This is a genomic window from Streptomyces sp. NPDC021080, from assembly GCF_044333225.1.
In the GTDB taxonomy this organism is placed as follows: domain Bacteria; phylum Actinomycetota; class Actinomycetes; order Streptomycetales; family Streptomycetaceae; genus Streptomyces.
The window spans coordinates 294,270-351,940 of record NZ_JBIRQM010000003.1; the positions used below are offsets into that span (position 1 = coordinate 294,270).

General features: G+C 72.7%; 18 protein-coding genes and 1 pseudogene (1 of these 19 only partly in view). 6 read left to right on the forward strand and 13 right to left on the reverse strand.

All coding sequences use genetic code 11. The annotated features are described in order from the left end of the window. Nucleotides 1-132: 132 nt before the first annotated feature. Nucleotides 133-3,102 (reverse strand): carbohydrate binding domain-containing protein, encoded by a 2,970-nt coding sequence (locus ACH4S8_RS08895; RefSeq protein WP_398392016.1) that lies wholly within the window; start codon nucleotides 3,100-3,102, stop codon nucleotides 133-135. A 327-nt stretch (nucleotides 3,103-3,429) separates the two neighbouring features. Between ACH4S8_RS08895 and ACH4S8_RS08900 the strand changes: the two genes are divergently transcribed. Together ACH4S8_RS08900 and ACH4S8_RS08905 are read left to right on the forward strand one after the other, a co-directional pair. Next, nucleotides 3,430-4,449 (forward strand): permease, encoded by a 1,020-nt coding sequence (locus tag ACH4S8_RS08900; protein WP_398392017.1) that lies wholly within the window; start codon nucleotides 3,430-3,432, stop codon nucleotides 4,447-4,449. Beyond that, the gene (locus tag ACH4S8_RS08905) at nucleotides 4,446-5,336 is read left to right on the forward strand and encodes a TIGR03943 family putative permease subunit (protein ID WP_398392018.1); all 891 of its coding nucleotides are present in this window, start codon (nucleotides 4,446-4,448) and stop codon (nucleotides 5,334-5,336) included. Before ACH4S8_RS08900 ends, ACH4S8_RS08905 begins: the two co-directional genes overlap by 4 nt. Nucleotides 5,337-5,378: 42 nt before the next feature. On the opposite strand, the gene ACH4S8_RS08910 is transcribed toward ACH4S8_RS08905, so the two are convergent. Next, nucleotides 5,379-6,149: a TetR/AcrR family transcriptional regulator gene (locus tag ACH4S8_RS08910; RefSeq protein WP_398392019.1), complete on the reverse strand. Its 771-nt coding sequence runs from the start codon at nucleotides 6,147-6,149 to the stop codon at nucleotides 5,379-5,381. A gap of 280 nt (nucleotides 6,150-6,429) precedes the next feature. On the opposite strand from ACH4S8_RS08910, the gene ACH4S8_RS08915 reads away from it, so the two are divergent. From ACH4S8_RS08915 to ACH4S8_RS08925, 3 genes are all read left to right on the forward strand, one after another. Next, nucleotides 6,430-8,142 (forward strand): MFS transporter, encoded by a 1,713-nt coding sequence (locus tag ACH4S8_RS08915; protein WP_398392020.1) that lies wholly within the window; start codon nucleotides 6,430-6,432, stop codon nucleotides 8,140-8,142. 371 nt (nucleotides 8,143-8,513) lie between these two features. Further along, nucleotides 8,514-9,626: an aminotransferase class V-fold PLP-dependent enzyme gene (locus ACH4S8_RS08920; RefSeq protein ID WP_398392021.1), complete on the forward strand. Its 1,113-nt coding sequence runs from the start codon at nucleotides 8,514-8,516 to the stop codon at nucleotides 9,624-9,626. Between the two features lie 448 nt (nucleotides 9,627-10,074). After that, nucleotides 10,075-10,713 carry an MBL fold metallo-hydrolase gene (locus ACH4S8_RS08925; protein ID WP_398392022.1) on the forward strand — a complete coding sequence of 213 codons (639 nt, stop codon included), beginning with the start codon at nucleotides 10,075-10,077 and terminating at the stop codon, nucleotides 10,711-10,713. Nucleotides 10,714-10,776: 63 nt separating this feature from the next. Here ACH4S8_RS08925 and ACH4S8_RS08930 read toward each other — a convergent pair whose 3' ends face one another. The 4 genes from ACH4S8_RS08930 to ACH4S8_RS08945 all read right to left on the reverse strand — a co-directional run bounded on the left by ACH4S8_RS08930 (nucleotide 10,777) and on the right by ACH4S8_RS08945 (nucleotide 15,680). Continuing rightward, nucleotides 10,777-11,934 (reverse strand): hypothetical protein, encoded by a 1,158-nt coding sequence (locus tag ACH4S8_RS08930; RefSeq protein WP_398392023.1) that lies wholly within the window; start codon nucleotides 11,932-11,934, stop codon nucleotides 10,777-10,779. Nucleotides 11,935-12,135: 201 nt separating this feature from the next. Beyond that, entirely contained in the window at nucleotides 12,136-12,903 is a 768-nt protein-coding gene (locus ACH4S8_RS08935) for a thioesterase II family protein (RefSeq protein ID WP_398392024.1), read from the reverse strand. A 94-nt stretch (nucleotides 12,904-12,997) separates the two neighbouring features. After that, nucleotides 12,998-14,608: a GMC oxidoreductase gene (locus ACH4S8_RS08940; RefSeq protein WP_398392356.1), complete on the reverse strand. Its 1,611-nt coding sequence runs from the start codon at nucleotides 14,606-14,608 to the stop codon at nucleotides 12,998-13,000. 514 nt (nucleotides 14,609-15,122) lie between these two features. Beyond that, nucleotides 15,123-15,680 carry a LuxR C-terminal-related transcriptional regulator gene (locus tag ACH4S8_RS08945; protein ID WP_398392025.1) on the reverse strand — a complete coding sequence of 186 codons (558 nt, stop codon included), beginning with the start codon at nucleotides 15,678-15,680 and terminating at the stop codon, nucleotides 15,123-15,125. Nucleotides 15,681-16,174: 494 nt separating this feature from the next. Here ACH4S8_RS08945 and ACH4S8_RS08950 point away from each other — a divergent pair, with 494 nt between their 5' ends. Then, entirely contained in the window at nucleotides 16,175-19,699 is a 3,525-nt protein-coding gene (locus ACH4S8_RS08950; RefSeq protein WP_398392026.1) for a BTAD domain-containing putative transcriptional regulator, read from the forward strand. 155 nt (nucleotides 19,700-19,854) lie between these two features. Here the strand turns inward: ACH4S8_RS08950 and ACH4S8_RS08955 are convergent, their stop codons facing one another. The 7 genes and pseudogenes from ACH4S8_RS08955 to ACH4S8_RS08985 form a co-directional block, all read right to left on the reverse strand. After that, nucleotides 19,855-20,049, reverse strand: coding sequence for a ferredoxin (locus ACH4S8_RS08955; RefSeq protein ID WP_398392027.1), 195 nt, complete (start codon nucleotides 20,047-20,049; stop codon nucleotides 19,855-19,857). Between the two features lie 44 nt (nucleotides 20,050-20,093). After that, nucleotides 20,094-21,308, reverse strand: coding sequence for a cytochrome P450 (locus ACH4S8_RS08960; RefSeq protein WP_398392028.1), 1,215 nt, complete (start codon nucleotides 21,306-21,308; stop codon nucleotides 20,094-20,096). 606 nt (nucleotides 21,309-21,914) lie between these two features. Then, nucleotides 21,915-23,114, reverse strand: coding sequence for a cytochrome P450 (locus tag ACH4S8_RS08965; RefSeq protein WP_398392029.1), 1,200 nt, complete (start codon nucleotides 23,112-23,114; stop codon nucleotides 21,915-21,917). Nucleotides 23,115-23,169: 55 nt separating this feature from the next. Then, nucleotides 23,170-24,426 carry a crotonyl-CoA carboxylase/reductase gene (ccrA, locus tag ACH4S8_RS08970; protein ID WP_398392030.1) on the reverse strand — a complete coding sequence of 419 codons (1,257 nt, stop codon included), beginning with the start codon at nucleotides 24,424-24,426 and terminating at the stop codon, nucleotides 23,170-23,172. Between the two features lie 78 nt (nucleotides 24,427-24,504). Beyond that, nucleotides 24,505-34,581, reverse strand: a complete 10,077-nt coding sequence (locus tag ACH4S8_RS08975; protein WP_398392031.1) for a type I polyketide synthase — start codon at nucleotides 34,579-34,581, stop codon at nucleotides 24,505-24,507. Nucleotides 34,582-34,618: 37 nt separating this feature from the next. Beyond that, the gene (locus tag ACH4S8_RS08980; protein WP_398392032.1) at nucleotides 34,619-53,122 is read right to left on the reverse strand and encodes a type I polyketide synthase; all 18,504 of its coding nucleotides are present in this window, start codon (nucleotides 53,120-53,122) and stop codon (nucleotides 34,619-34,621) included. Between the two features lie 34 nt (nucleotides 53,123-53,156). Then, nucleotides 53,157-57,671 (reverse strand): annotated as a pseudogene (locus tag ACH4S8_RS08985) (SDR family NAD(P)-dependent oxidoreductase); its annotated part runs 966 nt beyond the window's last position; the annotation flags it as partial.

Consider the following 57,671-nt stretch of genomic DNA (forward strand, 5'->3'; position numbering starts at 1 on the left):
CGGGGGGGGGGGGGGCGCGGGGGGGGGCGGCGGGGGGGGGGGGGGGTTGGGGGGGGGGGGGGGGGGGGGGGGGGGCGCCCCCCCCCCCGACCGCGGTGATCGCCGCTTCCGTGGTCGTCCGCCGGTCGCGGGCTACTTCAGGTAGGGCCCGTCGGTTCCGATCTTGCCGGGGCCGTTCAGCACGTACACCCTCAGATTGCCCTTGCCCGGCGCGGCCACCGACAGGGTGCCGCCGGTGACGGTCTTCACGTCACCGGTGACGGCGTCCGTGTAGGTGCCGTTCGGGATGCCGGTGAACGTCGCGTCGCCGGTGACCGTGACGAGGGCGAAGCTGTCGGTCGATCCGCTGGTGTAGCGGCGCTTGAAGGCCATCGAACCGCTGATCCCGTCCGTCGAGTACTGGCCCGACTGCAGGGCCGGGATCGCCCGGCGGATCATGTTGAGCCGCTGGAGGTGCTTGACCAGCGGCTGCGCGAGGGTGGTCGCGACCTCACCGCTCGCGGAGTCGGCCTTGCCGAAGTCGGAGGCCGTGACACTCCCCGCGAGATGGTCGCCGTAGTACGCGCGTCCGGTGGTCGCCAGCGGGCAGGTCGGCCCGCAGTCGATCTGCTTGCCCGCCTGGAACTCGATCTCCGATCCGTAGTAGAGCGTGGGAATGCCGCGGAAGGTCCACATCAGGGACATGTTCTCGGCCCAGGCGTCGGTGCCGCCGCTGTAGCGGGTGCTCGACTTGTTCGGGCCGTAGTCGTGGCTGTCGACGTAGACGACGTTGTACGTGGCGTCGTTGACGGAGTCGTCGGAGTCCTTGCCGTTGTTGTAGGCGTTCTGCGCGTCGCCGAAGTTCATGTGCATGCGCATGTCGATGATGTTCATCCCGGAGAACTGGCTGCGGTCCGGGGTGTGGTAGCTGTTGCCGCTCAGGAAGGCGTTGGTGGAGGTGGGCTGGTTGCCGGTGCCGAGCTGCTCCTCGTAGTTGTACTGCTCGATGGAGGCGGTCTCGTCGTCGGCGCTGTAGTCCTTGCGTTCCTTCCAGGTGTAGAACTGCGCGGAGTGGTTCACCGAGCCGCGGTTCCACTTGTCGTTGACGAAGGCGCCGACCTCGCCGAAGACGAAGAAGTTCTTCGCCGCGTCGGTGCCGAACCGCTGGGTGACCCGGTCGTAGATGGCGGGCAGGAAGCGGCGGTTCCAGGTGACGCGCGGGATGTGGACGGCCGTGTCGAGGCGGAACCCGTCGACGCCCATGTCGATGTACTTGTCGTACGCGCCGATCAGGTAGTTCTGGACGGTGGCGTTCTCGGTGTCGAAGTCGGCGAGGTCCTCGTGCAGCCAGCACGAACGCGAGTCCTCGCCCTCCCAGTTGCCGATCCAGCACTGGTGGTAGTACGCCTTGGGGAACATGCCCGAAGTGGGGCTCGGCCACTGGCAGTTGTACAGGGTGTAGCCCTCGGCGCTCTTGCCGCCGGTGGGCTTGCCCCAGTTGAGGCAGGTGTTGCCGGAGGGTTCGGCGGTCGACCACAGGTCGCCGTTGTAGTACGACTTCCCGGACTTGGGCTCGACGGTCAGGCCGTCGTACTCGAAGCCGTCGTTCTTCTCGTCGTAGTACCAGCTCCACTGGGAGTCGCGCACGCCGTAGACGGTCGGGGTGAACAGGCCCTTGGCGCCCCAGCGGGAACTGTGGTTGTAGACGACGTCCTGGTAGATCTTCATGCCCTTGGCGTGGGCCGCGTTGATCAGGTCCTGGTAGGAGGCGCCGGCCGACTCCAGGCGCGGGTCGACCTTGTAGAAGTCGTAGCCGTGATAGCCGTGGTAGTCGTAGTCCGAGCGGTTGAGGACGACCGGGGTGATCCACACGGCCGAGAAGCCGAGCGCCTTGATGTAGTCGAGCTTGTCGACCAGGCCCTTGAAGTCGCCGCGGAACATGGGGTCGTTGTTGGCGGCGTTGCCCGACTTGACGTCCTGGCTGCCGCCGCGGTTGTTGGAGCTGTCGCCGTCGTAGAAGCGGGCGGTGAGGACGAAGTAGATGGGGTCCTTGCGCGGGTCGGTGCCGAGCGGTGTCCCCGCGGCCGGCGCGGGGGCCTTCTCCCCGGTCGTGGCGGTGGCCGCGGCGGAGGCGGGCGAGGTGTTCCCGGCCGCGTCGACGGCCTTCACCGTGTAGGTGTACTCGGTCTTCTCCTCGAGTCCGGTGTCGGAGTACACCGTCGAGCCGACGTCGGTGACGACGGTTCCCTTGGTGCCGCCCATGCGTGTGAGCTGGTACTTCGTCACGGCGGTGTCGTCGGTCGACGGGTTCCAGCTCACCACCACCGAGGTGTTGGTGGCGCTCGCGGTGACCCCGGCGGGCGTGGTGGGCGCCTGGGTGTCGGGGGTCTGGGCCGCGCAGGGGTTCGCGGCGTCGGCGGTGACGGTCCGGTCCTTCACGGTCGTGGTGCCGGACGGGATCGTGTAGTCGGCGCTGTTGTTGTTGTCCCAGACGCCGTTGCCGTTGTTGAAGGCCGCCTTGAGCGAGGTCGCCGTTCCGATGTCGAGGGTCTTCTTCCACCAGCCGGTGCAGGCGCTCTCCATGCCGACGCCGGGGACCGTCGTCCAGGAGCCGCCCGTGGGCGCGTAGTGGATGTTGGCCGTGGTCCAGCCCGACGTGGCGGTCGAGTAGTAGACGGTGGCCTGGTTGCCGGTGCCCGTTCCGGTGTCGGCGCACGGGTCGCTGTGGGCGATCACCCCGTCCTTGACGGTGATGGTGCCGCTGCCCAGCGCGTAGTTGTTGCCGCCGTTGTTGTCCCAGGTGCCGCTTCCGTTGTTGAAGGTGGCCTGGAGTCCGGTGGCCGAGCCGAGGTCGACGGTCTTCTTCACCCAGTCCGTGCAGGCCGCCTCCATCTGCACGCCCGGCACGGTGGTCCAGGAGCCGCCGTCCGGGGCGTAGTGCAGGTAGGTGGCCGGCCAGTTCTTGGTCTTCGTGTAGTAGAAGACGGTCGCCGTCGTGGAGGTGGCGGCCGTGGTGTCCATGGGGACGGACCGCGTGTCCGGCGGGGTCAGTCCGAACAGTCCGGTCACCGCCAGGAGCGCCACCAGGGCTCTCAGCGGTGGGCGTTGACGTCTGCGGCTCATGGGGCGGCTCCGATGCGCATGCGGGGAGGGGAGTTGTCCTGCAAGAAGAACCGGCAAATTCCTGAAAGCACTTGCAGCCCGGGAAGCTACAGGTACATGACACTGACGTAAAGAGATGTCACAACGACCGCGTGTGACCGGCGGCCGAGCCGCACGTGAGCCGCCCGCAAGCCGTTCGTGAGGCGCCCGGGTCCCGTGAAGGTCAAGAAACCCCCGGGCGCAGGCAATCCCCTGGTCGCCCGGTGAGAAGCTGTGGCCGAACCGGCGTATCCAAGGCGGAAGGGCATCCGCAGCCGCGCCCTTCCCCGACCGGAGGTACCTCGAAGCGTGACCATCACCAAGGAAGCCCCGCCGCCGGTCCACCGGCGGGCCGAGGACGACCGCCAGGGCCGGCAGGGCTGGAACTTCAACTCCCCGCTCGCCCTGACCATGCTCCTGCTGCTGGTCGTCGCGTCGCAGGGGCCGATCCGCGGGGCGCTGTCCGCACCGGTGATGCAGAGCTGGATGACGGTGTTCGTCGCGGTGGTCGTCCAGGCCCTGCCCTTCCTCGTCCTCGGCGTGCTGCTGTCCGCGGTCATCGCGGTGTTCGTCCCGCCGTCGTTCTTCGCCCGCGCCCTGCCGAAGCGGCCGGCGCTCGCGGTACCGGTCGCGGGAATGGCCGGGGCGATCCTGCCCGGCTGCGAATGCGCCTCCGTACCGGTCGCCGGGGCACTGGTGCGCCGCGGCGTCACCCCGGCCGCGGCCCTGGCGTTCCTGCTGTCCGCCCCGGCCATCAACCCGATCGTGCTGACCGCCACCGCCGTCGCCTTCCCCCGCGACCCGGAGATGGTCCTCGCCCGCTTCGTGGCCAGTCTTCTCGTGGCCTGCGCGATGGGCTGGCTGTGGCAGCGCCTGGGCCGCACCGACTGGCTGCGACCGCCGGCCCGCCCCGCGCACGAAGGCCTCGGCAGGGCGGCGGCGTTCTGGGAGTCGGTGCGGCACGACGTGATGCACGCGGGCGGGTTCCTCGTGCTCGGCGCGATGGCCGCGGCCACCCTCAAGTCGGTCGTACCCGCGAGCTGGCTGCACGCCGCGGCCGGGAACCCGGTCGTGTCCGTCCTGGCCCTCGCGATCCTGGCCGTGCTGCTGTCCATCTGCTCCGAGGCCGACGCCTTCGTGGTCGCCTCGCTGACCCAGTTCTCGCTCACCGCCCGCCTGGCGTTCCTCGTCGTCGGCCCGATGATCGACCTGAAACTCTTCGCCATGCAGGTCGGCACGTTCGGCCGCGGCTTCGCGGCACGCTTCGCGCCCACCACCTTCGCGCTCGCGATCCTCATGTCCGTACTGATCGGGGCGGTGCTCCTGTGAACCGGCAGGCCCAGGCGGCCGTGCTCTTCCTCGTCGGCGCGGCGGTGCTGCACGCGAGTGTCACGGACCTCTATCTGCGCTACGTCAAGGCCGGGTTGCGACCCCTGCTGCTCGCGGCCGGCGTGGTGCTGATCGCCACGGCCCTCGCCACGCTCTGGTACGAGATACGCGAGCACAGGAAGGCGTCCGGCGACCGGTCCGGCGACGTTTCCGACGCCGCGTCCGACGCCGGGAACGGGCACGGACTCGCGGACACGGCCACGGCCATGAGCCCGGGTGCGCCCGCGGGCGCACCCGGGCTCGCGCACGACCCCGCGGACACGGACGGGCACACGGACGACGCACCGGACGGCCGCGGGCATGGGGATGGGCACGAGCACCGTGAGCCGCGGATCTCGTGGCTCCTGGTGCTCCCGCTGCTCGCGCTCATCCTGGTCGCCCCGCCCGCCCTCGGCTCCTACAGCGCGATGCGCACCGGTACGGCACTGCAGGCACCCTTCGGCTACGCCAAGCTGCCCGCCGGTGATCCGGTCGCCCTCGGCCTGGTCGACTACGCGAGCAGGGCGGCGTACGACCACGGGCGTTCCCTCGGCGGCCGCCAGGTCAAGGTCGTCGGCTTCGTCGCGCTCGACCGCGCCGGTGCTCCCTACCTCGTCCGCATGGCCCTCAACTGCTGTGCCGCCGACGCCCAGCCGGTCAAGATCGGCCTGTCCGGACGGATTCCGCCCGTCCTGCGGCCCGACACCTGGCTCGAGGTCACCGGCCGCTACACGGCCAAGCGCACGAAGGACCCGGTCAACGGCGGCATCATCCCGTATCTCCAGGTCAGCGCGGCGAAGCCGGTCCCGACGCCGCACGACCCGTACGACGAGAGCTGGAACAACTGAGCCGGGAAGGGCGGGGCGGATCCACTGAGGCCCGCCCCGGGTTCAGGCCCTGCCGTCCGGGAGATAGCTCGCGAGGCCCCGCAGGATGATCTCCAGACCGATGTCGAACCTCTCGTCGGAGGAGTCCGTCACCATCACCCCGGACAGGGCCCGCAGATGGGGGAAGTCCTCTTCGGGCAGGGACGCGAAGTAGTTCTGCATCTCGTCGGCCATCTCACGCCAGTCGGGGCGGGCCAGGGAGCCGCCGCCTGCGTGCTGGGCGGCCCGGTCCTGCCACATGTCCTCCTCCAGGACGAACCCGTCGATGTAGGTGGAGATGAGGTCCCCGGCCTCCGCCGCGATGCGGTCGGGCAGTCCGGCGGTACGGAAGATGGCGAGCAACGCCTCGACGTACGGCAGCAGTTCGGCGGTGAAGGGGACGTGCGCCATGGAGATCCTGGCCATGTCGCGACGGGACAGCAGCAGCCGCCGCCAGGAGCGGGCGTACTCCCGGACCTGTTCCTGCCATCGCTCCGGGTCGGGTTCGGGCAGCGTGAAGCCGGCGAACAGTCGGGTGTACATCAGCTCCAGAAGGTCGTCCTTGGAACGGACGTAGGCGTAGAGGGCGGAGACCGCGACCTCCAGTTCGGCCGCCACCTGACGCATCGACAGCTTGTCCAGACCGGACCGGTCCAGCACGACGAAGGCCGCCTCGACGATGCGCTCGCGCGACAGCGGCTCGCGCGCCGGGGCGACGCGAGCGCGGACGGGGCGCTCGCGCTCCCAGGGGGACGGCGGAGGTGATTCGGGGGTGCCGGCGGCCGCGTCGCTCATGAACCACAGTCTAGGCGCCGGAGAGCAGTGTTCTCTCCTGGAGAGCGGCGTTCACCTTGCCTCAACGCGATATATCTTGTCTCCGCCGCGAGGTTGCGCTATATCTTAATGAACGCCGTTCTCTCGATGAGCAGTGTTCCGTTAAAGTGAACGGCGTTCTCCGGCGTCCGGTCTCCTGTCTTTCCTGTTCCTCCCTCCGTGACGACAAGCCGGGCAGTCACATCCGCCTCACCGCGCTCCGGTCGTACCTCCGGCGCGGCCTCTTCACGAGGAGTTTCCGATGTCCACCACCGGTGTCGCGTCCGCCGAGACGCCCATCGACTCACCAGCGCCCTACCGGTGGCGCTGGGCTGCGCTGTTCGTGATCCTCGCGGCCGAGGTGATGGACCTCCTCGACGCCGTCGTCACGAACATCGCCGGTCCTTCCATGCGCGCCGACCTCGGCGGCGGCGCCTCCACGCTGCAGTGGCTCGCCGCCGCCTACACCCTCTCGATGGCCGTCGGGCTCGTCACCGGGGGACGGCTCGGGGACATTCACGGACGCCGCACGATGTTCCTGGTCGGAGCCGCCGGCTTCACCCTCGGTTCGCTGCTGTGCGCGGTGTCCGTGTCCCCCGGGATGCTGATCGGCGCGCGGGTCGTACAGGGACTCTTCGGCGCGGTCATGCTGCCGCAGGGCCTCGGCATGATCAAGGAGATGTTCCCGCCGAAGGAGTCGCAGAAGGCCTTCGGCATGTTCGGCCCGGTCATGGGTCTGTCCGCGGTGTGCGGGCCGATCCTGGCGGGCTGGCTGGTGGACGCCGACTACTTCGGCACCGGCTGGCGCATGATCTTCCTCATCAACCTGCCGCTGGGCGCCGCGGCGATCCTCGGTGCCGTGCGCTACCTGCCGAGGGGCCGGTCCGAGAGCAAGCCTCGCCTCGACATCCCCGGCATGGTCCTGGTCTCCCTGGCCGCCCTGCTCATCATCTTCCCGCTGGTCCAGGGCCGTGAGTACGACTGGCCCGCCTGGACGTTCGTGATGATGGGCGCCTCCGTCGTCGTCTTCGTCGCCTTCGCCCTGTACGAGTCGCGCCGCAGCAAGGGCGGCCTGGACCCGCTGGTCGTCCCCAGCCTCTTCCGCAAGCGCGGCTTCAGCGGCGGCATGATCCTCGGGCTGGTCTTCTTCTCGGCCATGCAGGGCTTCATGCTCGTCTTCAACCTCTACACCCAGATCGGCCTCGGCTACTCGCCGCTCAAGGCGGGCCTGGTGATGGTGCCCTGGTCGGGCGGCATGATCGTCGGCTTCGGTGTCGCCCAGGGTGTCGCCAAGTTCGGCCGGACCGTGCTCCAGGCGGGCACCGTGGTCATGGCGCTCGGTGTCTTCGGCGTGTGGCTGACCCTCGACCAGGTGGGATCCGGCGTCGGCCCCTGGCAGCTCCTGCCGTCGCTGCTCGTCACGGGCATCGGGATGGGCCTGCTGATGGCCCCGTTCTTCGACATCGTGCTCGCCAGCGTGGAGCAGCACGAGACCGGTTCGGCGTCCGGCACGATGACCGCGGTCCAGCAGCTCGGCGGCGCCTTCGGCGTGGCCATCCTCGGCACGGCGTTCTTCGGTCTGCTGGGCGGCGGGATCGCCACCGCCGTCGACCACCGCTCGGACCACCTGCGGTCGCAGCTGACCGCCGCCCACGTCGCGCCCGAGGCCCAGGACCGCATCGTGGCGGGCCTGCGCACCTGCACCTCCGACCGCGCCACGGCCAAGGATCCCGCCGCGACGCCGGCGTCCTGCGCCCGCCTGGAGAAGGAGACCCGCTCCGCCGTGACCTCGCCCGAGGCCGGCGCCCGGATACCCGCCGCGCTCCAGGCCACCGCGACGTCGGCCTTCCGGAGCGGTTTCGGCTCCGTCATGCAGACGCTGCTCTGGATCGTCGACGGCATGCTGGCGCTGACGTTCCTGCTCGCGTTCCTCCTGCCGCGCCACGCGCGCCCCGAGGAGTCCGCCGGACACTGAGCCCCGGCTTCGGCACGGACCGGGTCGGCTTCGGCCTCGCCATCGAGATCGGCTCCGGCTCCGGCAGACGGGACGGCCGGGCACCTCTCCAGGGGTGCCCGGCCGTCCCGTTCCCCGTGCGGGCCGCCCCGCCCGGCGAGCCCGTACCCGGTGCGGGCTCGCAACACCCCGGACGGCGACACCCCCGGCCGGTCCGCGCGGAGTGCGGCGCCGTACCGTGCAGGCGGGTGGAACGCGCCGGGACGACGAAAGCGGCGCATCGGCCCGCCCGACCCGCGGTACCGCCCGCTCGCCCTGCGGGCCTGCCGCGACACCCGGCCGACACCCGGCCGACACCGGCCGCCCCACACCGTCCCGGAAGGACGAGTCCCGTGCTCACGTCGTACGCAGCCCACTTCGACACACCCGCCGGGTACCTCGACTTCGCACGGTTCGGCCCGCCGTCGCGGGACGCCGTGGCCGCCACCGCGCGCGCCATGGAGGAGTCCGCCCGCGCCGATCACACCACCGTGGACGGCCTGATGCGCGCGGAGACGCTCGCCCGGGACACGGCCGCGCGCCTCGCGGGCACCGACAGCCGACACACCGTACTGCTCCCCAACGCCTCCACCGGCCTGTTCCACGCCGCCCTCGGCATCCGGACGGGCGTGGTCCTCACCCCGCGCACCGACTTCCCGGCCAACCACTACCCGTGGCGCCGCACCGCCGACCTGGGCCGGGCCACGCCCCGCTGGCTCGACCCGGCGCCCGGTGGCGGGGTCACCCCCGACCTGGTCCGTGCCGCGCTGACCGACGACGTCGTCGCGGTGTCCGTCAGCGCCGTGGACTTCCGGACCGGATTCCGCGCCGACCTGGCGGCACTGCGCGAGGCGATCGGACCGGACCGGCTGCTGATCGTGGACGCCATCCAGGCGTTCGGTGTGGCCGCGATGGACTGGGACGCGGCCGACGTGGTCGTGGCGGGCGGCCAGAAGTGGCTGCGCGCGGGCTGGGCGACCGGCTTCGCCGCTCTGTCCGACCGCGCGCTGGAATCCCTGGAACCGGTCCTCACCGGCTGGACGGGCGTCGAGGACGTCGGTGTCTTCGACGGATCGGAACACCCGCCCGCCGCGGACGCGCAACGCTGGTCGATCACCAACCTCAGCCCGGTGACGGCAGCCGCGTTCGCCTCCGCGCTGGACCTCGTCGAACGGCACACGGTCGCGGCGATCGAGGCCGCCGTCGCCGAGCGGATCACCGAACTCACCGGGACCGTCGAGGAACACGGCGGCCGCGTCCTGTCCCCCACCGACCCGGCACGCCGGGCCGGCATCCTCTCCTTCACCATGCCGGACCACGATCCGTCCGTCGTCGCGAAGGCGCTGCACGCCGAGGGCGTCACCCCGACGGTGCGCGCCGACTCCCTCCGCTTCTCCCCGCACGCCTCGACCCCGCCGGAGGCGACGGAACGGGTGGCAGCGGCCTTGTCCTCGCTGGGGAACTGAATCCACGTCACCCCGGGGACGCGTCCGGCGGGGCGACCCGTCGCCGTTCCGGGAGCGGCAGTCGGCGCGCGCCGTCCTCGCGCCGACGGCCGGCCCCGCCCGAGGGACCGCGGTGGACCGTACGTCGGGTGCATCATGATCCGATGACCTCTTGGCTGAGCACCCGAAGCACATGGTTGCTGGTACCGCTGTTGTGGGCGGTCACGCTGGGAGCTGCCCTGACCGGGATCGCGTTCGACCGAACCGTTCTCGAACACTCCCCTCCGAGCCCCTTCGCCCCGCACCTCCCCATGACGGTGGGCGGCACTTTCTTCGTCGCCGTCGCAAGTGCCGGAGGGCTGCGTCGTCGACGACGCCGGATCCGGTCCAGGCCGTGCCGGACCGGGATCCGACCGTCGTCGCGATCATCTCGCTGATGTCGATCGACTCGTGACGACAGGTTGATCGGATGCGTCCGACGAAGTACGGCCATGCCTGCGTGCGCCTCGAGGACGGCGATCGGGTGCTCGTGATCGACCCGGGCACCTTCTCCGAAGGAGAAGCCCTGTCCGGCGCAACCGCCGTGCTCATCACCCACGAGCACGAGGACCACATCGACGTCGGCAAGCTCGACGCAGCCCGGGAAAGCGTTCCCGGGCTGACCGTCCACACCCATGCCGCGCCGGCCGCCGCCCTCGGCCATGGCGCGACCGCCGTCGCAGCGGGAGACACCTTCACCGCGGCCGGGTTCACCGTGCGCGCCGTCGGCGGCGAGCACGCCGAGATCATCGACGGCCTGCCCGGCTGCCCCGACATCGGCTTCGTCGTCGACGGCGTCTACCACCCCGGGGACTCCCTGTTCGTCCCCGAGGAGCCGGTCGACACACTGCTGGTCCCGGCGTCCGGTCCATGGCTGAAGCTCCGCGAGGCCATCGAGTTCGTCCGCGCCGTACGGCCGGCCCGGGCGTTCCCCATCCACGACGCCAACCTCAGCGACATCGGGATGGAGAACTTCGACGGATGGCTGCTGGAGGAACGCGGGACCGACTGCACCCGCATCCCGCCGGGTGAGTCGGTCGACCTCGAGGGACCCGGCTCCCGGCCGTGATCCCGGCCTTCCGGGCGCGTCCATCCGGCGCGACCGAGCGAGATGCCGAGGACTTGACGCCTCCTACCGACCGATGGTGAGGACCAGGGATCCGACCAGAAGCGACACGAGGATCTCGTAGCCGAGGACGACGCAGGCCAGGGTCACCACTGCCTTCTGCCACATGCGCGGTCCCCGGTGGGGAGGAAGCGCCGGCCGGAGCGCCTCTTCGGGCGCGCCCGTCTCCACGTGAGCGCGCTGCCAGTGACGCAGCGTCCGGACCTTGGCCTCGAACTCCGAGTCCCAGAGCACGCGTCCGACACGCGGCACCGGCAAGGGCGTTCGGAGACCACTCGCCTCGAGGAGGACTGTCCGGCGCCCGCCGCGGTGGGGCTCGACGGCGATCTCCTGGATCTCGTCCCAGGGGACGGTCCGGGACCGCAGCCCTCGTATCACCAGGTGGTCGGCCGTGGCCATGACGCCCCTGCCCCGGCTCAGGAAGCCCGCCACCAGCAGAAGCGAGATCGCGAGGAGTGCGCCGAGCGCGCGGCCGAGGGGCGTGGGGTGATCAGCGCCGGGACCCCCGGCGAACCCCATCATCACCGCGTCGGCCGCAAGCCAGCCGAGGAGCAGGGCCGTGGGCACCGACCGGCTCGGTGCGGGTCGCATCACCGGTCGCGCGGGCGGCCGGCCGTAGGAACATTCCCGGGCTTCGGGTTCACCGGCTGTGTCCTCGGCCCGGGCCACGCCGCCGTTGGCGAGCCACCAGCTCCGGATCGTCGCGACCTTGTCGTCGAACCGGCGGTCGCGGGAGAGGAAGCCGGAGCTGGGCATGCGGAGCGGGGTGCGGCGTCCGTCCGTCTCGTAGAGGACCACACGCCGTCCGCCGGTGATCGGCTCGACCGCGACCTCGGCCACGTCGGTCCACAGGATGGTCCGGCGGCGCAGGTTGCGGACGACGACCGCCTCGGGCGTCAGGGTCACCCCGACGTAGCGGCCCAGCACCCACAGTTCGAGCACGACCAGGACCATCAGCACGATGGACAGGAGCCGGAGCCCGAACGGCAGGCCGGGCTGTCCGGGCGGCTGGTGCGCCCGCAGCAAGGGGTTCGACGCCTGCATCAGCACGAGGGAGCCGAGGACCAGGCTCAGTGGCAGGGACTGCTGCCACGAAGCCCGGTAGCGGACTCGGTCCACCATGTCCGACGATTCCGCTCCGCCGTTGCGGGCTTCCTGGTTCACAGTCGTTCCACCCCTGCCGCGCGAACTATGCGGGGCATCATCCCTGGCCAGGGCCTGTTTGCGCAATCGCTGCCGGTTGCCCGCCCGGGCAGGGCAGCCGGCGGCCGGGGCGGGGACACGCCTTCCGTTCGCAGGCACCCGCGGCACTGCCCCGCTCCGGCCGTCCGCGAAGGTCTCACGGCGTGACGGACAGGCCGGTCCTCATACCCGGTCGGCCACCTCCAGTTGGGTGGCCATGAGGCGGACGATTTCCGTCTGGTGCCGGGCCAGGAAGAAGTGGCCGCCGGGGAAGACCTTCAGCGTGAAGGGGCCGTCGGTGTGCCCGGACCAGGCGGCGGCCTCCTCCACGGTGACCTTCGGGTCGTCGTCGCCGACGAGGCAGGTCACGGGGCAGCGCAGGGGCGGCCCGGGTTCCCAGGTGTAGGTTTCGGCTGCGCGGTAGTCCGCCCGGACGGCCGGGAGGATCATGCGCAGGACCTCCTCGTCGCCCAGCAGTTGGCGGTCGGTGCCGCTGAGGCCGCGCATCTCGGCGACGAGACCGTCGTCGTCGCGCAGGTGGACGGTCTCGTCTCGGTGCGCGGACGGGGCGCGGCGGCCGGAGGCGATGAGGGCGGCGGGTACGACGCCCCGCTCCCGCTCCAGCCGTCGGGTGATCTCGTAGGCGAGGGAGGCGCCCATGCTGTGCCCGAACAGGGCGATGGGCCGGTCGGTCCAGGGCAAGAGGGCCTCGTAGACCTTGTCGGCGAGCGCCGGTACGGAGTCCAGGAGCGGTTCGCCGCGGCGGTCCTGGCGGCCGGGGTACTGCACGCACAGCACCTCGACGCTGTCGGGCATGGACCGGGACATGGGGAAGTAGAAGCTGGCGGAGCCGCCCGCATGGGGCAGGCAGACCAGCCGGACGCGGCTGTCGGGGCGCGGGTGGAACCTGCGGATCCAGAGGCGGTTGTCCTCGGTGAGCGGGGAGTTCACGGAATCGTTCCTTTTCGGTTCGGGTTCGGCCGCCCACCGTGGCGGGGCGTCCACCGGAAGGAGAGGGGCGGGGTCGGGCTCCGCCCGCCCCTGGTCAGGAATCCGCGACGTCCTCCTTGAGGATGCGCTCGACGTTCCGCTCCGCCAGCGCCGTGATGGTCACGAACGGGTTGACGCCGATGCTGCCGGGGATGAGCGAGCCGTCGGTCACGTAGAGGTTCTTGTATCCGGCGACGCGGCCGTAGTCGTCGGTGGCCTTGCCGAGGACGCAGCCGCCGAGCGGGTGGTAGCAGAAGTCGTCGGCGAAGGCCTTGATCTGCTTGCCGAAGAGGTCGTACCGGTAGATGGTGGCGTTGGCCTTGTTGATGCGGTCGAACAGCGACTTCGCGGCTGCGACCGCGGGCGCGTTCTGGTCCCGGGTCCAGTGCAGGTCCGCCCGGTCCTTGGCGGCGTCGTAGACGAAGGTGCCGCGCTCCGGGTTCTTGGTGATGGCCAGGTAGAGGCTGGCCCAGGTCTCGACACCCGCCGGCAGGGGGGCGATCTCGGCGAAGACGGGGGTGTTCGGGTTGTCCCAGTCGTCGATGCCGAGGGCGGGGATCGACGACTGCTTGGTGCCCGTGGGGTTCCACATGTGGTTGGCGCGGGCGGTCATGATGTTGCCGTTGGGGCCCCAGCCCCCGCCGATCTCGGAGCTGAGGTTCGGGAGAGTGCCGGTCTCCCGGGCACGCAGCAGCAGTTCGGTCGAGCCGAGGCTGCCGGCCCCGAGGAAGAGGTGGCGGCAGGCGATCTCCTTGGTCGCGAGCAGCTTGCCGTCGGCGTCCCGCTGCTCGACGGTCAGCAGGTACGTGCCGTCGTTCTGCTGACGGATCGTCCTGACCTGGTGCAAGGTCTCGATGGTGACCTTGCCGGTGCCCAGGGCGGCCGCCAGGTAGCTCTTGTCGAGTGAGACCTTGCCGTGGTTGTTGCCGTAGATGACCTCGGCGGCCAGCGCGGACTTGGGCACCGCGCCGTCCGCCTCACGGCGCATGTAGTCCCAGTCGTAGACGTTGGGCACGAAGGTGGTGCTCAGGCCCGCGTTCGAGGCCTGCCCGCGCGAGACACGCGCGAACGAGTACCAGTCGGTCTGCTCGAACCAGCCCTTGTCGATGTTGTTGACCCGGAGGGTGGAGTTCGCGCGGGGGAAGTACTTGGTGTACATCTCGTCGGCGTCGACCTGGGGCAGCACCTCCTCGAAGTACGAGCGCCGGGGCGTGACCGCCATGCCGCCGTTGACGAGCGAGCCGCCGCCGACGCCGCGTCCCACGTACACGGACATCTGGTCGAAGTTGACCCGGTCCAGTACACCCGCGTAGGGCTCGATGTCCCGGTTGGCGAGGTCGAGCCACAGGAAGGAGCCGAGCGGCGCCTCGGTGCGGGTCTTGAACCAGCTGGAGCGCTTGTCGGGCTTGAGCATTCCGGAGAACACGTTGCCGTCCGGACCGGGCTGGTTCCACAGCCGGCCCATCTCCAGCATCAGGGTGGGGACCCCCGCTTCGCCGAGGCGCAGGGCGGAGACGGCCGCGCCGTAACCGGTGCCGACCACGACGGCGGGGACGAACGTGCCGCCGGAACCACCGGTCGCGGTGGCAGCGGCCGCCCGGGGGGCGGCGGTGATCGTGGTCTGCCCCGCGAGCGCGGCGGCGCCCAAGGCCGCCACTCCGAGCATGCGGCGGCGCGACAGGGGCTGGTGTGCAATCACGCTGTGTCTCCTGAGCTTTGGAAAAAGGAAAGATGAATCGGAAGGCCGGCCTGGGCGGCCTGGGATGCAACGAACCGTGCGGAGACCGCACGGAGGCCACGAGATCCGGATCGGGTGGGCCGGCCCCGTGGAGGCCGGCCCCGTGGAGGCCGGGCCCGGAGGTTCGGTTGCCCGCGCCCGGAAGAGGGCGTCACGGCACGGCCCGCTCCCGGGCGCGGGCCGTGCTCACGCATGTCGTCAGGCGTCCGCCGGGCGGGAGAGGGCAGGACGCGGCCGGTTCGGGCCGTCCCGGCGGCCCGGAGCCTGTGGTAAGCGCCGGTGAGGTGCTCGCGCACCGCGCGTGCACGCGCGCGAGCCGCTCCGCCGCGTGCCTGCCGGATACCGGGTGAGCGGCGGGTCCGGCGACCCCGCGTCCGGCCCGAGTGAGGGCCCGCGCCGGGCACCCGCGCGAGCGGGTGCCCGGCGCGGGCCCCGTGCCCGCTCACTTCACGAAGTCGTCCACGACCTGGGGCGGCCAGATGCCGACCTTGAGCACGCCCAGCGAGTAGGCACGGGAGACCAGCGCGGCGCGGTTGGGCACCTTCAACTTCCGCAGCAGGCAGGTCACGTGGTACTCGACGCCCTGTCGGCTGAGGTAGAGGCTCGACGCCAAGGGGACGGTGGAGACGCCGGCGGCGATGCCTTCGAGGATGCGCGCGTCCATCGCGGAGAGGATCTTCTTGCGCCTGGTCACCACCGGTGTCTGCTCGGCGTCCCCGGCCGTGGGCATCATGACCAGGATCGCGGTCGTGTCGGGCAGGACGCCGCGCACCGCGACCGCGGTGAGGGGAACGGTGAAGGCGGACTCCGCGCCGGGCCCCACGGCGATGACGGGCGTGACGAATCGCTGGTGTTTCCCTTCGAGTAAATTCAATAATTGACGCGTCAACGGCTGCTGCACGCTCGGGTGCACGACGTCACGGAAATTGCGACCGCATATGTCCTCGGACGATCCGTTGAACTGCCTGAAGAACTCCTGGTTCGCCTGCTGGATGGTCAAGGTTTTATCGAGGCTCGCCATGCACAGGCCCGGAGTTGCAGGTGCTGGACTCAGCAAGAGATGCCCCCCGTCGGAAACTTGGGCGAAATGAACTCGGACGCTGGCGAACGGCCCTGAAGGCTGTCAGCAGGGGCTTCATCGACCCTGGGACCAGCGGTGACTCCAGATGCGAACATCGTGCGTCACGGTCCTTGCGGGGTTCTGGTCGAGCCGCTGGCGGCGCCTTGCCGCCGTCCGCCGTCGTTTTCCGGCCCCTTGTCGAAATCCTTGCCAGACGCCTGACGCTTTCTTGCCAATCGCCGGATCTCCGGCTTGGAGGGCATCGTCCGCCATGTCAGGATCCACGGAAGAAGGTGTGAGACCAGCCAGCTCGAACCGTCCGTCAGTCATATCCGCAAGCACGATGAGGACCGTTCATGCCTTTCCCTCCGCCCGCGAACGTGTCACCCGGGACGACCGGCCGGGCTGAGCTCCTCCTGAGCGTTCTGGGGCCCATGTCGGCGCGACACGACGGGCATGACCTGCCGCTCGGCCCGCCACGTCGGCGAACCCTGCTCGCCCTGCTGCTCATCCGCCTCGGCCGCGTGGTGCCCACCGAACTGCTCGTCGAGGAACTGTGGGGTGACCAGGCGCCCCGACACGCCGTCGCCACCCTCCAGAGCCACGTCTCGCATCTGCGGCGGTCCCTGCGCACAAAGACGGGAACCGGCCAAACTTCGGTGCTGCGTCATCGGACACCGGGCTACGTCCTCGATCTCGATCCCGAACAAGTCGATGCCTGCCGCTTCGAGCGTCTGGTCACGGACGGCCGACGGCTGCTGGAGCAACGCGATCCGCGCGCCGCGCACGCACGGCTCACCGAAGCCCTGGGGCTGTGGCACGGCTCGCCGTACGCGGAGTTCGACGGCCATCCGCCGCTCAGCGACGAGTGCACCCGACTCGAACAGATCCGGCTCACCGCCGTCGAGTCCCGCGCCGAGGCACGGCTGGCTCTCGGCGCGGCCGAGGAGGTGGCCGCCGATCTGGACGGGGAGGCGCGCCGTCATCCCACGCGGGAGCGGCTGGTCGGCCACCTCATGACGGCACTGTCCCGGCTCGGGCGGCAGGCCGAGGCGCTCGAGGTGTACGAGCGGACGCGCAGTCATCTGGTCGAGGAGTTCGGCGTGGACACCGCGGCCGAGCTACGCCGGGTCAGAAGCGCGATCCTGCGCCAGGAGCCGGGAGCGGGCGCTCCCTCGGAGAAGCTGTCTCCCCCACCGCCCGAGTCCACCGGAGCGCCGTACGTCCCGCCGGTGACGAACGAGACCGGTGACGTCGGAGTACGGGACCCCGAGGGCTTGCAGGACGTCGGGGACTCCTGGAACGGCGGGACGGCCGTCACGGTCCAAGGGCACGGCCCGGCGGTGGCACCCGGCGGCGCCGACGGGACGGACGGGTCCGGCACGGCCGTCGAACGCGAGGGGATCGCGGGGACCGACGCGTCCCCGAGGGCGCGGACCGATGTGCCGCCGGGCTCGCGGGCGGATGCCGCCGGCACGCGGTCCGGGTCGTCCCGGCCGCGGCCCGTACCCGGACCGGAACACGAGCCGGCGGCTGCCCGGGAAGCCGGGGAATCCCCGGAGTTCGAGTCGGGGTGGGCGCCTGCCCCCTCGCCGTTCACCGGCCGCAGCCAGGAGCTCGACCGCCTGACGACCGCCGCCGCGAGCGCGGTCGTGGGCCACGGCCACGTGGCCGGTGTCCTCGGCCCCCCAGGAGTCGGGAAGACCCGCTTACTGCTCGAACTCGCGGCACGTCTGGAGAGCATGGACGCGCACGAGAAGGGCTCCAGGCTGGAGGTGCTCTGGAGCCACTGCTTCCCCGGCGAGGGCGTGCCCGCCTACTGGCTGTGGACGCAGATCCTGCGACGGCTGGCCGCGACCCGGCCGGACGCCTTTCGCGAGGCGACGGAACCGTTCGGCGCCCTGCTCGCCCCACTGATGCCCGAGCGGTCGGCGGCCCGGACCGGAGGCCCGGGGTTGGCCTCCGACTGGTGCCAGGCCCGCTTCCTCGCCCACGATGCGGTCTGCGAGGTGCTGCTCGCCCTCGCCGGGCAACGCCCGCTCGTACTGCTCCTCGAAGATCTGCAATGGGCGGACACCGCCTCCCTCGACCTGCTCAGGCTGCTGAGCACCCGCTGCCAGGGTCATCCGATCAGCATCGTGCTCACGGCACGGGCGTTCGAGGCCGAGTCGGACGCGACGCTGCGCCGGATGGTCTCCGAGGTGCTGCGCGGCCCGAGGACCGAGACGCTGCGGCTCGGCGGGCTTTCCCTGCAGGCCGTCGGCGCCCTCGTCGAGGCACACGCGGGACCTGGTGTGGACCCGAAGGTCGTCGAGGTGCTGCACCGGCGCAGCGAAGGCAACCCGTACTCGGTGATCCAGCTTCTCTCCCTCGTGGACGATGCGCGTGGTCTCCGTCGCCCGGATGCGGTCGACACGCTCCTGGCTCACATACCCACCGGGGTGCGCGAGGCCCTGCACCAGCGGTTCGCCGCGCTGCCCGAGCCGGTCCTGCGGGTGCTTCAGCTGTGTGCCGTCATCGGCGCCGAGGTGGACACCGACCTGTTGCACCGGACCGCCACGCACGACGAACCGGTCGTCGCGGGTCTCGAGTCGGCCATCCGGGCCGGCCTGCTCGGGGAGGACCCGCACCATCTGGGGCGGCTGCACTTCGCTCACGCACTGGTCCAGGAGACGCTCGTCGACGAGCTCCCCCGTGAGGACCGCCACCGTCTGCACGCCAGGGTCGCCGACGCGCTGTGCGCGCGCAGGCGCGGGCAGGTGGGGGACGAGGAGATCGAGCGGGTGGCGCATCACAGCTGGCACGCCAAGAGCGCGCTGCCCGCCGCCGAGGTGCTGCCCCGGCTGCTGCTCGCCGCGGAACACGCCGAGCAGTCCATGGCGTACGAGCAGGTGGAGATCTGGCTGCGCCGCGCCGTGCACCTGGTCGGCTTCCTGCCGCCGGACGATCCCACCACGAGGAGGCTGGAACAGGACCTGCACATCCAGCTCGGCCAGGTACTCGCCACCACTCGCGGCTACGGCCACCCCGAGGCCGAGACGGCACTGACGCGCGGCCGCGCCCTCAGCACGGCCGCTCACGCCCCCGAGGACCCGTCGGTGCTCTGGGCGCTGTGCACGGCGTACATGGTCACCGGCCGCTACGACGCCTCGCGGCAGTTCTCCGGCCTGCTGCGGGACATCTCGCGGCAGACCTGGGAGCCCCTGGCGGCGCTCGGTGCGGCGTACGGCGAAGGCATCGTGCTGCACGTGCGCGGAATGCTCCCGCAGGCACTCGCCGAACTGGAGCGTGGCGTCGGCATAGCGGATCGTTTCGCCAACGAGGATCACGTGCTGGCGCGAACCTTCCAGCACGACCCGCGCGTCTCCTGCCGCTCCTACGACACCTTCACCCACTGGCTCCTCGGACACCGGCAGACCGCCGGCACGCGCCGACGTGAACTGTTGGACCTCACCAAGTACGAGAGCAGGCCGTCCGACCGCTCCTTCGCGCTGTACGTGGACGGGGTGGTGGCGGCCTGGGAGGGGGACACCCGCACCGCACTCGCCTCGAGCGACGAGGGCGTCCGCGTCGCGGGCGAACACGGGCTGCTCTACTGGAAGGCGATGCTGGGCGTCGTCAAGGGGTGGGGCCTGGCGCACACAGGACATCACGACGACGGCCTCGCCCTCATGCACACCTCACTGGCCGAACTGGGCCAGTCCAGGACGTACTTGCGCCACCCGCTCCATCTGGGCCTGCTGGGCCAGGCGCAACATCACGGCGGGCGGACCGAGGAGGCGAGGACCACCTTCCGGAAGCTGCTGGCCGCCGTCGAACAGCGCCGCGAGCGCGTGTACCTCCACCCGGCACTGCCCGCGACCCCGCTGCTCCACGAACTGCTGGGCCACGGTGCCGACGGCGCGCTCACGGGACGGGGCCCAGGACGGGTCGGGCCGGGCTCCGGCCGACGAGCGTGATGGATCCGTGCTCCGCCCCGTCGGTCGGCTCATCCGGTTCCCTGTCCCCGTGACGCACCGCTGCGGGATCCGGCGAGCGGTGGCCCCGGCCGCCCGGCTCCCGGAGAGCCACCACTCGCACGGTCGCGGACCCCGAGCCTCACGGCCGATGCCGCTCAGTCCTCGTGGATCGTGACCGCCTGTACCGGACAGGCCAGGGGGACGTCGCGCACACGCGGGTCCCCCGCCCCGTCCTCCTGTCCCGGGACCAGGGCGACCAGCGCGTCGTCGTCCTGGGTGAAGACGCCGGGTGCGGTCATGACGCACTGACCGGAGCCGATGCACCGGTCGCGGTCGACGGTGATGCGCATGGTGCGGCCCGCCTCTCTTTCTTCCGTTCCTTCCGCCCTGGCCCTCACCAGGTGACGGGGAGCTCGATCGGGCCCTGGGCGTCGTGGCCGGCCTTGATGGGCACCTGGTCCAGGGGGACGGCCAGCCGCAGGCCCGGGATGCGGGCGAAGAGCGTGCCGAGGGCGATCTCGAGTTCGGCGCGGGCGAGGTTCTGCCCCAGGCACTGATGGATGCCGTGGCCGAAGCCGACGTGGTGACGTGCGGCGCGCCGGGCGTCGAAGACGTCGGGGTTCCCGTACGCCTTCGCGTCGCGGTTCATCAGCGTGATGGAGACCAGCACCGCGTCCCCGGCCCTGACGGTCTCGCCGCCGACATCGATGTCTTCCTTCGCCATCCGGACCAGGTAGTCGGAGACGGAGGTGAACCGCAGCAGTTCCTCGACCACTCCCGGGAGCGCACCGGGGTCGCGCAGCAGCATGTCGGTCTGCTCGGGGTGCCGGATCAGGGTGAGGGCACCGAGGGCGATCGCGTTGACGGTGGTCTCGTGGCCGGCCACCAGCAGGACCAGCGCGATCATGACCACCTCGTCGTGGTCCAGCTCGCCCTCCTCCAACTGGCGTGCGATCAGCTCGTCCAGCAGGCCGTCCTCGGGCTCGGCCTGCTTCTTCCCGACCAGGCCGTGCAGATACGTGTAGAGCTCGCCGAAGGCCGCGTCGGCCTCCGCCGGCGTCGCGGCGCCCACGAAATTGCGGGAGCACTCCTCGAAGAAGCCGTGGTCGCCGTACGGGACGCCGAGGAGCTCGCAGATCGCCATGGAGGGCACGGGCAGCGCGAAGGCCGACACCAGGTCCGCGACCGGCCCCTTCGCCAGCATGTCGTCCAGGAGCCGGTCGACGAGGCTCTGGAGCCTGGGACGGATGGCGTTCATGCGCTTGACGCCGAAGCTGGGGATCAGCATGCGCCGCTGCCGGGCGTGCAGGGGGTCGTCGACGCCGATCAGCGGGAACGCGAGCCCTCCGCGGTCCTCGGTGCGCCGGACGACGACGGGGAACTCCGGGTGCCCCCAGTCGGAGGACAGCCGGGGATCGACGAGCAGGGCCCGTCCCTCGGCATGCCCGGTGACCAGCCACGCCGGCCGGCCGTCGAACAATGTGACTCGTGTCAGCGGGCTCTCGCCACGCCATTGCGCGTAGGCCGTCGGCGGCTGGTACGGGCAGGTCCGGTCCTGCGGGAAGGTCGGGGCCTGCGGCCCGGTACGGCGGATCTCGGTCTCGGTCATGTCGTGCCTTTCGAACGATCGGCGGTGCGGTGGTTCATCGGTGCGTGAAGGGTTGTCGGACACGGGTTTCGGTCCGTCGGCGAGGCCGTGCGCGGTCCGGTCGGCACCCGGCCGACAGGCTCCGGCCCCTGCGTCGACGAGGTGGGTCGCGGGTCGCCGACACGGGCGTGGTCGTGGTCGGCCGGCCGGTCGTCGGAGTGCCCGGTGGCCGACCGGACGCCGGACGCGTGCCGGGACACGGAGGGGCGGGCCGTCGCCGCGCCCGGTGACGGCGGCCTCGGTGAACGGGACCGCGCGCCCGACCGCTCGGGAACACGGCCGCCGCCTCGTCGGGCCGTGCCGTGCAGCAGGCGGCTTCGGGGCCGTCGGCGCGAGGGCCGTGGCAGGACGAGCACGAGGGCCGTGCCAGGGACAGGAAGGTCACGGCGGCGCAAAGACCGGCATGCGAGATCCCGCCGTCCGGCGGCAGTGTGCCCCGAAGCGGGTCGGCCGCCGGTGTCCGGCGGCCTCGGCCGTCCGCGGCGCGAGGCGGCGACGCAGGGCGTGATCGGCGCACGCGGACCGCGTGCGCCGATCTCCCGCGGGAGCGGACCGTGGGCGCGCAGGTCACCAGGTGACGGGCAGCTCGTGCACGCCGTAGAAGACCATGTCGCTGCGGAAACGGAGCTCCTCGACGGGCTTGGCCAGGCGCAGGGTCGGGAAACGGCGGAACAGGGTCTCGAAGACGATCTGCAGCTCGATCCGGGCGAGTTGCTGGCCTATGCACTGGTGCGCGCCGAAGCCGAAGGCCAGATGCGGGGCGGGGCGGCGGGTGATGTCGAAACGCTCCGGCTCCTCCACGAAGGCGGGGTCGAAGTCGGCGGCGAGGACGTGCGCGACGACCTGCTCGCCCTCGGCGATGCGCACACCGCCGAGGTCCACGTCCCGGGTGGCGACGCGCTCGCCGCCGAACTGGCCGATGGTGAGGTAGCGCAGCAGTTCCTCGACCGCGTTGCCGATCAGCGACGGGTCCTCGCGCAGCAGGGCCAGCTGGTCGGGGCGGTCCAGGAGCAGCGCCGTGCCGAGGCCGATCATGCAGGCGGTGGTGTCGTGGGCCGCTATCAGCAGGGTGCCGGCCGCGTTCATGAGGAACATGTCGTCGACGACGCCGTCGGGGTCCTCGGTGGTGATCAGCGCCGAGATCAGGTCGTCCCCGGGGTTGGCCCGGCGCTCCTGGACGAGCTGGTAGAGCAGCCCGCCCAGGCGCATGCCGGCGGCCTCGGTGGCGGCGGCGTCCTGGTCGACCCGCATCATCGCCTCGGCGATGTCCTGGAACTCCGCCCGGCGCTCGGCCGGGACACCGAACAGGTCGGAGATCACCATGGACGGCACCGGATCGGCGAAGGTCTTCACCAGGTCGACCGGGCCGCCCCCCGCTTCGATGGCGTCGAGGTGCTCGTCGACGATGCGCTGGATGTTCGGCCGGAGCGCCTGCATGCGCCGGACGGTGAACTCCCTGACGAGCAGCTTGCGGTCCGAGGTGTGCTCCGGTTCGTCCTGCCACAGCAGGCTGCCCCGGCCGGGCTTCTGGGTGACGACGCCGTCCCGGGTGTGCAGTGCGTGGGGCACCCGGACGCTGAACGAGGGGTCGCGTAACAGGGCGCGCACCTCCTCGTAACCGGTCACCAGCCATGCCTCGTGGCCGCTGGTGAAGGTGGCCCGGGTCACCGGGGCGGCCGCCCGGACGCCGTCGATGCCGTCCGGCGGCAGGAACGGGCAGCTGCGGGTCTTGGGGACGGGGGGCGCGGCGGCGGTGGGCTCGGGCATGACTCTCCTTGCGCTGGTGGAAGCTGGTGGAAGGGGGGTTCGTACGGCGGGACGGTCAGGCGGCGGCTGGTTCGAGCGTGGTACCGCCGCGCCGGGGCGCGTTCACGAGGACGGCCATGTTCCCGGAGGGGTGCACGTTGTCGTGCATCATCTGGTGCATGCGCCCGATGTCCTGGAAGCCGTCGCAGACGGACAGACAGGGGTCGAGCATGCCGGCGCCGACGAGGTTGATGACCTCGCGGCACTGGCGGGTGTCGGCGTAGTGCGAGCCCTGGAGGCGCTTAGAGCGCATCCACAGGTGGCGCAGGTCGACGTCTCCGTTGTAGCCGGAGGTGCCTCCGCAGATCACCACCATGCCGGCGTTGTCGCACAGGTACATCGAGGTCGGCAGGGTGTCCTGGCCGCTGTGCTCCAGCACGATCCTCGGGGACCTGCGCTCGCCGAGGATCTCCCAGACCTTCTTGCCGACCCCGCGGGCGCCGCGCAGGAACCGCGCCGACGCCTCGGCGTCCCCGACGTCGGGCAGCCGGCCCCAGTGGTCGAAGTCGCGGCGGTTGATGGTGCCCGCCGCGCCGAGGCGGCGGCAGTACGCGGAGCGGTCCTCGCTGGAGACCACGGCGATCGGAACGCCGCCGGCCAGCCTGACGAGCTGGATGGCCATGGAGCCGAGGCCGCCCGCGCCGCCCCAGATCAGGACGGGGTCGCCGGGGCGGACCGTGTTGCCCTGCCAGCCGAACAACTGCCGGTAGGCGGTGGGCCCGGTGAGCAGGAAGGCCGCCGACTCCTCCCACGACAGATGGGCGGGCTTGGGGTGGCACTGGTACTCGTCGACGCGGCAGAACTGCGCGAAGGAGCCGTAGTTGGTCTCGTACCCCCAGGCCTTGATGCTCTCCGAGACCAGCGGGTCCGTGCCCAGCCGGATGTCCGCGGCGGCCTCGTCCCACTGGCCGCTGGTGAGCAGCACGTGGTCACCCACCTTGACGTTGCGGACGCCTTCGCCGACGGCCCACACCACGCCGGAAGCCTCCGAGCCTCCGATGTGGAAGTCCTCGGGCTGGCCCTGGCGCTGCCGCATGCCGATGACGTCGACCGGCTCGCCCAGCGAGGACCACACGTTGTTGTAGTTGATGCCGGCGGCCATCACGTAGACCAGCACCTGGCCCCGGCCCACCGCCGGGGTGTCGACGACCTCGGTGCGGAACGCCTGCTTCGGCTCTCCGAAGCGGTTCTGGCGGATCACCGAGGCGTACATCTGCCGCGGGACCTCACCGAGCGGCGGGGTCTCGCCCATCTCGTAGAGAGTCTTCGTCATGTTCTCACTCCCACATCTGCTCTGTCCGGGTCCGGGCGCTCGCGGTGGTCGCGGGCCGGTCGTGCGGTCGTTGCGTCCTCAAGGTGCGGAGGGGCCGGACGCATCGGTGACGACGTCCGCCAGCCAGGACTCCACCGCCGCCGCGGTGGTGCCGGCGTGGTCCTCCAGCATCGAGTAGTGGTTCCCGGTCACTTCGACGGTCGTGTCCACGTGCTCGGGCGGTGCCGCGCGCCCGGCGCCGGCCTGCGTGGACTCGCTCGCCCGTACGAGCAGGGTCGGCGCGGCGATCCGCGGCGCGGCCCAGTCGTCGAACAGGCGCATGTAGCGGCCCATCGCGGTGAGCTGTTCGCCGCCGGACCTCATGAAGTCCAGGCGCTGCGACTGCGCCTGGGCCATCGCGCCCAGCACCTGGTGGTCGAACGGGACCTCGCGGCTGAAGCTGTCGACCATGACCACGGCCGCCGGCTGTTCGCCCATGGCCTCCAGGTGTGCCGCCACGCCGTGGGCGATCCAGCCGCCCGAGGAGTAGCCGAGCAGGACGACCGGCTTTCCGCCGGCGCACTCCCGTACGGTCTGCGCGTGCAGGCGGAGCACGACGTCCGGATCGGAGGGGACCGGTTCGCCCTTCTCGTAGCCGGGGTTGACCAGCGCCCACACGTCCAGCCGGTCGCGGAAGGGGGCGGCGAACCGCGCGTACTGGTGCGCCCCGGCCGGTACGACGTACGGGGAGAGGCACATCAGCGCGTAGGGACGGTCGCCTTGCGAGAGGCGCACCGGGGCGGGCCGCCGGTCCAGTTCCTCGGGCCGTGCGAACGAGGGCCGGAAGCGGGCCGCCTCCATCAGCATCCCCATGGCCTCGGCGGCCGTCCCGTTCTCGCTCGCGTGCCGGTAGAGCTGGACCAGCATGTCGACGGGCCGCTCCTCCTCCGCCGCGCCGCGGCCGGCGTCCCGGAGCCGTGCCGCCAGGTGCCGGGCGAGCCCGGCGGGTGTGGGATGGTCGAAGGCCAGTGCGGCGGGCAGGCGCAGACCGGTCGCCGCGGACAGCCGTCGGCGCAGGTCGATCGCGGTGAGCGAGTCGAAGCCGAGCTCCAGGAAGTGCGCGGTGGGCGGCACCTCCTCGGCCGACGCGTGACCGAGCACCACGGCGCTCTGGGCGCGGATGTGCTCCAGCAGCCGTTCCTCCTGCTCGGCCGGGGCGAGTCCGGAGACCTCGGCCGCCAGCTCCGCTCCGGCGCCGGTCTCCTCGTCGGCGGACCGCTCGGTCTCCAGGAGCCGCTGTACGTCGGGCAGGTCGGCCAGCAGCGGGCTGGGCCGTCCCACGGTGAAGGCGGGCAGGAACTTCTCCCAGTCGATCGGGGCGACGACGAGGGTCGCCTCGTCGTGATCGACGGCCTGGCGCAGGGCGGAGATCGCGAGCTCGGGGGTCATGGTGCCCAGGCCCCGCCGCTCGCCCCGCTCCTGGACCGCGTCGTCGACCATGCCGCCGCCCGCCCAGCCGCCCCAGGCGACCGAGGTCGCGGTCAGGCCGCGGGCCCGCCTGCGCAGTGCCAGGGCGTCGAGGAAGGCGTTGGCGCAGGCGTAGGAGGCCTGCCCACCGCTGCCCCAGACGCCGGCGCCGGAGGCGAAGAGGACGAACGCGTCCAGCTCGCGGCCGTCGAGCAGCTCGTCGAGGTGGACGGCGCCGGCGACCTTGGCGGCCGCGGTCTCGGCGAACTCGTCGAGACCGGCGGCGTCCAGCATGGACGACCGTGCCGTGCCGGCGGCGTGCAGCACCGCGGTGAGCGGGTGCCGGGACTCGATACCGGCGAGCAGCCGCGCGACGGCGTCGCGGTCGGCGATGTCGCAGGCGGCGATGGTCACGTCGGCGCCGAGGGCGGTCAGCTCCGCGTGCAGCTCCCGCGCACCGGGGGCGTCGGGCCCGCTCCTGCTGGTGAGCACCAGGTGCTGCGCGCCCGCGCCGGCCAGGTGGCGGGCCAGGTGCCGGCCCACGCCGCCGGTTCCACCGGTGACCAGGACGGTGCCGCGAGGCTGCCACGGTGTCGCGGGCTCCGCGTCGGCGGGCCGCGCCCGGACCATGCGCCGGCCGTACACGCCGTCGCCCCGTACGGCGAGCTGGTCCTCGTCCTGCCGGGCCAGCACTCCGACCAGGCGGCGCAGCGCGTGCTCGTCCAGCTTCTCGGGCAGGTCGACGAGACCGCCCCAGCGCCGGGGCAGTTCGAGTGCGGCGACGACGCCCAGGCCCCAGAGCTGTGCCTGGTCGGCGTCGCGCAGCGGGTCGGTGGCTCCGGTGGACACGGCTCCGCGGGTCGCACACCACAGCGGTGCCCGGACGTCCACGTCGCCCAGTGCCTGCAGCAGGGTGACGGTCGCGGCGAGGCTCGCGGACAACGTCGGGTGGACGGGGTGGCGGCCGGGGGCGAGACCGAGCATCGACAGGACACCGGCGGGCTGTTCGCCGCCGAGTTCCTCGGCGAGCCGCTGCGCGGCCTGGGCGCGGTCGCAGTCGACGGGGAGTTCGACGACCCGCACCTTGGCGCCGTGGGCGCCGAGCACGCCGACGACACAGGGCGCCCACTGCTCGTCCGCCAGCCCGGCGGGCAGGACGGCGAGCCACAGGCCGTCCAGGCCGGGGGCCGGGTGGTCGGTCAGCCGCCGGAAGGCGACGCGGTAGCGCCAGCCGTCCACCGTGGACTTCTCGCGGCTGCGCCGACGCCATGCGGACAGCACCGGCAGCGCCGGGCCGACGAGGGCGGCGTCGTCCGCCCCGAGTTCCCCGGCGAGCCCGGACAGGTCCGTGTTCTCCACCAGCTCCCAGAACCCGGCCTCGACCGGATCGGTGCCCGCGGGCACCGGGTCGGCGCTCTCCAGCCAGTACCGCTGCCGTTGGAACGCGTACGTCGGCAGGTCCACGTGCCGTGGCGGACGCCCGGCGAAGGGGACCGTCAGGTCCACGTGCGCGCCGTTCACGTGCAGTTCGGACACGGAGCGCAGGAAGCGGTCCATGCCGCCCTGGCCCCTGCGCAGCGAGGCACCGGTCACGGCGGCGGCACCGGCCTCCTCCGCGATCTCCTGCACCGCGTCGGCCAGCAGCGGGTGCGCGCTGCACTCGACGAACACCCCGTGCCCGTCGGCGAGCAGCGTCCGTACGGTCCGCTCGAACTCCACCGTGTGCCGCGCGTTGCGGTACCAGTACTCGGCGTCGAGGGCGGTGGTGTCCAGCGCGGTGCCGGTCACCGTGGAGTAGAAGGGGATGTCCGCCGCGCGCGGCGCGACCGGGGCCAGCAGGTCGAGCAGTTCGGGGCGCAGGCTCTCGACCTGGGCGGAGTGCCCGGCGCCGGTGGCGCCGCGGACCTTGCGCACGCGCACGCCCTCGGCTTCGAGTTCCGCCAGGAGTTCGTCGACCGCGTCGGGCTCTCCGGAGACGGTCAGGGCGGCGGGCCCGTTCACGGCGGCGACCGACAGCCGGTCCCCGTACTTCTCCAGCCTCGCGCGCACCCGGTCGGCGGGCATGGCGACCGCGAGCATGGCGCCCTTGCCGATGAGCCTGGTCAGCGAGCGGCTGCGCAGGGCCACGATCCGGGCCGCGTCGTCCAGGGTCAGCGCGCCCGCGACGTACGCGGCGGCGACCTCGCCCTGCGAGTGGCCGACGACGGCGGCGGGCGTCACACCGTGGGAGCGCCACAGGGCGGCCAGCGACACCATCACCGTGAACAGCGCGGGCTGGGCGACCTCCACCTCGGCCACGTCCGGTGCGTCGGGCTCGGCGCGCAGGACGTCGAGCAGCGGCCAGTCGAGGTAGGGGGCGAACGCCTCGGCGCAGGCCTCGGCCTGCTCGGCGAAGACCGGGGAGGTGTCCAGCAGTTCGCGGGCCATCCCGGTCCACTGCGAGCCGTGGCCGGGGAAGACGAAGGCGACCTTTCCGGAGGCCGCGGCGGTGCCCTGGACCACGGTGTCCGCGGGTTCGCCGTCGGCGAGCGCCGCGAGTCCGGCCCGCAGCTCGTGCCGGTCACGGCCGACGACCACGGCCCGCTGCTCCAGTTGCGTCCGTGTGGTGACGAGGGCGCGGCCGACGTCGGGCAGCGAGAGCCCTTCGGAGCGGTCGAGGTGGTGCAGCAGCCGGCGGGCCTGCTCGCGCAGGGACCGGGCGGTCTTCGCGGACAGCGCCCACGGGTGCACGTCCGGGGGCCGGGCGGCGGTCGCGTCCCGCGCCGCGGGGGCCTGCTCGCCCTCGGTGGCGGGATCGGTGCTCGGGGCCGGCTCGCCCTCGGCCGCGGGATCGGTCTTCGGTGCCTGCTCGATGACGGTGTGCACGTTGGTGCCGCTCATCCCGAACGAGGAGACGGCCGCACGCCGTGGCCTGTCCCGGTCGGGCCAGGCGGTCTGCTCGGTGAGCAGGCGCACGTTCCCGTCGGCCCAGTCGACGTCCGGGGTCGGCTCGTCGACGTGCAGCGTCCGCGGCAGGATGCCGCTGCGGATGGCCATCACCATCTTGATGACGCCGCCGACGCCCGCGGCCGCCTGCGCGTGGCCGATGTTGGACTTCAGCGAGCCCAGCCACAGCGGCCGGCCCTCGGAACGCTCCTTGCCGTACGTGGCGAGCAGCGCCTGCGCCTCGATCGGGTCGCCGAGCCGGGTTCCGGTGCCGTGGGCCTCCACGGCGTCCACCTCGTCCGGGGCGAGCCGGGCATTGGCCAGCGCCTGCCGGATGACCTGTTGCTGGGCCCTGCCGCTGGGTGCGGTCAGGCCGTTGGAGGCGCCGTCCTGGTTGACCGCGCTGCCCCGAACGACGGCCAGGACCTCGTGCCCGTTGCGCACGGCGTCGGACAGCCGCTCCACCAGGACCAGGCCCACGCCCTCGGCGAAGCCGGTGCCGTCGGCGGACGAGGAGAACGCCTTGCAGCGGCCGTCGGCGGACAGCGCGCGCTGCCGGCTCGACATCGTGAACGCGGACGGTCCGGCCATCACCATCACGCCGCCGGCCAGTGCCATGGAGCACTCGCCGCCGCGCAGCGCCTGTACGGCGAGGTGGAGAGCGGTCAGTGAGGACGAGCACGCGGTGTCGACGGTGACCGACGGCCCTCGCAGGCCGAAGGTGTAGGAGAGCCGGCCGGAGATCACGCTGGCCGCGTTGCCGCTGGGAAGGTAGCCCTCGACGCCGTCGGGCACCTTGAGCGGGCGGCCGGTGTAGTCCTGGTAGCCGGAGCCGACGAAGACACCCGTGTCGGTGGAGCGCATCGTGTGGGGGGCGATCCCGGCGTGCTCGAAGGCCTCCCAGGTGGTCTCCAGCAGCAGGCGCTGCTGCGGGTCCATGGCGACGGCCTCACGGGGGCTGATTCCGAAGACGGCGGGGTCGAACTCGTCCGCGTCGTGCAGGAATCCGCCCTGGGTCGTGTACGTGGTACCGGGGTGGTCGGGGTCCGGATGGTAGAGCGCCTCGATGTCCCAGCCGCGGTTGCCGGGGAAGCGGGAGATCGCGTCGCGGCCGGAGGCGACCAGCTCCCACAGGTCCTCGGGCGAACGCACGCCGCCGGGGTAGCGGCAGGCCATCCCGACGATGGCGATCGGCTCGGCCGGCACCGCGGCGGCCGCCGCGGCCGTGTCCTCGGCGTCCTGGCCGCCGGTGAGTTCGGCGAGCAGGCGGGCGGCGAGGTCCGCGGCCGTGGGGTGGTCGAAGACCAGCGTCGTGGGAAGGGCGAGGCCGGTGACCTCGTTGATGCGGTTGCGGAGTTCCACCGCGGTCAGGGAGTCGAAGCCGAGGTCCCGGAAGGGCCGGTCGGCCTCGACGGCGGCCACTGTGCGGTGGCCGAGGACGGCGGCGGCATGCGTGCGTACGAGGTCCACGAGGGCGCGTGCGCGGTCTTCGTGCGACAGCCCGGCCAGGCTCTCGGTGAGCGCCCCGGAGCCGTGGCCCGCCTCGGGGGCGTCCTCCGCGAGCGTCGCGCGCACCTCGGGGAGGTCGCCGAGCAGCGGGCTGGGCCGGCCGAGGGTGAACGGCACGATGAAGCGCGCCCAGTCCACGTCGGCCACGGTCAGGAGGGTCTCGTCGCGGTCGAGCGCGTGCTGCAGGGCGGTGATCGCCGATGCGGGGGTCATCGCGCGCAGGCCGCGGCGGCGCAGCCGCTCCTCGTCGTCGCCGTCCTCGACCATGCCGCCGTCGGCCCAGGGGCCCCAGGAGACGGCGGTCGCGGTGCGGCCGCGGTCGCGGCGCTGCCGGGCGAGAGCGTCGAGGAAGGCGTTGCCGGCGGCGTAGGCGGCCTGGCCGCCGCTGCCCCAGACGCCGGAGACGGAGGAGAAGAGGACGAAGGCGTCGAGCTCCCGGTCGCCCAGCAGCTCGTCCAGGTGTGCCGCGCCGCCGGTCTTGGCGGCGAGCGCGGCGGCGAAGGCGGCCGGGGTGACGGCGTCCACGGTGTCGCCGTCGGCGACTCCGGCGGCGTGCACGACGGCGGTGAAGGAGTGCTCGGCGAGCAGGGCGGCCACGGCGTCGCGGTCGGCCACGTCGCAGGCGGCGAGTGTGACGCGGGTGCCGAGGGCTTCCAGCTCGTCCCGCAGGGCGGCGGCGCCCGGGGCGTTCGCGCCCCGGCGGCCGGCGAGGACGAGGTGTTCGGCGCCGCCGTGCGCCAGCCAGCGGGCGACGTGGCCGCCCAGCGCGCCCGTACCTCCGGTGACGAGGACGGTGCCGCGGGGCTGCCAGCGGCGGGTGGCGGCCCGTGCCGGTGCGTGGGCGAGCCGCCGGGCGAAGACACCGGAGGAACGGACGGCGAGCTGGTCCTCCTCCCAGCGGCCCGTCAGCGCCTGTCCCAGCACGTCGGCCAGGCGTGCGGCGGCCCGGTCGTCGACGGACTCCGGCAGGTCGATCAGGCCGCCCCAGCGCCGGGGCAGCTCCAGGGCGACGGTGCGGCCCAGGCCCCAGACCTGGGCGTGCCGGGCGTCGCGCAACGCGTCGGAGCCGCTCACGGCCACCGCGCCCGAGGTGAGGCACCACAACGGGGCGTCGACGCCCGCGTCACCCAGGGCCTGGACGAGCAGCAGGGTGGGCAGCACGGGATCGCCGGTGACGAACAGGGACAGCACGCCGTCGACCGGCCCGATCCCGGCCAGCTCCCCGGTCAGAGCGGCGCGGTCGCTCTCCGCGCCGACGACCAGCGTCCTCAGAACGGCGCCACGGGCAGTGAGCGCGGTGCGGACCGCGGCGGTCTGCTCGTTCTCCTCCTCCGGCACGGCGAACAGCCAGGTTCCGCCGGTGCCGGCCGGAGCGGGCTCGCCCAGGCGCTTCCACGACTCGCGGTAGCGACGGTCGTCGACGGCGGACCGCTCCTTGCGCTGCCGCCGCCACGACGACAGCTTCGGCAGTACGTCGCCGAACGCGTCCCCCGCCCCGATGCCCAGGGTCTCGGCGAGCGCCGGCAGGTCCCCGCGCTCCACGTTCTCCCAGAACTCCGCGTCCGCCGGGTCCACCACGGAGGCGGCCTTGTCCGGGGCGTCGACCCAGTACCGCTCGTGCTGGAAGGCGTAGGTCGGCAGATCGGTCCTGCGCGCACCGGCGAAGAACGCGTTCCAGTCCACGGACACGCCGTGCGTGTGCAGTTGGGCCAGGGACGTCACGAGCGCCTGCCGCTCGGAGCGGTCGGCCCGGAGTACGGGAACGGTGACGATGTCGTCCGCACAGCCCTGCGCCATACCGCTCAGGACACCGCCCGGACCGATCTCGACGAAGGTCTTCACGCCCAGGTCCTGCAGGGTGCGGACGCCGTCGGCGAAGCGGACGGCCTCGCGCACGTGCCGGACCCAGTACTCGGGGGTGTACACCTCGACGAGCCGACCCGTGAGGTTGGAGACGACGGGTAACTGCGGCTGTTCGAAGGCCAGGTCACGGACGACCCGCGCGAACTCCTCCAGCATCGGGTCCATCAACGGCGAGTGGAACGCGTGACTGACCTTCAGCCGGGACGTCTTGCGACCCTGCCCGGCGAAGCCCGCGGCGATCGCCAGGGCCGCCGTCTCCTCACCGGAAATCACCACCGACGAGGGGCCGTTGACCGCGGCGATGCTCACTCCGTCGGTGAGGTGGGGCAGGACTTCCTCTTCGGTGGCCTGTACGGCGACCATCGCGCCGCCCGTGGGCAGCGCCTGCATCAGCGCGGCACGCGCGGACACCAGCTTCGCCGCGTCGTCGAGGGACAGCGCACCGGCCACGTGCGCGGCGGCGATCTCGCCCACGGAGTGGCCCACGACGAAGTCGGGCCGGACGCCCAGGGATTCGAGGAGCCGGAACAGGGCCACCTCGACCGCGAAGAGGGCGGGCTGGGCGCACCCGGTCCGGTGCAGCGTCTCGGCATCGACGTCGACCGGGGCGTCCAGGTGCGCGCGCACCTCGTCGTAGGCCGCGGCGAAGGCGGGGAACGCCGCGTACAGTTCGCGCCCCATGCCGATGCGCTGCGAGCCCTGACCGGAGAAGAGGAAGCCGGTCCTGCCGCCGGCCGGGCGCCCCGGCAGCACACGGGACGAAGGGGTCCCGGCGGCCAGGTCCGCCAACCCGAGGAGCAGTTCCTCACGGTCCTCCCCCACGACCGCGGCCCGGTGGCGCATGGCCGCGCGGGTCGTGGCCAGCGACAGCCCGACGTCCCACGGCCGGACCTCGCCCCGTACGAAGGGCAGCAGCCGGGCCGCCTGGTCCCGCAGCGCCGCATCGCTCCTGGCGGAGAGCACCCATGCCAGGGGGCCGTCGGCGGGGGCTCCTGCGGGCTCCTCGTCCCGGGCCGGCGGGGCCTGTTCGATGATGGTGTGGGCGTTGGTGCCGCTGACGCCGAAGGACGAGATCGCGGCGCGGCGCGGGTGATCGGTCTCCGGCCACTCCACGGCCTCGGTCAGCAGGCGGACGTCACCGGCCGACCAGTCCACGTGCGGTGTCGGCTCGTCCGCGTGCAGGGTCCGCGGAAGGACACCGTGGCGCATCGCCATGACCATCTTGATGATGCCGCCGACGCCCGCAGCGGCCTGCGCGTGGCCGATGTTGGACTTCAGCGAACCCAGCCACAGCGGCTGCCCCTCCGGCCGTTCCCGGCCGTACGTGGCGAGCAGCGCCTGCGCCTCGATCGGGTCACCCAGCTGCGTCCCCGTACCGTGCGCCTCCACCGCGTCGATCTGAGCGGGAGACAGACCGGCCGACACCAGGGCCTGGCGGATCACCCGCTGCTGCGCCGGACCGTTCGGCGCCGTCAGGCCGTTGGACGCACCGTCCTGATTCACGGCGCTCCCCCGCACGACGGCCAGAACCTCGTGACCGTTGCGCTCCGCGTCGGACAGCCGCTCCACCAGCAGCATGCCGACGCCCTCGGCCCAGCCGGTTCCGTCGGCACCGGCGCCGAACGCCTTGCACCGGCCGTCGGCGGCCAGCCCGCGCTGCCGGCTGAACTCCACGAACGCGGTGGGCGTGGTCATCACCTGCACACCGCCGGCCAGCGCCATGGAGCACTCGCCGCCGCGCAGCGCCTGGACCGCCCAGTGCAGCGCCACCAGCGACGACGAGCACGCCGTGTCGACAGTGACCGCCGGGCCCTCCAGACCGAAGGTGTAGGCGATGCGGCCGGACATCACGCTGGCCGAGTTGCCGGTCCCCAGATGGCCGTCGGACTCGCCGCCCACCCCGACCAGGAGGTTGACGTAGTCCTGGTAGCCGGAGCCGACGAAGACTCCGGTACGGCTGCCGCGCACCGACTCCGCGTCGATGCCCGCCCGCTCGAACGTCTCCCACGTGGTCTCCAGCAGCAGCCGCTGCTGCGGATCCATCGCCACGGCCTCACGCGGGCTGATCCCGAAGAACCCCGGGTCGAACTCCCCCGCCTCGTACAGGAATCCACCACGGCGCGCGTACGTCTTCCCCGCCGCCTCCGGGTCCGGGTCGTAGATGCCCTCCACGTCCCAGCCCCGGTCCGCCGGGAAGTCACCGACGGCGTCGCCGCCGGAGACCACCAGCCGCCACAGGTCCTCCGGAGAACGCACCCCGCCCGGATACCGGCACGCCATGCCGACGATCGCGATGGGTTCCTGGTCCTTCTCCTCGACCTCGCGAAGACGCTCCCGGACCTGACGAAGGTCTCCGGTGACGCGCTTGAGATAATCGAGAAGCCTGTCTTCGTTGCTGCTCATCCGCCTCATCCGTCCTCGGCTGTCGTTAAAGGTAGGGCGGCAAGAACTAGGAATTTTCTAGATCTTGATCGATCAGATCGAAGATGTCGTCGATCGTCGCGTCCTGGAGCTGTCGCTGCGCGTCGGCTGATTCCGCGCCCTGCTCTCCGGCGGAGTTCACCAGGGACAGCAGTTCCTGCAGCCGCCTCCGCACCCCCGACCGGACCGTCTCCTCGGCCGAGGCGGCCGTCGAGATCACCGACTCCAGCCGGTCGAGCTCGCTGAAGACCGACACCTCCTCCGGGCCCGTCCCGCCGCTGAGTTCGCTCCGCAGGTGGCGGGCGATCGCCTCGGGCGTCGGGTGGTCGAAGACCAGCGTCGCGGGCAGGGTCAGGCCGGTGTCGGCGGTGAGCAGGTTGCGCAGCTCCACCGCGGTCAGGGAGTCGAAACCGAGGTCCCGGAACGCCAGGTCCGGTTCCACCGCTGCGGAGCCGCTGTGGCCGAGTACGGCCGCCGCGTGCGCGCACACCGTGTCCACGAGCAGGCGTTGCTGTTCGCCTTCGGAGAGCGTGGACAGCTTCGCGGTGAGCGCGGACGGCTCCGCGGCCTGCCCGGCAAGCCCCTCCGCGAGGGCGTCCCTGACCTCGGGCAGGTCGCTCAGCAGCGGGCTCGGCCTGCTGACGGTGAACGGGACGACGAACCGCTCCCAGTCCACGTCGGCCACGGTGACCGTGCCGTCCCCGCCGCTCAGCGCACCGTGCAGCGCGGAGATCGCCCGGTCCGGCCGCAGCACGGTCAGACCGCGCTGCCGCAGCCGCTCCTCGTCCCCGGCGTCGGCGACCATGCCGCCCTCGCCCCACGGACCCCAGGCGATCGCGGTCGCGGCGAGGCCCCTGGCCCGCCGGTGCTGCGCCAGGCCGTCGAGGAAGGCGTTCGCGGCCGAGTACGCGGCCTGCCCGCCGCCTCCCCACACGCCGGAGATGGAGGAGAAGAGGACGAAGGCGTCCAGTTCCCGATCGCCGAGCAGTTCGTGGAGGTGCACGGCGCCGAGGGCCTTCGAGGCGACCGTCGCCGCGAAGTCGCCCAGGTTCGTCTCGGCGAGCATGCCCGCCTCGGCGGTGCCGGCCGTGTGGACGACGGCGTCCACCGGGTGCTCGGCGAGCAGCGCGGCCAGCGCCTCGCGGTCGGTCACGTCACAGGCGGCGACGGTCACGCGCACGCCCGTCTCCTCCAGCTCGGCCTTGAGACCGGCGGCGCCGGGGGCGTCGAGGCCGCGGCGGCCGGTGAGCACCAGGTGTTCGGCACCGGCACCGGCGAGCCAGCGGGCCACGTGCCCGCCCAGCGCACCCGTACCACCGGTGATCAGCACCGTGCCCCGCGGCGACCACGAACGGTCGCTCCGGGCTGCGGGCAGACGCGACAGGCGCCGCGCGAACACTCCGCGGTCGCGGATCGCGACCTGGTCCTCGGCCGACTGGCCGAGGACCGCGACGAGGCGGCCGGCGACCCGGTCGTCGACCGTGCCGGGGAGGTCGACGAGACCGCCCCAGCGCCGCGCGTGCTCCAGCGCCGCCACCCGGCCCAGACCCCAGACCTGGGACTGGTACGGGTCCGCCACCTCGTCGGCGGGGCTCACGCCCACCGCGTTCCGGGTCGCGCACCACAGCGGGGCGCCGATGCCCGTGTCGCCCAGGGCCTGGACGAGCAGGACGGACAGCGCGACGCCGACGGGCAACGCGGCCTCCGGGGCGGCCTCGCCGTCGACGGCGAGCAGTGACAGGACGCCCGCCACGGTCTCGTCACCGGCCGCTCGGGCGAGCTGCGCGGTCAGGTCCTCACGACCGGTGGCCGGCTCGACCGGGACCGGCAGCGGGGCCAGGCCCCGCGCGGTCAGCCCTCGGAGGCAGGCGGCGACCCAGTCGTCACCCAGTTGCGCGGCGCTGACCGGAACCAGCCATATACCGTTCCGGGCAGGGCTCTCCGGGGAGGGGTCGGGTATCGCTTTCCAGGTGACGCCGTAGCGCCAGCCGTCCACGATGGACTGTTCCTTGCGCTGCCGCCGCCACGACGACAGCCTCGGCAGTACGTCGCCGAACGCCTCCCCCGCCGCGATGTCGAGCGTCTCGGCGAGGGACTGCAGGTCCTCGCGCTCGACGGTCTCCCAGAACTCCGCGTCCACCGGGTCCACCGCGACCGCGGCGGCAGCGGTTTCCGGGGCGTCGACCCAGTACCGCTCGTGCTGGAAGGCGTAGGTGGGCAGGTCGGTCTTCCGCGCACCGGCGAAGAACGAGCTCCAGTCCACGGACACGCCGTGCACGTGCAGTTCGGCGAGCGCGGTGACCAGTGCCTGCCGCTCGGGGCGGTCGGCTCGGAGTACGGGCACGGTGACGATGCCGTCCGCGCAGGCCTGTGCCAGGGCGCTCAGGACACCGCCCGGGCCGATCTCCACGAACGTGGTCACACCCAGCTCGCCCAGGGTCTCGATGCCGTCGGCGAAACGCACCGCCTCGCGGACGTGCCGGACCCAGTACTCCGGGGTGTACGCCTCGGCCAGACGCCCGGTGAGGTTCGAAACGACGGGAATCAGCGGCTCATTGAACGTCAGACCACTGACGACCTCCGCGAACTCCTCCAGCATCGGTTCCATCAGCGGCGAGTGGAACGCGTGACTGACCTTCAACCGGGAGGTTTTACGGCCCTGTCGGACGAAGACCTCGGCGATCTCCAGCACGGCACCCTCGACACCGGAAATGACCACGGACCGCGGCCCGTTGAGCGCCGCGATGCCGACGCCGTCGGTCAGGTACGGCAGCACCTCGTCCTCGGTGGCCTGCACCGCGACCATCGCACCGCCCGCAGGTAATGCCTGCATCAACGCGGCCCGCGCGGACACCAGCCTCACGGCGTCGTCCAGCGACAGCACCCCGGCCACATGCGCGGCCGCGATCTCACCCACCGAATGACCCGCCACACAATCCGGCCGCACACCCCACGACTCCAGCAACCGGAACAGCGCCACCTCGACGGCGAACAAAGCCGGTTGGGCATACCCGGTCCGATGCAGGGTGTCGGCATCGACATCGACCGGCACCTCCAGACGCGCACACACCTCGTCATACGCATCGGCGAAAACAGGGAACGCCCCGTACAACTCACGCCCCATACCGATGCGTTGCGAACCCTGACCCGAGAACAGAAAACCGACCTTGCCTCCCGGTCGGCCCTGGACGACTCCGGGCGACGGCGTTCCGGCTGCCAGGCGTTCCAGTCCGCGGCGGAAGTCGTCACAGCTCTCGCCGATGACGGCCGCCCTGTGGCGCAGGGTGCTCCGGGTGGTGGCCAGCGAGAAGCCGACATCGGCCGGTGACGTGCCGTCCTCCACGAAGTCCAGCAGCCGTTGTGCCTGGTCGCGCAGAGCATCGCGGGTCTTGGCGGAGAGCACCCATGGCAGGAGTGCCGGGGCCGGAACGACTGTGGCCTCTTCCGCCGGGGCCGGCGGTGCCTGTTCGATGATGGTGTGGGCGTTGGTGCCGCTGACGCCGAAGGACGAGATCGCGGCGCGGCGCGGGTGATCGGTCTCCGGCCACTCCACGGCCTCGGTCAGCAGGCGGACGTCACCGGCCGACCAGTCCACGTGCGGTGTCGGCTCGTCCGCGTGCAGGGTCCGCGGCAGGACACCGTGGCGCATCGCCATGACCATCTTGATGATGCCGCCGACGCCCGCAGCGGCCTGCGCGTGACCGATGTTGGACTTCAACGAGCCCAGCCACAAAGGCCGTTCGCCGTCCCGCCCCTGCCCGTACGTGGCGAGCAGCGCCTGCGCCTCGATCGGGTCACCCAGCCTCGTGCCCGTACCGTGCGCCTCCACCGCGTCGACGTCGACGGTGGTGAGGCCCGCGGAGGTGAGTGCCTGCCGGATCACCCGCTGCTGCGCGGGACCGTTCGGTGCGGTCAGGCCGTTGGACGCGCCGTCCTGATTCACGGCGCTCCCCCGCACGACGGCCAGAACCTCGTGACCGTTGCGCTCCGCGTCGGACAGCCGCTCCACCAGCAGCATGCCGATGCCCTCGGCCCAGCCGGTTCCGTCGGCACCGGCGCCGAACGCCTTGCACCGGCCGTCGGGGGCCAGCCCGCGCTGCCGGCTGAACTCCACGAAGGCACGCGGGGTGGACATGACCATCACGCCCCCGGCCAGCGCCATGGAGCACTCGCCGTTACGGAGGGCCTGGACCGCCCAGTGCAGGGCCACGAGCGACGACGAGCACGCCGTGTCGACAGTGACGGCCGGGCCCTCCAGGCCGAGGGTGTAGGCGATACGGCCGGACATGATGCTCGCCGAGTTGCCCGTGCCGAAGAAGCCCTCGGAATCGTCGATCGCGTTGAAGGCCTGGGCGGCGTAGTCCTGGTAGCCGGAGCCGACGAAGACTCCGGTACGGCTGCCGCGCACCGACTCCGCGTCGATACCGGCGCGCTCGAACGTCTCCCACGTGGTCTCCAGCAGCAGCCGTTGCTGCGGATCCATCGCCACGGCCTCACGCGGGCTGATCCCGAAGAACCCCGGGTCGAACTCCCCCGCCTCGTACAGGAATCCACCACGGCGCGTGTACGTCTTGCCGGACGCGTCCGGGTCCGGGTCGTAGATGCCCTCCACGTCCCAGCCCCGGTCCGCCGGGAAATCGCCGACGGCGTCGCCGCCGGAGACCACCAGCCGCCACAGGTCCTCCGGAGAACGCACCCCGCCCGGATACCGGCACGCCATGCCGACGATCGCGATGGGATCGTCGTCCTCGGCGGCCGCGGCGACCGGTTCGGGTGCGGCCGCGATGGTGAGGCCGGTGAGCTCGGTGCGCAACTGCCGGGCGAGTGCCTGGGCGTTGGGGTGGTCGAAGACCAGCGTGGGCGGCAGTGCGAGGCCGGTCTCGGCGTTGAGTTTGTTGCGCAGTTCGACGGCGGTCAGGGAGTCGAAGCCCAGGTCCTTGAAGGCCCGGTCGGCCTCGACCTCGCCGACGCCGCTGTGGCCGAGGACGGCCGCCGCGTGGGTGCGGACGAGGTCGACGAGCAGCGCATGCTGCTCGGTCCCGGACATCCCGGTGAGGCGGTCGGCCAGGGCTGAGGCGGCGGCCGGGCCGGACCCGCCGGCGGTGCTGCCCGCGGTGAGGATCCGCGCGGCCTCCGGGAGGTCGCCGAGCAGGGCGCTCGGGCGGACCATGGCGAACGGGGGCAGGAACCGCTCCCAGTCGACGTCGGCCACCGTGGCGGTCGCCTCGCCGGAGTCCAGCGCCTGCCGGAGGCCGGCCACTGCGAGCGCGGCGGGCATCGGGATCAGGCCGCGGCGGCGCAGTCGTTCGTCCGCGCCGTCGGCCTCGGCCATGCCGCCGTCGGCCCACGGGCCCCAGGCCACGGAGGTCGCCGGCAGGCCTTGGGCCCGGCGGCGTTCGGCGAGTCCGTCGAGCAGGGCGTTGGCCGCCGCGTAGGCGGCCTGGTGGCCGCTGCCCCACACGCCGGCGATGGACGAGAAGAGGACGAAGGCGTCGAGTTCCCGGTCGGCGAGGAGCGCGTCGAGGTGCAGGGCGCCGGCCGCCTTGGCGGACAGCACGTCGGCGAAGGAGCCCGGTGTCATGGACTCCAGCGGCTCCAGGCGGTCCACGCCCGCCGTGTGGACGACGGCGTCCACCGGGTGCTCGGCGAGCAACGCGGCCAGCGCCTCACGGTCGGCGACGTCGCACGCGGCGACGGTGGCACGGACACCGGTCGCCTCCAGCTCCGCGAGGAGACCGGCCGCGCCCGGCGCGTCGAGGCCGCGGCGGCCGGCGAGCACCAGGTGTTCGGCACCGGCACCGGCGAGCCAGCGAGCCACGTGCCCGCCCAGCGCACCCGTACCACCGGTGATCAGCACCGTGCCCCGCGGCGACCACCGCTGCCCGGTCCGGGTGTTCCTGCGGGTGGCGGTGTGGGACAGCCGTCGGCCGAACACGCCGCGGGCGCGGATCGCGATCTGGTCCTCGGCCGACCGGTCCCCTGCCGACCGTTCCTCGGCCGACCGGCCGAGCACCGCGGCGAGGCGGTCGGCGACCCGGTCGTCGACCGTGTCCGGGAGGTCGATCAGACCACCCCAGCGCGGCGCGTGCTCCAGCGCGGCGACCCGGCCGAGGCCCCAGACGGCGTTCTGAGTGGCGCTCGGCACCGCGTCCGCACGGCCGGTGGACATGGCGGACCTCGTCAGCGCCCACAGCGGGGCGTCGATGCCCGCGTCGCCCAGGGCCTGGACGAGCGCGAGGGACAACGCGGTGCCGACGGAGAGGGCCGGGTGTCCGGTGTGGGGACGCTCGTCGGTGCCGAGCAGGGAGATCACACCGTCGACCGTGGTCCCCCGGACCGCGTCGCCGAGCTGCCGCAGCAGTGCGCCGCGGTCGGCGGCCGGGTCGACCGCCACCCGGACCAGCCGGGCCCCGCGGGCGGCGAGCCCGTCGGCGACGGCGGCGGTCCACTCGACGGCCTCGGTGTCCTCGGTGACCAGGAACAGCCAGTCGCCCGGCAGTTCGTGCGCCCGGAGGCCGCTGAGCGGTTTCCAGCCCGTGCGGTAGGACCAGCCTTCCACGGCGGACTCCCGGCGCTGCTGTCGGCGCCACGCGGACAGCCGGGGCAGCACCGCGTCCAGTTGCTCGGCGGGCAGGTCGAGGGTGGCGGCGAGGGACTGGGTGTCCTCGCGCTCCACCGTCGCCCAGAACCCGGCCTCCACGGCGTCGGTCCCCGCGACGGCGGCGGCCGTGGGCGCGGTGGTCTCCAGCCAGTACCGCCGGTGCTGGAAGGCGTAGGTGGGCAGGTCGGCGCGCCGGGCGCCGCGGCCGGCGAAGAACGCCGGCCAGTCGACGGGGACACCGTGCACATGGAGTTGCGCGAGGGCACCGGTGATCGCCTCGGGCTCGGGGCTGCCGGACCGTGCGGAGGGAACGGTGACCGCACCGTCCAGACAGCCCTGGGCCATGGCGCTGAGCACCGCGCCGGGGCCGGTCTCCACGAACGTGGTCACGCCCAGCTCGGCCAGGGTCCGGATGCCGTCGGCGAAGCGCACGGCCTCGCGGACGTGCCGGACCCAGTAGTCCGCCGTGTACGCGTCGACGAGCTCACCGGTGAGGTTCGAGACGACCGGTGTCCGGGGTGTCTCGAAGCGCAGGCTCCCGACGACCCGGGCGAAGTCCGCCAGCACGGGGTCCATCAGCGGCGAGTGGAACGCGTGGCTCACGGTGAGCCGGGAGGTCTTGCGGCCCTCCCGGGCGAAGTGGTCCGCGACGGCGGCCACCGCGTCCTCGGCTCCGGAGACCACGACGGACCGCGGGCCGTTGACCGCCGCGATGCCGACGTCGTCGGTGAGGTGCGGCAGCACCTCGTCCTCGGTGGCCTGGACGGCGATCATCGCCCCGTCGGCGGGCAGGGCCTGCATCAGCGCGGCACGAGCCGTCACGAGTGCGGCCGCGTCCTCCAGGGACAGGGCACCGGCCACGTGCGCGGCCGCGATCTCGCCCACGGAGTGCCCGGCCAGGAAGTCCGGCCGCACGCCCCACGATTCGAGCAGGCGGTGCACGGCGACCTCGTGCGCGAACAGTGCGGGCTGGGTGAAGACGGTGCGGTTCAGCTCCTCGCCGTCCTCGTGGCCGTTCTCGCAGAAGGCCACGTCCCGCAGCGGCCGGTCGAGGTGCCGGTCGAGGTGGGCGCACACCTCGTCGTACGCCTCAGCGAAGACCGGGAACGCCTCGTACAGTTCCCGTCCCATGCCGATCCGCTGCGAGCCCTGTCCGGAGAACAGGAACCCGACCCGGCCGGCGTCGGCGCGGCCGAGGGCGACGCCGGGAGCGGGCACCCCCGTGGCCAGAGCCCGTAGGCCCTCGGCGATCCGGCCGCGGTCGGCACCGACCACGGCGGCGCGGTGCTCCAGGGCGGTCCGGGTGGTGGCCAGCGAGAAGCCGACGTCGGTGAGGGACGGTTCGGTGCCGTCGGCGGTGAGGGGCAGCAGGCGCTCGGCCTGGGCGCGCAGCGCGGCCTCGGACTTGCCGGACAGGACCCACGGCACGGTCGCCGAGGAGACCTCGACCGGTGCGACGGCGGCCGGTTCGGCCGGCGGTGCCTGTTCGATGATGGTGTGGGCGTTGGTGCCGCTGACGCCGAAGGACGAGATCGCGGCCCGGCGCGGGCGGTCCGACTCCGGCCACTCCACGGCCTCGGTCAACAGGCGGACGTCACCGGCCGACCAGTCCACGTGCGGTGTCGGCTCGTCCGCGTGCAGGGTCCGCGGCAGGACACCGTGGCGCATCGCCATGACCATCTTGATCACACCGGCCACGCCGGACGCCGCCTGGGCGTGACCGATGTTGGACTTCAGCGAACCGAGCCACAGCGGCCGGTCCTCCGGGCGCTCCTGGCCGTACGTGGCGAGCAGCGCCTGCGCCTCGATCGGGTCGCCCAGAGCGGTGCCCGTACCGTGCGCCTCCACCGCGTCGACGTCGACGGTGGTGAGGCCCGCGGAGGCCAGGGCCTGCCGGATCACCCGCTGCTGCGCAGGACCGTTCGGCGCGGTCAGCCCATTGGACGCGCCGTCCTGGTTCACGGCGCTGCCCCGTACCACCGCCAGGACCTCGTGGCCGTTGCGCACGGCGTCGGAGAGGCGCTCCACGAGCACCACACCCACACCCTCCGCCCAACCGGTGCCGTCAGCGTCAGCACCGAACGCCCTGCAACGACCATCGGGCGACAGACCACGCTGACGGCTGAACTCCACGAACGCGGCCGGTACGGCCATGACGTTCACCCCGCCCGCGACGGCCATCGTGCTCTCGCCGCCCCGCAGCGACTGGATGGCCAGGTGCAGGGCGACCAGCGACGACGAGCACGCCGTGTCGACGGTGACGGCCGGGCCCTCCAGGCCGAACGAGTAGGCCACGCGCCCGGAGACGACGCTCGCGGCGCTGCCGGTGAGCAGGTGGCCCTCGACGCCTTCCGGGACCTGCGAGAGGCCCGCGCCGTAGCCCTGGTAGGACATGCCGACGAACACGCCGGTGCGGCTTCCCTTCAGGGAGGCCGGGTCGATGCCGGCCCGCTCGAAGGCCTCCCACGAGGCCTCCAGCAACAGCCGCTGCTGGGGGTCCATCGCGAGTGCCTCGCGCGGCGAGATCCCGAACAGCGCGGCGTCGAAGTCGCCGGCGTCGTGGAGGAAGCCGCCGTCGCGCGCGTACGTCTTGCCCGGGGTGCCCGGATCGGGGTCGTAGAGGTCCTCGACGTCCCAGCCGCGGTCCTCGGGGAAGCCGGAGATCGCGTCGCCGCCGGACGTCACGAGCTGCCACAGGTCCTCGGGCGAGCCGACGCCACCGGGAAGGCGGCAGCTCATGGCCACGATCGCGATGGGTTCGTCGCCGACGGCGGCCGTGCGCTGCTCCTGCGGCACGGCACCCTGCGAACCGAGCAGTTCGGCGCGCAGGAACCGGGCCAGGGCCGTGGCGTCGGGGTGGTCGAAGACCAGCGTGGTGGGCAGCTTCAGGCCGGTGTCGGCCATGAGCTTGTTGCGCAGTTCGACGGCGGTGAGCGAGTCGAAGCCGAGGTCGTTGAACGCCCGGCCGGGCTCCACCGCCGCGGCGCCGTCGTGGCCGAGCACGACGGCCGCGTGCGCGCGGACGAGGTCCACCAGCGTGCGGTCCTGCTCGCCCGCCGCCAGCCCGGCCAGCTTCGCGGCGAGCGCGTTGCCGGCCTCGGCGCCGCCGGAGGCCGGTGCCTCCAGGGCGCGGCGCGCCTCGGGCACATCGGAGAACAGGGCGCTGGGGCGGACGACGGTGAACGGGCCGATGAACCGGTCCCACTCGAAGTCCGCGACGGTGAGGGCGGTCTCGCCGTCGGCCAGCGCCTGCTGGAGCGCGGAGACCGCGAGGGCGGGCCGCATGGGCGGCAGGCCACGGCGGCGCAGCATCTCCTCTCCGTCGTCGACGGCGGCCATGCCGCCCTCGGCCCAGCCACCCCAGGAGACGGCGAGCGCGGTGCGCCCGTGTGCCCGCCGGTACTCGGCGAGGGCGTCCAGGTAGGCGTTGGCCGCCGCGTAGGCGCCCTGGCCGGCGCCGCCCCAGATGCCGGCGCCCGAGGAGAACATGACGAACGCGTCGAGCTCCTGACCGGCCAGCAGTTCGTCCAGGTGCGTGGCACCTGCGGCCTTGGCCGCCACCGTGCCGGCGAACCCGGCCGGGTCGGAGTCCTCGATCATGACGTGGTCGCCGACGCCCGCGGCGTGGACGACGGCGTTGACGGGGTGTTCGGCGAGCAGTGCCCGCAGGGCGTCACGGTCGGCCGCGTCACAGGCCACGACGGTCACGGCCGCGCCGAGCCCCTCCAGCTCCGCGACGAGCTCCGCGACGCCGGGTGCCGCGGGGCCGCGACGGCCGGCGAGCACCAGGTGCTCCGCACCCGCACCGGCGAGCCACCGGGCCACGTGCCCGCCCAGCGCACCCGTACCACCGGTGATCAGCACCGTGCCGCGCGGCGACCACTCCTGGGCGGGGCCGGTGGCGTGGGCGGCCCGGACGAACCGGCGCCCGAAGACGCCCGAGGCGCGGACCGCCACCTGGTCCTCGGCCGTCTGGCCGAGGACGGCGGCCACGCGGGCCGCGGTGCGGGCGTCCAGCAGATCGGGCAGGTCGAGCAGTCCGCCCCAGCGCTGCGGGTGTTCCAGCGCCGCCGCCCGGCCGAAGCCCCACACCTGCGACTGCAGCGGGCGGTCCACGCGGTCGGAGCGGCCGGTGGCCACCGCGCCGCGCGTGGCGCACCACAGCGGGACGTCGACGCCCGCGTCGCCGAGCGCCTGCACCAGGCAGAGGGTCGCGGCGAGGCCGTGCGACAGGCCGGGCCGGCCGGCCGAGGCGCTCTCGTCCTCGGCGAGCAGGGACAGCACGCCGGTCACCGGGCCGACGCCGGCCAGCTCGCGGGCCAGCGTCCCGCGGTCGGTGCCGGGCCCGGCGACGAGCGTCACCAGTTCCAGGCCGCGCTCGCCGAGCGCGGTGCGGACCGAGGCGGTCCACTCGCTCTCCCCGGCCACGACGAGCAGCCAGGTCCCGGACACGCCGGGCTGAGGGAGCGCGCCGAGCGGCTTCCACGTGACGCGGTAGCGCCAGCTGTCGACCACGGACTGCTCGCGGCGCTGACGGCGCCACGCGGACAGCCGGGGCAGGAGCGCGCTCAGCGAGGCGTCCGCGGCGACGCCCAGGGTCGCGGCGATGGACTCCGCGTCCTCGCGCTCCACGCTGTCCCAGAAGCCGGAGTCCGCCGCGTCGGCCGGGGTGCCGACGGCGGCCGGATCCTCGTCCCCGTCCAGCCAGAAGCGCTCGCGCTGGAAGGCGTAGGTGGGCAGCGTGACGCGGTGAGCGCCGGGGAAGAGGGCCTGCCAGTCCACTTCGACGCCGCTGACGTGCAGTTCGGCGAGCGCGGTGACCAGTGCCTGCCGCTCGGGGCGGTCGGCCCGGAGTACGGGCACGGTGACGATGCCGTCCGCGCAGCCCTGTGCCAGGGCGCTCAGGACACCGCCCGGGCCGATCTCCACGAACGTGGTCACACCCAGCTCGCCCAGGGTCTCGATGCCGTCGGCGAAACGCACCGCCTCGCGGACGTGCCGGACCCAGTACTCGGGCGTGTACGGCTCGGCCAGACGCCCGGTGAGGTTCGAGACCACAGGAATCCGCGGCTCACTGAATGTCAGACCGTGAACGACCTCTGCGAACTCCTCCAGCATCGGATCCATCAACGGCGAATGGAACGCGTGACTGACCTTCAACCGGGAAGTTTTGCGGCCCTGTTGGGTGAAGACCTCAGTCATCTCCAGCACGGCATCCTCGGCACCCGAAATGACCACGGACCGAGGCCCGTTGAGCGCCGCGATGCCGACGCCGTCGGTCAGGTACGGCAGCATCTCGCCCTCGGTGGCCTGCACCGCGACCATCGCACCACCCGCAGGTAATGCCTGCATCAATGCGGCCCGCGCCGACACCAGCCTCACGGCGTCGTCCAGTGACAGCACCCCGGCCACATGCGCGGCCGCGATCTCACCCACCGAATGACCAGCCACACAATCCGGCCGCACACCCCACGACTCGAGAAGCCGGAACAGGGCCACCTCGACGGCGAACAACGCCGGTTGGGCATACCCGGTCCGATGCAGGGTGTCGGCATCGACATCGACCGGCATCTCCAGACGCGCACACACCTCGTCATACGCATCGGCGAAAACAGGGAACGCCGCATACAACTCACGCCCCATACCGATGCGTTGCGAACCCTGGCCCGAGAACAGAAAACCGACCTTGCCCTCGGAGCGGGCTCGTCCCAGCGTCACGTTCGCCGCCGGGCGGCCGGCGGCGAGGGCGGTGAGGGTTTGCCGGAGCTTGTCCGGGCTCTCCGCCAGGAGCACCGCGCGGTCCTCGAACGTCTCTCGGGAGGCCAGGGAGAGACCGATGTCGGAAGCCGTCCAGTCGTCGTCCGCGTCGAGGTGGCCGGCCAGCCGGACCGCCTGGGCACGCAGCGCCGGCTCGCCCTTGCCCGACAGCACCCACGGCACGAGCGCGCCGGAGTCGGGTGTGGGAGGCAACTCCGGCGTGGCGGGGGCCTGTTCGATGATGGTGTGGGCGTTGGTGCCGCTGACGCCGAAGGACGAGATCGCGGCCCGGCGCGGGCGGTCCGACTCGGGCCACTCCACGGCCTCGGTCAGCAGCTGTACGTCACCGGCCGACCAGTCCACGTGCGGCGTCGGCTCATCGGCGTGCAGGGTCCGCGGCAGGACACCGTGGCGCATCGCCATGACCATCTTGATCACACCGGCGACACCCGCCGCGGCCTGCGTGTGGCCGATGTTGGACTTCAACGAGCCGAGCAGGAGCGGCCGTTCACGCTCTTGTCCATAGGTCGCAAGGAGCGCCTGCGCCTCGATCGGGTCGCCCAGTGTCGTGCCCGTACCGTGCGCCTCGACGACATCCACATCGCCCGGAGCGAGCCCTGCGGAGGCCAGGGCCTGGCGGATGACCCGCTGCTGCGCGGGACCGTTCGGTGCGGTCAGCCCGTTGGACGCGCCGTCCTGGTTCACGGCGCTGCCCCGTACCACCGCCAGGACCTCGTGGCCGTTGCGCACGGCGTCGGAGAGGCGCTCCACGAGCACCACACCCACACCCTCCGCCCAACCGGTGCCGTCCGCGTCCGCACCGAACGCCCTGCAACGACCGTCGGGCGACAGACCGCGCTGACGGCTGAACTCCACGAAGACGCTCGGGCTGGCCATGACGGTGACGCCGCCGGCCAGCGCCATCGTGCACTCGCCGCTCCGCAGCGACTGCATGGCCAAGTGCAGGGCGACCAACGACGACGAGCACGCCGTGTCGATCGTGACGGCGGGCCCTTCGAGTCCAAAGGTGTAGGCCACCCGGCCGGAGACGACGCTGGACGCGCCGCCGACGAGCCGGTGTCCTTCGACGCCTTCCGGCGTGCGGCGCACATCGGCTCCGTAGCCCTGGTAGGCCATGCCGACGAAGACGCCGGTCCGGCTGCCGCGCAGCTGTGCGGGGGTGATCCCGGCCCGCTCGAAGGCCTCCCACGAGGTCTCCAGCAGCAGCCGCTGCTGCGGGTCCATCGCCAGGGCCTCGCGCGGAGAGATGCCGAAGAAGCCGGCGTCGAAGTCGGTGGCGCCGTAAAGGAATCCGCCGTCGCGCGCGTACGTCTTGCCGGGGCGGTCGGGGTCGGGGTCGTAGAGGGCCTCGACGTCCCAGCCGCGGTCCGACGGGAACGCGGAGATGGCGTCGCCGCCGGACGTCACCAGGTCCCACAGCGCCTCGGGCGAGTCGACGCCGCCGGGCAGGTGGCAGCTCATCGCCACGATGGCGATGGGCTCGTCGTCGGCGGACGCGTGACGCTCCTGCTCGCCGACGGCCTTCGAACCGAGCAGCTCGCTCTGCAGGAAGCGGGCGAGCGCCGTGGCGTTGGGGTGGTCGAAGACCAGCGTGGGCGGCAGCGCGAGGCCGGTCGCCGTGTTCACCTTGTTACGGAGTTCGACGGCGGTCAGGGAGTCGAAGCCGAGGTCCTTGAAGGCCCGGTCGGGCTCGATCTCCACCGCCGAGGAGTGGCCCAGGACGGCCGCGACGTGCGCGCGGACCAGGTCGATCAGGGTCTGAGTGCGCACGGACTCCGGCAGTCCGGCGAGCCGGGCCGCCAGGGGCGGGGCGCCGGTGGCGGCACCGGCCGGTGCGGCGGTGTCGGCGCGGCGCACCTCGGGCAACTCGGACAGCAGGGCGCTCGGGCGGCCGAGGGTGAACGGTCCGATGAACCGTTCCCAGTCGATGTCGGCCACGACGACCGCGGTGTCGTCGCAGTCCAGGGCGCGCTGGACCGCGGTCACGGCGAGTGCGGCGGGCAGGGTGACGACGCCGCGGCGGCGCAGGTGCTCCTCGTCGGCGTCGGTGACCATGCCGCCGTCGGCCCACGGACCCCAGGCGATCGCGGTGGCGGCCAGGCCCCGGGCCCTCCGCTGGGCGGCGAGCCCGTCGAGGAAGGCGTTGCCGGCCGCGTAGGCGGTCTGCAGTCCGCTGCCCCATACCCCGGCGATCGAGGAGAACATGACGAAGGCGTCGAGTTCGCGGTCGCCGAGCAGTTCGTCCAGGTGCGCGGCCCCGCGGGCCTTCGCCGCCACCGTGCGGGCGAAGTCGGCTGGCGTCAACTCGTCGAAGGAGGAGAACTGTTCCACGCCCGCGGCGTGGAAGACGGAGGTGAAGGTGTGCTCGGCGAGCAGCGCCGCCACCGCGTCGCGGTCGGCGACATCGCACACGGCGAGGGTGACCCGCGCTCCCAGCTCCTCCAGTTCGGCCTTGAGCGCGGTCGCGCCGGGCGCGTCGGCACCGCGGCGGCCGGCGAGCACCAGGTGTTCGGCACCGGCACCGGCGAGCCAGCGGGCCACGTGCCCGCCCAGCGCACCCGTACCACCGGTGATCAGCACCGTGCCCCGCGGCGACCACGGCCGGCCGGCGCCGCTTCGGGCGTGGGTGAGCCGGGCGCTGAACACGCCGGAGGCGCGGACGGCGACCTGGTCCTCCTGGTCATGGGCCTCCCGGCCATCGCCCTCCTGGCTGTCCGCAGCACCGGCTCCCTGGCTCAGTACGGCGGCGATGCGGCCTGCCGCGCGCTCGTCGACGGCCGCGGGCAGATCGATCAGGCCGCCCCAGCGCCGGGCGTGCTCCAGGGCCAGGGCGCGACCGAGGCCCCATACCTGGTTCTGCTCCGCGCTGAGCGGTGCGTCGTCGGAGCGGCCGGTGGCGGCCGCGCCGCGGGTGGCGCACCACAGCGGCGCGTCGACGCCCGCGTCGCCCAGCGCCTGGGTCAGGGTCACGGTCCGCGCGAGGCCCTGGGAAAGCGCGGGGTGCTCGGGCGAGGCGGTCTCGTCGGTCGCGAGCAGCGACAGGACGCCGTCGAGCGATCCGGCTTCGGCTGCGGCCCGGGTCAGCTCGTCGGCCAGGGACGCCCGGTCGGCGAAGGCGCCGACCGTCAGCGGGATCAGACGCGCGCCGCGTCCGGCGAGGGCCGCTCGGACTGTCCCGGCCCACTCGTCGCCCTCGGGCGCGGCGAACAGCCAGGTGCGGCCGGAGAGGTCACCGGCGGACAGGCCGTTCAGCGGCTGCCAGGCCAACTGGTAGCGCCAGCCGTCCACGACGGACCGCTCGCGCCGTCGGCGCCGCCAAGCCGACAACTTCGGTACCACCACGTCCAGTTCGTCGGGGCTCAGCCCCAGCGTGGCGGCGAGGGACTGGGCGTCCTCGCGCTCGACGCTCGCCCAGAACTCGGCGTCGACCGGGTCCACGGCGGCCGTCTCGGCCTCGGGGGCCTCCAGCCAATAGCGCTGCTGCTGGAAGGCGTAGGTGGGCAGGTCGACGCGCCGGGCGCCCGGGAAGAAAGCCTGCCAGTCCACTTCGGCGCCGCTGACGTGCAGTTCGGCGAGCGCGGTGACGACGGCCTGCTGTTCGGGGCGGTCTGCTCGGAGTACGGGGACGGCAACCGCGTCGTCCACACAACCCTGCGTCATGCCGCTGAGGACACCGCCCGGGCCGATCTCCACGAACGTGGTCACGCCCAACTCGTGCAGGGTCCGCACGCCGTCGGCGAAGCGGACCGCCTCGCGGACGTGCCGGACCCAGTACTCGGGGGTGTACGGCTCGGCCAGACGACCGGTGAGGTTCGAGACGACGGGAATCCGGGGCTCACCGTAGGACAGCCCGCGAACGACCTCGGCGAACTCCTCCAGCATCGGGTCCATCAGCGGCGAGTGGAACGCGTGACTGACCTTCAACCGGGAGGTCTTGCGGCCCTGCCGGGCGAACACCTCGGCGATCTCCAGCACGGCATCCTCGACACCGGAGACCACCACGGACCACGGCCCGTTGAGCGCCGCGATGCCGACGCCGTCGGTCAGGTGCGGCAGCACCTCGTCCTCGGTGGCTTGGACCGCGACCATGGCGCCACCGGCGGGCAGGGCCTGCATCAACGCGGCCCGCGCCGACACCAGCCTCGCCGCGTCCGCGAGCGACAACACACCCGCCACATGCGCGGCCGCGATCTCACCCACCGAATGACCGGCCACATAGTCCGGCCGGACGCCCCACGATTCGAGAAGCCGGAACAGGGCCACCTCGACCGCGAAGAGCGCGGGCTGGGTGCAGCCGGTCCGGTCGAGCTCCTCCGCGTCCACGTCGAGCGTCACATCGAGGTGAGCACGGATCTCGTCGTACGCGGCGGCGAACACCGGGAACGCGTCGTAGAGTTCGCGGCCCATGCCGACCCGCTGCGAACCCTGGCCCGAGAACAGGAACCCAGTCTTGCCGCCGTGGCGGGCCGCGTCGTGGACGACTGCCGCGGACGGGGTGCCGGACGCCAGTGCCCGTACGCCTTCGGTGAGTTCCTCCAGGCTCTCGCCGACGACGGCCGCCCTGCGGTCCCAGGCGGTGCGCGTCGTGGCGAGGGAGAAGCCGATGTCGGCCGGGGCGCTCCCGGAGCCGCTCCGGCCGTCCTCCAGGAAGGAGAGCAGGCGCTCCGCCTGGGCGCGCAGTGCCGCGTCGCTCTTCGCCGAGAGCACCCACGGCAGCGCCGAGCCGGCCGGGGCCCCGGCCGACTCGGCGGCGGGCTCCTCGTCGAGGGCCGGGGCCTGCTCGATGATCGTGTGCGCGTTGGTGCCGCTGACGCCGAAGGACGAGACGGCGGCGCGGCGGGGGTGGTCCGACTCGGGCCACCGGACGGCCTCGGTCAGCAGCTTGACGCCGCCCGCCGACCAGTCGACCTGGGCGGTCGGCTCGTCCACGTGCAGCGTCTGCGGCAGGACGCCGTTGCGGATGGCCATCACCATCTTGATCACACCGGCGACACCCGCGGCGGCCTGCGTGTGACCGATGTTGGACTTGACGGATCCCAGCCACAGCGGCCGGTCGCCCGAGTGCTCCTGGCCGTACGTGGCGAGCAGCGCCTCCGCCTCGATCGGGTCGCCGAGCGTGGTGGCCGTGCCGTGCGCCTCGACCGCGTCGACCTGGGAGGCGGTCAGGCTCGCGTTCTCCAGCGCCTGCCGGATCACGCGCTCCTGCGACGGGCCGTTCGGGGCCGTGAGGCCGTTGGAGGCGCCGTCCTGGTTGACGGCGCTGCCGCGGATGACGGCGAGCACGTCGTGGCCGAGCCGGCGGGCGTCGGACAACCGCTCCAGCAGGAGCACGCCGACGCCTTCGGACATGCCGGTGCCGTCGGCGGTCGAGGAGAACGCGCGGCAGCGGCCGTCGGGCGACAGGCCGCGCTGGGCGCTGAACGCGATGAAGGTGTTCGGCGTGGCCATCACGGTCACGCCGCCGGCCAGGGCGAGCGAGCACTCGCCGCGGCGCAGCGCCTGGGCGGCCAGATGGAGCGCCACCAGCGAGGACGAGCAGGCCGTGTCGACGGTGACCGCCGGGCCTTCGAGGCCGAGGGCGTAGGAGATGCGGCCGGACACCACGGCGGCGGTGTTCGCGGTGACGAGGTGGGCCTCGGTGTCGCTGTCGCCCTGCCGCTGGAGGTAGGCGTGGTCCTGGCCGTTGGTGCCGACGAACACGCCGGCCCGGGTGCCTCGTACGGTGACGGGGTCGATGCCCGCGCGTTCGAGGGCCTCCCAGGACGTCTGCAGGAGCAGCCGCTGCTGCGGGTCCATGACCAGGGCCTCGCGGGGGGAGATCCCGAAGAACGCGGGGTCGAACTCGCCCGCGTCGTGGAGGAATCCGCCCTCGCGCACGTACGTGCGGCCCGTCCGCCCGGGCTCGGGGTCGTAGACCGTGTCCAGGTCCCAGCCGCGGTCGGCGGGGAACCCGGACACGCCGTCGCCGCCCGAGGCGACCAGGTGCCACAGGTCCTCGGGCGAGCCGACGCCGCCCGGGTAGCGGCAGGCCATCCCGACGATGGCGATGGGCTCGGTGTCCTTCGCCTCCAGCTCACCCAGCTGCCTGCGGGTCTGGCGCAGGTCCACCATCACGCGCTTGAGGTAGTCCCTGAGCTTGTCGTCGTTCGACATGTTTTACGTCCTCGGTAGCAGTGCGTGAGATGAGTCAGTGGGACCCGAGCTCTTGGTCGATCAGGTCGAACATCTCGTCGTCGGTGGCGGCGTCGATCCGGTCGAGGTCGAGGTCGCGGTCGGTGCCGAGGCCGGCGTCGGCGGTGTTCGCCGCGGCGTCCTGGTGGGTGTCGGTCCACTTCCAGAGCAGTGCCTTGAGCCGGGCGGTGACCTTGTCCCGCACCGCGTCCTGCGGGGCGAGCGCGGCGAGCCGCGCCTCCAGCCGGTCCAGTTCGCCGAGCACGGGCGGGGCCTCGGCGGTGAGGTCGAGCACCAGGAACTTGTGGAGGAGCCGGGCGATCGCGACGGGGTTGGGGTGGTCGAAGACCAGGGTGGGCTTGAGCCGGAGCCCGGTCGCGGTCTTGAGCCGGTTGCGCAGCTCCACGGCGGTCAGGGAGTCGAAGCCGATGTCCCGGAAGGCCGTGGTGGGCTCGATGCGGGCAGCGGTGGCGTGGCCGAGGGCGGCTGCCGCCTGTTGGCGCACCAGGTCCAGCAGGACCTTCTCCTGGTCGGCCTCCGGTATCCCGGCGAGGCGGCGGGCCAGGGCGGGGGTCCGCGCGGCCGCGGTCTCGCCGGCCGCGGCGCCGGTGTCGCCGACGAGGCCGCGGAGGACGGCGGGCAGCATGCCGGCGCGGGCCATGGCGCGCAGTCCTGGAACGTCCAGCCGGACCGGCACGATCACCGGCCGGTCCATGGTGAGGGCTGCGTCGAACAGGGCCAGCCCCTCCGCCGGAGTGAAGGGCACGACTCCGGCCCGCCCCATCCGGTTGCGGTCGGCGTCGGTGATCCGGTCGCCCATGCCGCCGTTGTCCGTCCACAGGCCCCACGCCAGCGAGGTGCCGGGCAGGCCCGCGGCCCGGCGCTGTCGCGCCAGCCCGTCCAGGAAGGCGTTCGCGGCGGCGTAGCCCGCCGCGCCGGCGCTGCCCAGGACTCCGGCCAGGGAGGAGAAGAGCACGAACGCGGAGAGGTCCAGGTCCCGGGTCAGCTCGTGCAGGTGCAGCGCCCCGTCGACTTTCGGCCGCAGCACGGTGTCGAGGTGCTCCGGGGTCAGGGCGGTGACCACGCCGTCGTCCAGGGCCGCCGCCGCGTGCACCACGGCCACGAGCGGGTGCTCGGCCGGGACCGAGGCCAGCAGTTCGGCGAGGGCGTTCCGGTCCGCGATGTCACAGGCGGCCACGTCGACGTGCGCGCCCAGCTCGGAGAGGGCGGAGACGAGTTCGCCGATGCCTTCGGCCGCCGGGCCCCGTCGGCCGGCCAGCAGCAGCCTCCGTACGCCGCGTTCGGCGACGAGGTGCCGTGCGAGCGACCGTCCGAGGCCACCGGTCGCGCCGGTGAGCAGCACGGTCCCCTCGGGGTCCCACGCGTGGCCGGTGGGCTCCTCGGGCGGGGTGATCCGGGCGAGGCGCGGCACGTACAGCTTTCCGTCGCGCACCGCGGCCTGCGGTTCGTCCAGAGCGGCGAGGGCCGCGGCCAGCGCCGGGTCGAGGCCGCCGTTCGTGACCATGCCCCCGTTCGTGACCGAGTCGTCCGCGTCGACGAGCAGGAGCCGGTCCGGGTGCTCGGCCTGGGCCGACTTCACCAGACCGGAGACCGCGACGTGCGCGAGGTCCGCAGCTGCGCCGGCCGGCTCGACGGCTCCGCGCGTCATCACCACGAGCCGCGCGTCGGAGAACCGCTCGTCGGCGACCCACTCCTGGACGGCCGACAGCACATCGGCCAGCAGCCCGCGCGTCGCGGCGGCGGCATCGCCCTCGCTCGGGGCGCAGGGCAGAAGGACGTGGGCGGGCGTGGCCGCGCCGTCGTCGACCGCCTTGCGGAGCCCGTCGATGTCGGAGTGGGAACCCTCGTCGCCGAGGACCGCCCACGCGGCTTCGGGGGCGGGGGCGGAAGCCGCGGTGTGCTCGACCCAGTCGACCTCGAACATCCAGTCCCGGTGCGCCACGCGCGAGGCCAGCACCTGCTGGGGGGACATCGGCCGTGTCCGGACGGACGCGACCGAGGCGACGGGAGAGCCGTCGGCGTCGGACAGTTCGATCGCCACCGCGTCGTCGGCGGCGGGCCGGATGCGTATGCGCACGGCCCCGGGCCCCGGAGCGTGCACGGACATGCCGCTCCAGGCGTGGGGCATGAGCACCTTGCCGGAGTCTTCGGCGCGGCTCGACGCCAGCATGCCGAGGGCGGCGTCCAGCAGTACGGGGTGCAGGCCGTAGCGGTCCGCCCGGTCCCGCTCCGCGACAGTCAGTACGGCCTCGGCGTACAGCTCGTCCCCGGCGCGCCAGGCGGCGCGCAGACCCGGACGGCCCTCGACGTCGACGGGTTCGGCACCCGTCGGCGGCCACGTCATCGTGTCGAACTCCGGCGCCGGAGCGTTCCGGGTGAGCTCTCCGGTGACGTGGCAGACCCAGGGCTCGCCGGTGCCGTCGGCAGCGGGCCGGCTGAAGACGCGCACGGAGCGCCGGTCGGGATCGTCGCCCGCGCCGACCTGCACCTGGACGCGGACGGCGCCCTGTTCGGCCAGGACGAGCGGGGCGTCCACGTCCAGCTGTTCCAGATGCGGGAAACCTGCCCGTCGGCCCGCGGACAGGGCGAGTTCCACGAACGCGGCGACCGGGAGCACCGGCACGCCTCCGACCGTGTGTTCCGCGGTCCAGGGCATGTCGGCCGGGGACAGCCGGCCGGTGAACAGCACGTCCTGCGTCCCGGCGGTCTCCACCACCGCGCAGAGCAGGGCGTGGCCGGAGGAGTCCAGGCCCGCCGAGGAGACGTCGGGCGCGGCCGTGCCTTCGAGCCAGTAGCGCTCGCGCTGGAAGGCGTACGTGGGCAGGTCGACGCGCCGGGCTCCGGGGAACAGCGCCTGCCAGTCCGGGGAGACACCGTGCGCGTGCAACTGCCCGAGGGCGAGAGTGAGCGCCTGGGGTTCGAGGCGGTCGGTACGCAGGGCGGGAACGGTGACGATGTCCGCGTCGTCGAGGCAGCCCTGGGCGAGGGCGCTCAGCACGCCGCCGGGGCCGATCTCCACGAACGTGGTCACACCCAGCTCGTGCAGGGTCCGCACACCGTCGGCGAAACGGACCGCCTCACGGACGTGCCGCACCCAGTACTCGGGCGTGTACGACTCGACCGGATCGCCCGTGAGGTTGGAGACCACCGGGATCCGCGGCTCACTGAACGTCAGACCGCCGACGACCTCCGCGAACTCCTCCAGCATCGGATCCATCAACGGCGAATGGAACGCGTGACTGACCTTCAGGCGGGAGGTCTTACGGTCCTGCCGGGTGAAGGCTTCGGCGATTTCGCCGACCGCGTCCTCGGCGCCGGAAATCACGACCGACCGCGGGCCGTTGACCGCCGCGATGCCGACCTCGTCGGTCAGGTGCGGCAGCACCTCGTCCTCGGTGGCCTGGACCGCCACCATCGCGCCGCCGGCGGGCAGGGCCTGCATCAACGCGGCCCGCGCCGACACCAGCTTCGCCGCGTCCGCGAGCGACAACACACCCGCCACATGCGCGGCAGCGATCTCACCCACCGAATGACCGGCCACGTAGTCCGGGCGGACGCCCCATTCTTCGAGAAGCCGGAACAGGGCCACCTCAAGGGCGAACAACGCCGGCTGCGCCGAACCCGTCCGGTTCAACTCCTCCGAGTCGACATCGACAGGCGTGTCCAGATGCGCGCACACCTCGTCGTACGCCGCCGCGAACACCGGGTACGCCGCGTACAGTTCGCGCCCCATCCCCAGCCGCTGCGAGCCCTGGCCCGAGAACAGGAACCCGACCTTGCCCCGGTCGGCCCCGGCGCGCCCCGTCACCACCTGCGGTGCGGGCTCGCCCGCCGCGAGGGCGGTCAGCCCCGCGCGCAGCTCTACCCCGTCGGCTCCGACGACCGCCGCCCGGTGCTCCAGCGCCGAGCGGGTGGCCGCCAGCGAGAACCCCACGTCGGCCGGGGAGGCTGCCGCCAGGTCCACGGACGACAGCAGTCGTCGTGCCTGTTCCCGCAGCGCCTCCCCGGTCTTCGCGGAGAGTACCCACGGCACCACCGTGGTCCGGGCCCGCAGCCGCTCCTCGGCCACGCCCTCGTCTTCGGTCCTGCCGTCGGCCGGGTCCTCCGCCTCCGGTTCGGGCGCCTGCTCGAGGATGATGTGCGCGTTGGTACCGCTGATCCCGAACGACGAGATCCCGGCCCGGCGAGGGTGGCCGGTCTCCGGCCACGCGGTCGCCTCGGTCAGCAGCTCGACCGAGCCGGCCGACCAGTCGACCTGCGGGGTCGGCCGGTCCACGTGGAGCGTCTTCGGCAGCAGACCGTGCTGCATCGCCAGCACCGTCTTCATCACGCCGGCGACGCCCGCCGCGGCCTGCGTATGGCCGATGTTGGACTTCAACGAGCCGAGCAGGAGCGGTCGTTCGCGCTCTTGTCCGTAGGTCGCCAGCAGTGCCTGCGCCTCGATCGGGTCGCCGAGGTTCGTGCCCGTGCCGTGTGCTTCGACAGCGTCGACCTCTTCGGCGGACAGCCG

Bases quoted from the DNA above. Each gene is read 5' to 3' on its own strand.
- ACH4S8_RS08940 (WP_398392356.1), bottom strand. From the start codon at position 14,608: ATGCTCGGAGTGGCGGCCTTGGGCGCCGCCGCGCTCGCGGGGCAGACC.
- ACH4S8_RS08965 (WP_398392029.1), bottom strand. From the start codon at position 23,114: ATGCCCGAGCCCACCGCCGCCGCGCCCCCCGTCCCCAAGACCCGCAGC.
- ACH4S8_RS08925 (WP_398392022.1), top strand. From the start codon at position 10,075: ATGCGTCCGACGAAGTACGGCCATGCCTGCGTGCGCCTCGAGGACGGC.
- ACH4S8_RS08980 (WP_398392032.1), bottom strand. From the start codon at position 53,122: ATGTCGAACGACGACAAGCTCAGGGACTACCTCAAGCGCGTGATGGTG.
- ACH4S8_RS08895 (WP_398392016.1), bottom strand. From the start codon at position 3,102: ATGAGCCGCAGACGTCAACGCCCACCGCTGAGAGCCCTGGTGGCGCTC.
- ccrA (WP_398392030.1), bottom strand. From the start codon at position 24,426: ATGACGAAGACTCTCTACGAGATGGGCGAGACCCCGCCGCTCGGTGAG.
- ACH4S8_RS08955 (WP_398392027.1), bottom strand. From the start codon at position 20,049: ATGCGCATCACCGTCGACCGCGACCGGTGCATCGGCTCCGGTCAGTGC.
- ACH4S8_RS08910 (WP_398392019.1), bottom strand. From the start codon at position 6,149: ATGAGCGACGCGGCCGCCGGCACCCCCGAATCACCTCCGCCGTCCCCC.
- ACH4S8_RS08915 (WP_398392020.1), top strand. From the start codon at position 6,430: ATGTCCACCACCGGTGTCGCGTCCGCCGAGACGCCCATCGACTCACCA.
- ACH4S8_RS08975 (WP_398392031.1), bottom strand. From the start codon at position 34,581: ATGAGGCGGATGAGCAGCAACGAAGACAGGCTTCTCGATTATCTCAAG.
- ACH4S8_RS08950 (WP_398392026.1), top strand. From the start codon at position 16,175: ATGTCGGCGCGACACGACGGGCATGACCTGCCGCTCGGCCCGCCACGT.
- ACH4S8_RS08960 (WP_398392028.1), bottom strand. From the start codon at position 21,308: ATGACCGAGACCGAGATCCGCCGTACCGGGCCGCAGGCCCCGACCTTC.